This is a genomic window from Paucisalibacillus globulus DSM 18846 (assembly GCF_000482485.1).
Taxonomy (GTDB): Bacteria; Bacillota; Bacilli; order Bacillales; family Amphibacillaceae; genus Ornithinibacillus; species Ornithinibacillus globulus.
This window is the reverse complement of record NZ_AXVK01000001.1, coordinates 287,865-345,535: the sequence shown is the minus strand read 5'-3', so window position 1 is coordinate 345,535 and position 57,671 is coordinate 287,865. Positions and strand designations below refer to the sequence as shown.

Genomic DNA, 57,671 nt, shown 5'->3' with positions numbered 1-57,671 from the left:
GCTTTTAATGTCTACAGATGAATTTATCTTTAGTAAATGTTCTTTTGCTGCAATTGCTTTCGGTATTTGTTCAATACAATCTTGTTCGGTAAAAAGCTGTTGTCTTTGTAGATTACTAGCTTCTACATAATCACGATCGACAATGGTTAGTTTGCCAATCCCTGCCCTCACCAGACTTTCAGCATTAGCTGTTCCTAATGCACCACAACCAATAATCAGCACGTGTTTTTGTCTAATCTTTTCCTGTCCGCATTCCCCAATTGATTTAAACAAGGACTGTCTGGAGTATCTATCTTTCATTATTGTTCCCTCTCAATCAAGAAGTCTATTAGCCACCTATATAAGACATTTCAATTCTGTCTCTATTCTTTACAGATTCTTCTGTTCTTTCATCGGAGTAACGATCATTTCTTTTGTTCCAAATGCCAATAATTTGCTGTTCTACTTCAGCATCGTTCATTCCAGAGCGAAGAAGTTCTTTAAAGTCAAAGCCTTTTGCAGCAAAAAGACATGTATAAAGTTTACCATCAGCTGCAATTCGTGCCCTTGTACAAGTAGAACAAAATGACTCTGAAACAGAGGTAATAAAACCAACCTCCGTATCTGTTCCTTTATAACGGTAGCGCTTTGCGACTTCTCCAAAATGATCGGGGTCAACTGGTTCTAATTCAAAATGCTCAGATAATTCATTGAAAATTTGCTTTTTGGTTACCACCTTACTAAAATCCCAGCCATTTGTTTTTCCCACATCCATAAATTCGATAAAACGTAGTGTAACTCCTTTATCCTTGAAAAAGTGAGCCATCGGAATAACTTCGTGCTCATTCATTCCTTTTTTAACAACCATGTTTACTTTTACTTTTAATCCAACTTCTAATGCTTTATCAATGCCTTTAAGAACTCTTTCCGTACTAATTCCACTATCATTTATAGATTGGAATAATTCTTTATCCAATGCATCCAAACTAACATTAATTCGCTTTAATCCTGCCGCTTTTATATCCTCAGCCATTTTCTCTAATAAAGTGGCGTTTGTAGTCAATCCGATATCTTCTAAACCATCAATAACAGATAACTTCTCAATCAACTCAGGCAAGTTTCTTCGTAACAATGGTTCTCCGCCAGTTAATCGAATCTTTTTCACCCCTAATTTAACAAAAGCTTTGGCAAGTCTCTCAATCTCTTCAAATGTTAGCAAGTGAGCTTTTGGTAAAAATGGATAATCACGACCAAATATTTCTTTAGGCATACAATATGTACAACGGAAATTACAGCGATCAGTTACAGAAATCCGTAAATCCTGTAAGGGCCGACCAAATTTATCTGTTACGTTCATGCTGAAAGCCTCCTTATTAAATAACTTAACTACTAACCTATGATTAGGAGCTGTATTTCATCACCAAATACAGCTCCTAATAAGCAAATTAATTCATACATGAATCCAAATTAGTTTCGATAATCCGATACGGATGCGTATAGATATTCATTTTATTTTCTCTAGCAAAACCAATAACTGTAATTCCCAGGTCATTTGCTAAGTTTAGAGCTAAGTCTGTCGGTGCAGACTTGGAAAGTAAAATACCAACACCGATTTTGGATATTTTTAATAATACTTCTGATGAAATACGTCCACTAAATACTATTAGCTTATCCTTTAGCGGGATTTTTTGTTGTAATACCGTCCCGTAGACTTTATCCAATGCATTATGTCTACCGATATCAGTTCGGACTTCAACTAACCCATCTATCGTTGCCAGTGCTGCATTGTGCACGCCACCAGTTCTTCTAAACTGATCTGAACGTATTTGTAGTTCCTGCATTAAATTATAGCATTGTTCCACAGAAATCAGAAACTTACTTGTAACCGTTTTAGCTGTTTTAACATCACTTTTAAAATAAAATTGTCTGCTTTTCCCACAACAGGATCCAATAAAACGTTTGGAATGATCTATATTCTCCTTATTTATTTCTCGGTATAACTCCACATATGCAAAACCCATATTTTCATCAATCGACATGTTTTTAATTTCTTCATAAAATCGAATGATTCCTTCAGCAGCAAGAAAACCTATCACAAGTTCTTCAAGATTGGACGGAGAACAAATAATAGTAGCAAATTCTTCCCCGTTTAAAATAATGGTAAGTGGAAATTCTTCGACAATTTCCTCTTCCACTCTTATTGCATTCTTTCCATGAAAACGGATGATGTCAAAAGGTTCTTGTTTCACATCGTTCATAGTCTCACCCTCTAGTGTGGTTCTACTTCGAGCTCTTCCACACGTTTTTCTACATACTTAGTATCCTTATGGGCATAATATGTTTCTGCTTTTTCCACAATAACTGCTGTGTTATATTCAGGAATTCCTGCATAATCTTCATAAACCCCTTTTGGAATGAGCGAATTTCCTTCAGGCCAGTGGACTTCGACATTTCCAGTCTTAACTGGTACAAATTTGGCACGACCTGTAAATGTTCCGTACTGATTAAAGGCAACAATAGCATCACCTTCTTTAATATTTAATTCCTTCGCGTCTACTTCATTTAACAGGAGGTCATACCGATCTGCTGCATTGAATGGGTCCTTTTCATCATAAATCATTGAATTAAACTGCTTACCTCGTCTAGTAGTTACATAGAAATGTCCTTCTGGCTTACGGAGTTCTGGAATTTCTACAGCTATGAGATTACCCTTCCCGTCTGTCGTATTGCAAATCCCATCCTCACACAGCCATGCTCCACCCCATTGAAATAAATCACCTTTATTTTTCAGGTTCTGAATTCCATCGTAGTTTGGTGCAGTCTTGGCTATTTCTTTACGGATTTCATAAGCATCCTTGAAGTCTATTAAGTCTTTATGTTCTGGTTTTACTCGTTTAGCCAAATCAACATATATTTCCCACTCTGTTCTTGCTTCTCCTACTCTAGGGCCCTTGATTTCTGGTGAGAAATATACCATTCTTTCCGTTGAGGTAGAGGTTCCTCCACCAGGTTGTTCATATCTCGTCATCGCTGGCAGCACAAGAACTGCTTCCTTTGCATCTAATAGGGTAGAAGTATTTAAGATAATATCCTGATGCACACGTATGTCGATATTCTCCATACTTTCCGCAACAAAATTAGGATCAGGCATGGTTTCTAGGAAATTACCACCTGACATATAATATAGTTTCAATTTTCGTTCGTGTTCTGCTGGTAAAAGTGAATTTTCTAGTGATACTCCTACAATATCACCTTGCCATTCAGGAATTTCGAAACCCCAGATTGCTTCCAAACGCTTACGATTGTTCTCATCCAGTCCACCACCTGGTAAGGAGAACGGATCCGCCCCCATTTCAGCTGAACCTTGAACTCCAGAATGCCCACGGATTGGCATCAAGCCACAATATTCTTTTCCAAGAAATCCTCTTAGTAGCGCTAAATTCGCTACTTGTGATATATTATCCGTTCCAAAGCGATGCTGTGTTAGTCCCATTGACCAAACAAACACTGCCGAACTAGATTTAGCCAATAACTCAGCCAATTCATGCATACGCTCCTTAGAAATACCGGATGATTTCTCTAATTGATTCCATTGGTAGGACATTACCTTTTCTCGTAATTCATCTAGACCGTTTACATGGGCATCTATAAATTCAAGATTAAGTGCTGAACCCGGACTCTTCTCTTCCATTTCAAACCAATGCTTCATAATCCCATGCATAAAGGCAATATCGCCACCGATATTTACTTGATAAAAATCATCAGCGATTTTTGTTCCGAATAATGCCGATTCTGCAATAGAAGGTACCCAATACTTATCCATTGCAGGCTCATGATATGGATTAATAATAATAATCTTCGTTCCTTTTCGTTTTGCTGCATACATATACTTCGTTGAAACAGGTTGATTATTTGCTGCGACCGACCCCCAAAATACTAAGACATCCGTCCCAATCCAATCCTTATAATTACATGTAGAAGCCCCTACACCAATGGACCGGCTCAATGCAGTCTTAGATGGGGAATGACAGATTCTCGAAGCATTATCGACATTATTGATTCCAAGGAAACGGGAAACTTTTGCTAGTGTATAATAAACTTCATTTGTTATTCCTCGAGAAGTTGTGTAAAATGCTGCTTGCTTTGGATCAATTTTTTTTATCTTTTCTGCAATCACATCCATTGCAACATCCCAAGAAATTCTACTAAACTTGCGATCTCCTGGTTTTCTAATTAATGGATATGGTACTCTACCTAATTTGCGAAGCTCTGTGCTATTCATCTTACGTAGGTGGTCAATATCAGAGTGTAATATGCTTTCTTTAATAGCACCCATTGTATTTAGACGTAACACATTAAGTCTAGTCGTACAAACATGTGGTCCAGTTAACGTTTGATCTTTTAAACCGGATACACCTAATGCGCACCCGTCGCAAACACCTTGGGTTAAAATGCGAGTTGCATAAGGTATATTATCTTTATTTTCCCATACGACCTTCATTGTATCCCGAATATGATGTGGTTTAACTTTACCCAAACCAAATGGAACTTTACTAACCCATAGTTTAGGATCAGGCTTTTTTGGTAATTTAATAGGACCAGAATGCTTTGTGTTTCCCAACATTTTCCCCTCCTAGTTAAATAAATTGCTCCTGTACTTTAGTATACTTTCAAAACTATATTTTCATTATATTCTGTCATTAATTGTACCACGAAATCGCTTACACTCCAATGATAATTCCTCACCTACTAGAGAAACTTGCATACGTACTTCTTATAACTGTTGACTTCCCAATCTACAAAAAAAAGCCCTCTAGGACTTTTTCTTTGCTTTCTATAATGGATTATCAATAAAAAATGTTAGTACCTTTGCTTCATTTTCATCAACAGGAATAAATAGATGGGGTTTGGAACCTTGAAAACAGGCACTATCCCCTTTCTCCATAAAATACTTTTTTCCATCATAAGAAAGACATATCGAACCTTCTAGCACAAAAATAAATTCATCTTGTGAATGTGTGTAATACTCTTCTCGTAAATTTAGGTTCTTAGGTGTAACGTGAACGATTGTGGGTTCAAAACCAGATAACGAAGATCGATTTGCTAGAAGTTCATAGGAATATCCCATGTTTTCATCACCAATTCTTGCTCTTCTATTGTCTTTTGGCAATAGTACTAAGTCCTGTTCTTCTCGGTCATCTAATAACCACGAGAGAGAAACCTCAAGCGCCTCACTTATTTTGGACAAGGTTGCAACAGCAGATGCTGTTTGACCATTTTCTATCTTAGATAACATACTTTTAGAAATACCAGATTCATCAGCGACTTGTTGTTGGGTAAGTTTTTTTCGCAAACGTATTTCTTTAATTTTCTTCCCAATTGTTTCAAGATTAATTGTCTTTCTCCCCTCTCATGTTGACGAACAATATTTCTTATATAATAGATTAGTCTTACGAATATAGTCAAGATGAGGGTCTTACGATTACTATACTTTAAGACTTGAGTATCTACCTTTCTGAAAACAGATTTTTATATGTTCTGATTAATAACATAAAGAAATACATGGTTCGTTTCAAATAGGAACTGTAGCATTTAAAAATAATAGATTAAAAAAGAAGTATAATTCCTATTCGAATTATACCTCCTTCAAACTTATGCAGTACCTTCAATATAAGCCAACGAACGGCTAGGTAATTTTTTTTCCAATTTATTTTGAATAAACATGGATGCCTCTTGAATTTTGTTATCTTGAACACCTGTTCGAATACCTAAACCATGAAGCAAGTATAATACATCATTGGTTGCCACATTACCTGCAGCACCTGGCGCATATGGACAACCACCTAAACCGCCGATAGACGTATCAAATCTTGTAATTCCATACTGAAGTGATGTCATAATATTCGCTATTGCCATTCCCCTTGTATCATGAAAATGCATGATAATCTTTTCTTTTGGAAAACGTTTAAGGATTTCATCAAGTAACATTTCTACTTGTGAAGGAACTGCAGACCCTATCGTATCTCCAAGTGAAATGTCGTCAACACCATTAGCAATCAATTGATCAAAAACACGCATAACTTGGTTCGGATTAATTCTTCCTTCAAAAGGACAGTCAAATACAGTAGACACATAACCAGTAACTTTTTTCCTTTCCTTTTTTGCTTCTGTAATGACCTGTTTCAATATTGGATATGTTTCATTAATAGATTTATTAATATTTTTTCGGTTATGAGTTTCACTTGCCGACATAAAAACTGATGCACCATCAATTCCCGCTTCTAATGCATTTTCAAGGCCTATTATATTAGGAACAAGCGCAGAATAAGATACATCTGGATTACGTTTAATTCGCTTCCCTACTTCTTTTGCGTCAGCTAAGGCTGGAATCCATTTCGGGTTGACAAAAGAAGAATACTCAATTTCTCTTATTCCTGTGTTTGAAAGCATATCAATCCAGACCACTTTATCATCAGTTGAAATAAATTGTTTCTCATTTTGTAAACCATCACGTGGTCCAACCTCTTTTAATTCAACAATACCAGGCCACTTTCGCACAATCATCCCCTCCTTTGACTTTAGGTTCATTGGATATAGAACCTTACTTAGAGTGCGCTTACACTCGTGTCGGAAATAATATATAATACCATATGAAATAATAACAAGAATCGTTTATTAAAGCTTATTCAATTTGTATCGTTCCATTCAACTTTGTTGAATAAAGTTTAACGAAGTATCGCGCGAATGTCAATATATAAATCAGTTTTATTTGAAAACTTAAATCATTTACTCTGGTCATGCAAAATTAAAACGAATATAGTATTATTGGAAAGTGCCTTTCAACATTTGTACGATTCCAAAGGATGCCAGGCACCAAAAAAATCTTGTCAATTTTATTTTGGAAAGGGAATCATGTATGACAATTAAAGACGAAGTAGCTAAACGGAAGACGTTTGCTATTATATCCCACCCAGATGCTGGGAAAACAACAATGACAGAAAAACTATTACTTTATGGAAATTTAATACGTTCTGCAGGGACTGTAAAAGGTAAAAAATCTGGTAAATTTGCTACCTCAGATTGGATGGAAATTGAAAAACAACGTGGTATTTCTGTTACATCCAGTGTTATGAATTTTCCTTATAAAAATTTCCATGTAAACATTCTTGATACTCCTGGACATGAGGATTTTAGTGAGGATACTTATCGAACATTAACTGCTGTTGATAGCGTTGTAATGATTATTGACTCCGTAAAAGGTATTGAGGCACAAACCATTAAGTTATTTAAAGTGTGTCGTATGCGTGGCATTCCAATTTTTACATTTATCAATAAATTGGACCGTGAAGGGAAAGAGCCTCTTGAATTATTAGAGGAAATTGAAGAAGTTTTGGAAATTGAAACGTATCCGATGAACTGGCCAGCAGGAATGGGTAAAAGGTTTCTTGGAATCTTTGATCGTACGAATGAACAATTTATTAAATTTAATACGAATGAAGAAGAAACGCATATTCCTTATTCTGAATTGGATAACTCTGAATATCATGATATGACGACCAAAGCAGAGTTTACTGCCGCAAAAGATGAACTAGAATTGTTAGATGAGGCTGGTGACCAGTTCTCTATGGAAGCTGTTCTAAATGGTGAACAAACACCGGTATTTTTCGGAAGTGCATTAGCACCATTTGGTGTTCATGACTTTTTTGATACATTTATAACACTTGCGCCAACTCCTGGGGCTAGAAAAACAACAGAAGGTGTTACTGCCCCATCCGACTCAGAATTCTCTGGTTTTATCTTTAAAATTCAAGCGAATATGAATCCCGCTCATAGAGACCGTATTGCATTTGTACGTGTTTGCTCTGGAAAGTTTGAGCGTGGAATGAGTGTAAAACTTTCACGTACCGGAAAAATATTTAAACTTGCACAATCACAACAAATAGTTGCTTCCTCTCGAGACACAATTGATGAAGCTTATGCAGGAGATATTATAGGTATATACGATCCCAATGCTTACCAAATCGGCGATACACTGATTGAAGGGAAAGCGGACTTTGAATTTGATGAACTACCTAAATTTCCGCCAGAACTTTTCAAAAAAGTAATGGCTAAGAATGTTATGAAATCAAAGCAGTTCAAAAAAGGTATTGAACAGCTTGTCCAAGAAGGTGCGATTCAATTATATAAGGACAAACGAACAGAATCCTATATTTTAGGAGCAGTCGGTGAACTTCAATATGAGGTATTTAAATATCGGATGGAAAATGAATACAATGTAGATGTATTGTTCGAGCCAATTGGCGAACGAATTCCACGGTGGTTGAAGAAAGATCAAGTGAAGGAGTCCTTATTTGATGATCGTAACTTACTAGTTCGTGATCGCGACGATAACTACCTTGTTCTCTTCCGAAATGAATTTGCTTTGAATTGGTTTAAAGATAATCATAAAGAAATTGATTTACTTGATTTGTTTGAGATTAATTCCTATGGTCAAGTAAAATAAGAAAATGGAGTGAGGTTTCTAGCCTTGCTCCATTGCACTTTTCCATTCATCATAAAATTCTTGAACACTAGAATAACGTTTGCCTCTATCTATTTCAACTGCTCGTCGTGCTACTTTGTATAATGCTATCGTAGCTCCCCATTTTTCATAAGAACGATCCAATTCTCCACCTAATAAGCTAAAAGCAATTGCCCCCATATTAAATACATTTGTTCTTCCATCTATTTCTGCATGAAGATCGAATTCTTCAGGAGACATGAAGCGTGAAGAACCCCACATTCTTCCCATCTTGTTTTTATAAGGTTTCTTATGGTACAAATCAATATCACAAATTCTAGTTTGATTATTTTGAAAGTCATAAAGAATACTACCATCATAAAAATCAATTGCAATATAGTCATTCTTTTCAACATGAGTATGAAATTCAAAAATCTTTTTCAAAGAATCTAATCGATATTCCAAAGGTAATTGTTTAAACTTATAATAAGGAGAATCTGGATGCTCATATTTATACGGCGGTGGAAATACCCAATGATTATGTAATGTTTCTCCATCAAACCAGTCAAATAGAAGAGTAAATCCATTATCTGTTTCAAAATATCCTAATAAATTTACTAGATTCTTATGCTTTAAATCTATATATAATGGAACAGATTTTTTTAAATTTCGGATGGCTTTCTCCGGTGATAATGCTGAATTAACAGTCTTTGCCCCAGCATATTTTATGAAACGTCTCTCCCCTTTTATTTCAATCCCGAAGCTAATATTACCGGAATCCTGCTGATCAAAAACCGAGAATATCTTCCCTATTTTCTCCAACCAAGAAAAATCATGCTCTTCTTTAAGCACAAACGTTACCCCATTAATCGATTTCTTTATCATCTATTACCTTCCCTTTACTTTTCTCTTAATTTTCTATTATCTTATCACAAATTTTAGTGTTTAAGATATCACTTACTCTTAAACATTTCATATTCAACAATCAGACTACTATGTTTTTTAATTATGGGTACGCTAAGCGAGAGTAAATGTTAAATAAAGGAGTGATCATGTGGGTTCTTATTCCGAGCTAACAAAAAACTACATTTCTGGTCAATGGAGAGATGGTACTGGAAATACAGAACTTAAGGTAGACAACCCATATAGCGGAGAGATTATTGGTCAATTCAAAACTGCAAGTATAGATGACATTAAGGAAGCATATGAGACCGCTAAGAAAGCACAAATAGAATGGCAGAAGGTTAACCCTTTTGAACGTGCTACCATCATGGAAAAAGCAGTCCAATTGTTCGAATCCAACCGAGAAGAATTGGTGGATATCTTAATTAAAGAAAGTGGTTCTTCACATCTAAAAGCAAATGTTGAAGTTGATTTTGTCATCGCAATTACTAAAGAATCAGCATCATTCCCATTACGAATGGGTGGAGAAATCATCCCTTCACTCGTAGCAGGAAAAGAAAATAGAATCTACCGTAAACCAGTAGGTGTTGTTGGCGTTATTGGGCCATTTAATTTTCCAATGTACTTAGCCCAACGATCTGTTGCTCCTGCCCTCGCTACAGGAAATGGAGTAGTATTAAAACCGGACAGTCAAACACCTGTATCCGGAGGAACTATTCTAGCTAAAATAATGGAAGAGGCCGGCGTCCCCAAAGGCTTGTTTAGTGTTGTAGTTCCAAATCGAAAAGAAGTTGGCGACATAATGATTGAACATCCTATTCCAAGAGTTATTTCTTTCACTGGTTCAACTGGGGTAGGTCGCCATATTGGTGAGATTTGTGGTCGTTTAATAAAAAAGTCAATTCTTGAACTTGGTGGCAACAATGCTTTACTTGTTCTAGAAGATGCAGACGTGGATCGTGCAGTTAATTCTGCCCTTTTTGGAAAGTTCATGCATAACGGACAAATTTGTATGTCACTTAATAGAATCGTTGTTCATGAAAAGCTATATGATAAGTTTGTCGAGAAATTTGTTTCACTCACGGAAAAGATTAAAGTAGGTAATCCAGCGGATAAAGATACATTGATTGGTCCACTTATTAACAAACGGTCCATAGAACATATCTTAAGTCATGTTGAAAAAGCAAAATCACAAGGAGCAACAGTTGTATTAGAAGGAAAAACTGAAGGCAATGTTATGCACCCTTATATATTGACTGGCACGAATGATGTTGCAACAGCTCAAAATGAAATGTTTGGTCCAGTAGCAACTATTATCAAGGCACAGAATGATCAGGAAGCAATTGATATAGCAAATGATACGCAATATGGATTAAGTGGTGCAGTTCACGCTGGAACAGTTGAACGTGGTGTGGAGGTTGCCAAGCAAATTGTCACTGGTATGGTTCATGTTAATGATCAAAGTGTAAATGATGAGCCACTAATTGCTTTTGGTGGTGAAAAAGACTCTGGTATTGGCCGCTTCGGAGGAATTCGTTCACTTCATGAATTCACAACTGAACAATGGATTTCTACACAGACAGAGGAACGAGAAAGCCCGTTCCATGTAAATTATCTTCATTAATTACTTTGAGGCTGAGGCTAATGTTTTTTGAACCGAGCATTCGTAATAAACTACGATATGATTCGTAACCACAGCCCAGCCTCTCCTATTAAAGATAGGCGGTTATATCATTTCTTAGGAAGAAATTGTAATTCAATTTTAGCATTACAGGGAAAAAACTTTCTTGACTACGAACTAAAAAACTTTGTCTTCAGTGACAAAGTTTTAGCGATAAAACTATAGTATTTTTGTTCCACTTATAACCTCTCTTCCCCATTTCAATGACTTTTTATATAGCTCATTATATTTTTCAGCATTTAATCCAAGTTCATTCACTAATTGCTCCATCTTTCCCCAATCTCCCTTTTCTGCAGAACAAACTAAGTTGATGACTGGTGTTAAAGACGTTTCTTTTCCTAGTAACGTAGCTTTGATCTCCTGATCTAGTGGTAGATCTAGTAAGATTTCAGTTAACGGTTTCTTAAATATTGGTTCTATAAGCGAAAATAATCCCGTTAAAAATAAACTTGAACTCGCTTGTCTTCTTCCAATATGTAAAGAAATCAATTCACATGCTTTCGCCCTAGTTAAACAAAGCTTAATTACTTCATCAATTGTTGGATCTGACTTTTCAAGATGTTCACGAAATGAAAGTACGTACACCCATTTTCTTAATTCAATTAAGCCTAACAAAACAATAGCCTGTTTAATTGATTTAATCTTATATACTAGTCCAATAGCCGGTGAATTTAGTAACCGCAACAACTTATAAGATAAAGAAATATCTGATTCAATAATCCCACTAATTCTATCAATATCCGGTTCTTCTTTCGAAAGTTCTGACGTAATAATATACAAATTATGATTAAAAACCGGGACGTCATTTGTAGAAAGTATAACTGGTTTACTAAAAAAGTACCCTTGAAATAAGGAATATCCATCTTTCAGACACTGCTCAAATTCTTCTCTTGTCTCCACTTTTTCCGCTAAAAAGATAATATTTTTATTTTGTAATTTATTCATTATCCATAATTGTTTAGCTCGGCTTGTTTGTTGAACATCAATCTTAATAAAATCAGCAAGTGTAATAAGTTTACTAAAGTTTTCATTATCTTCTATTAGCTCAAAGTCATCTAGTGCGATTTTATATCCTTGCGCTTTTAATTTCCTACAGTTTTCTAAGACTTTTTCTGTTGGTCTAACTGTTTCCAAAATTTCAATTACCATTAACTCTGGTCGCAAAAAGGTAGGAATTGTATTTTCTAATAATGTTTCTGTAAAATTAACAAAACATGGCTTGCCTTCCGAAAGTTCTTCCATTCCTATTTGCAAAAAACTATTTATTACTTCCGAGGTGGCTTGATTACTATCGACACTAGTGTATAGATTATCCTGTTTATTTCTTCGATAAAGTAATTCATAGGCATAAACTTCCTGTCTTTTCGTTAAAATAGGTTGTCTTGCAACAAAAACTTCCACACTTCCACCCCGATTTTCTACCAATATAGTAAAATAATAGCATAGTATTGGAAAAAGTAGGTAATATATAGGAAAATTTTCTTATTCTAGAGGAGGTTTCCTATCTCTGGTTACCATATAAGACACAGGATTAAATTTTATCCAGCTTGCAATAGACGAATACTTCCTTACTCTTGCATTAGGTCGCACACTTCAAGAAGTAGTTTATCTAATATGAAGAAAGTATTGTAGGCTAACTAACATAAAAAATCAAACTGCCATTTAAAGAAATATTGGCAGCTCGATCAATTATTTAACAACATTTGCGTCCCGGAACTGAAATTCTGTTCGTTGAATCCCATCCGTAATAACTAAAACATCAACTTGATTGGTTGCTTTGTTTAATGGAGCAGAAATATGATACTTTTTCCAATCACTCGTTAATAGTATCATTGGGGAACTATGTTCATTAATATATTTTCCATTTGCATCCGTTTCAACTAACTTAATAAATACCGTTCCATTCCCTTCTAAACTAACTTGAAAAGTTACTTTTTCACCTGAGTTTATTTCTTCTTCAGGTGTAAAAACAAATCCTTCCCCCGTGTCTTCTCCTTTTGTCTTAACAATAAATGTTGCCTGTTCAATTTCTTCAACTGTAGCCCCAACACCAAAATATTTGGTTTTTATTTCCTCAAATGCAAAAGTATTTATGTTATATATCAATACAATTATCACGGAAAGAATAGAAACTACCCATTTTCTCATTTTATTTCACTCCTCTAGCAAAATTAAATAAATTCTGATTCAAAACTTCGGGCCTATTTTAAGTATGGTGACATATCATCTAATACGGATTGTAGATTTTTTGCTTGTTGTGAATACATTTCTTTGGCTTTTGGATTGTTGGTTTGCAAAGCAAAGCTCTCAAAATCTGCCTGTAGTTTTTTTAATGTTGAAGCAATTAACGGGCGTTGTTTTACAACCTCTTGTTTCAAATTATCTATATATAAGTCAGCATACACATTACCTTTAGAATCAATTTGTGCTAAAAATACATCATCAATATCTGAGGCTCCTTGTTTTTGAACTTCTCCTAAAAGCCATTCATGTGTATATCCAAGTCTGTTCAAACTATTTTTCATAATCCTTCCATCAGAAATAACAATGGTAGGTCCATGATCCGCTTCTACCTTTGTTCCAAGAATTTGCGGTGTAACTGGTTGTTTCTCCGATTTCAACAGTATACTTAACTGTCCATTCGTTTCCATCACTGCCATCTCGACATCTTCTATATTGAAAACATCTTTCTCTCTTAAGAGTAGCATTAATTCTTCAATGGCAAGCTGATTCTTTCGTAAATTTTTCTCATATATTTTTCCATTTTCAATTAGAACATCTGCTTTTCCATCCGTAAGCTGATGAAACCACTTCCATTTGAGCCCCATAAAACCTAATAGTAGTGGTATAACTCCCCATACAATTAAAGAAATTATGCCATTTGAAATTTTAATATTTTGATCAACAGCCATACTTGCTGCAATTGACCCAATGGTAATCCCAACACAATAATCAAAAAATGTTAATTGAGAGATTTGTTTTTTCCCCATAATACGAGCTAATACTAACAATAAAAAAAAGGCAATGAATGAACGAGTTATTGTAAGTAAATATTCAGGCATATGCCATCCTCCAAACTTTTTTTGGTATCTATGTATTTCCTTGATTGTTAGACAAAATGCCAATTCACACACTTACAGCTGTAAATTACATTATACTTTCCAATAGTCTCAGTAAAAATATGTAAGCATTTTATAGTATTGGACATTCTAGAAATAACATGCAAATTTGGAGGGAGCTTATGTATAAAAAAACAATTACCGGTGTTCTGCTAACTGTACTATTTATTGGAGGCTGCGCAGAGCCAATTGGTGGGGATTACTTTTTTGACCAAGTTCAGTCCCTGGAAGAAGTAATAAGTACGGAAGATTGGCAGGGTGCAAAGTTACGATTGGAGGAATTGAAGGACCTATATAAGAAATATGATTGGAGGTTGCAACTATTAGGTGATGAGTCAGAATATGAGGGTATAAATGAGGCTATTTCAAGACTTACAGCAGCAATAAAAATTGAAGACTCCAACCAAGCATTACTGGAGCTAGCTACTATTAGCGCTTATCTATTCGAAATATATTCTATGTAAGAACAAAAGCGCAAGCGCCCGTTTAGAGACGTACGGACTGGACTGAGCCGTAGGAGATAAAGGAAACATGCCCCTTCATAGGGGTATGTCGACGTTGGCCTCAAGGCCGGTTTTAGTCGACCTTCCTTTACCTTTTTCAGGAGTCGATGTTGACTTATCGTGTCATGAGGTGAGGGAAGTCCGCTAGTCTCTGGGTGCGGAGTGAGACGTGGCTGTTCCTACACAAGAACTTAACAAAGCCAAATTTTTATAGTTTCTTATCTGTAAATAAAAAATCAGAGGCTACATTAATCCTGCCTCTGATTACGTTTAATTGTAGTATTCTTGCTTTCTTTTAGCCTTACAAACCGCTCTAATTTATTCAACTCGAAAAACAACTCGATAATGCTATTTGCTATGGGGAATACAATTGCCCATTTGGAAAATTCTGCTCCTTGCAGTTCATCAATCAAATTATTAATTGTTATTTGCATTGCAGCTTTCGTTTCCTTTTGTAAATCTTTATCTAAAATAATTTTATCTTCATATAAGAGCAAAATATTCTCACTGTAGGAGTTTATCTCATGAACGAGTTTTTTTATTAATTGCGACTTATTACTTGGCATTGTTTCAATCTCATTAAAGTTCTTTTCTAACTCATGAATTAAAGTAAGTTTCTTACATAAAACCAGTATCATATGCTTGTAAATAATAATATTTCGGAAAAAGCTAAGACGCTTACGAATAAATAAACGATTTCGCTCATCGGAAATTATTTCATAATAATTCTTTGCATCATTTATCATTTTTTCTGCATCTTGATACTCTGCTTTCATTTGCGGGACATTCATTGTTTTATTGGAAATAACTCGCAATATGAAATTAGTTTGATCATTAGCTTTTTTAATCATATTAAATAGGATTTTCTTATGGTCCGGCGGCATTACTAATGCATTAATAACAAACGCTGCCAGGACACCTATAGTTACAAGTGACAACCGTTCAAGAATGTAAATATAACTAATACCATCATCGCCACCAAGCATCATTGTGATAATTGTTAAAACTGTTAAACTTACAGTCTTGTTAAGCCCAAGCTTTATATTAATAGCAATCGAGATAATAACAACTGCCCCAACAGATAATGGATGACTTCCTAATAAGAAGAATCCACCTAAAGCAAAAACAATTCCAATACTATTTGAAATAACAACCTCTTTAATATATGCGTAGGAACGCATAATAGAGGGTTGCATAGCAAGTACTGCCGCAATTGCTGCTACAATCTCTAAATCTAGATTAAGGATGTCTGTAATAAGTAATGTCAAAGCAACTGCTAGACCCGTCTTCACCATACGCGGGCCGATATTAACTTCCATGGTTTGCACCTCGTGTACTTCAAAATAGCTAAACAATAAGATAGACTTATTATAGTGACTACCTCGGGAAATTTCAATAACTTCTGTCTCAAACCTTTCGACAAAAAATCTTTATCATTATATTTTCACTCCATTAAAGAAAAGGACACAGATAACAAAATTGCTATCTGTGTCCTTCTTGAATTAAACACTTAAAGGTGATTAATTGTTAATGTTTAGTTTACCTGCAGCTTTTGCTCGAGTCTCATTACCGAAGTCGTCAACTGCAATGACCTCAATAACTGCTCCATTTCCTTTAATTCCACCTGGTACTGTCCAATATGCAACATAATGACCCTCACTCGTTTCAACCACAGGAAGTTCAGTGGCATTGGAAGTCTTCATATTTGTTAAAGGACTGTGTACAACAAATGAAGCGTCTAGACCAGATTCACTGTCAAATGTAATCATTACAGTCTGACCTACTTGTAGATCTTTATCTTCTGTTGGTGTCACATTTTCGATTTCAGGAGCAGTGAAGTCTGCCAATACTGTTACTACTTTAGTTGTCGTGTTACCAGCAGCATCAGTTGCAACCACCTCTACTGTATTTTCACCTTCATCAAGTAATATACGTTTCGAGAATTGACCATCTTCAACTGAAGCCTCTTGACCGTTTACAGTTAAAGAAGCAAAATTTGTGTCATTTGCTGTTCCTTTAACTGTCAATGTTTCACGATTGGTTCGATCACCGTCTTCAACATTAGAAAGACTTAGCTCTGGTGCAATTGTATCTAATGTAACTGTGACCGTTTCGGATTCCGTTGCTTCCTCACCATTAACCATCGTTAATGCTTGAAGTTCGTTTTCACCTTCTGTTAATTCGATATCAAGGCTGAATGTTCCTGTCTCATCGATGTCTGCAGTACCAACTTCTGAGCCGTTGTTTAATAGGCTTAGAGAAGTAGAATTGGATGCAGTACCTTCAACAGTAACTGAAGCCTCATTTGTGAATTCCCCATTGGCTGGTGATGTAATGACCGGGTCACCTACACCGTATGCAACACGAGCACGAATCATATAGTTACCTTCCGCAACAGGTGATGCAGACCAAGCTCCACCAACTAATTGATAACTTCTTCCGGCATTTGGACTACTTTCATCCGTTGCTAATCCAGGTGAATTCGGATTGGCAATTGTCTGAATATAAACCATATAGAAGTCACCAGTTACTTGGATGTTATGCTCTCTTAAATCTACAACTGTCTGCTGATTCAGATCACGAATTGCATCTGCCTCAATTGGACCAGCTAATTTTTCAGCTGGCATTCCATCTTCACCAGCACTCCAAACTTCAACAGCAAACGGCGTTCCACCTGGTACTGGCCAATCTGTACCATGGAATTGGAATACACCATCTGTTACGATAGCTTGTTCTTGTCCTTCTGGAAGTGACATTTTAACAGCCCATCCATTGCCTGCATCATAGAATGAACGAGCATTTTCAGCCGTACCATCGTCATATCCAATTTCTCCACCTGGGATAGTAAAGAATGGTTCTAAAGCAATATCTAATGTTTTGTTTTCATCGAATGTTACTTCCAGCTCTTGACCATAATAGTCAGTCGCAAGAACTTTTATAGTATATGTTCCTTCATATGCAGTAATGGAGAAGTTTCCATTTTCATCTGTCTGAACAGGTTCCACGTTAGCATCCTCAACAAGTAAAAGAGTAGCTCCCGCAATAGGGTTGCCTGACTTATCACTTGTTATTGTACCAGACACGGTAACTTTTGGTAATTCTTCAAGTACAAAGTTTGCAGTTGCAGCCTCATCTTGATTCACAGTTACAGCTTGTTCCTTCGCTCTAAAGCCATAAGTTTCAGCTACTAATGTATAATCACCAGCTGGGAGCATAAGCGAGTACGATCCATCTTGTGGATTAGTTGAAACAGAGCGTCCGTTTTCAAGTACAGAAACTGTTGCATCAAGTGGTAGACTATTTAATTGATTGTCAGCACTTACTGTAGCGTCTTTAGATTCCGACTTTTTGTCTAGTGCTGTTTCTTTTGCCTTTTCATTTTGTTCACTTTTTTTCGTATTAGCTTTTTCGGCAGTATTGCTCTCTAGATTTAGTGATGTATCGGATAACGCAACATCATCAATATACCATCCATCTCTACTTACGCTTCCATCGGAATACGTATAGAAACCGATATAAACGCGCTCACCTTGATAATCAGCTAAATTAAATTCTTTGCTAGCCCATCCTTCCGAAGCGCCAACAAACTGTTCAAGGGTAGTCCAGTTTTCCATATCGTTGGAAATAACTAATTCACCATAATCCCAAGCCCTACCTGAAGAACTGATTTCAAAGTTATGCCAACTCTTGAATTGTATAAAGGAATCCCCTTCTGCTGGAACATCAATTGGTGGCATGACTAGATGATTACTCATATTAGCAACATACGGACTATCTAGATCAGTAGCATAGAGATTTTCACCGGAATATGCTTCACCTGGTCCTGAAGTAGGTGTTCCCCACTCCCATACATTGTTATTGCCAAGCTTTTGCCAACCTAATGGGTTAACTTCAAAGTCTTCAAAGTAACCATTAGTAATCCCAGCTTTAACTTCAACATTGTGAGAATCACTTACTACTTCGTTATTACCAAAGTCATTGATGACCCAGTTGTATGTGAAAGTACCTACCTCAAGGGAATCCCCTGGTATTGTAACTTCATAAACACCAGCTTTAAAGTTACCAGATACACGCTCAGCATCTACTGTTTCATCACCATACTGAAGTTGTACAGAAGTGACACTAATGTTATCACTTACATCAACACTTAATGTTAAATCAAGACCAGCATATGTTTCTGATGGCACAGTATGTTCAAATGTAGGTGCTTCTGTATCTTCACCATCCATTGTCACTTGACCTTGAACAGAACCTAAACCATCTGCAATTGTAGATACAGCAGCAAATGCATCCACTATTCCGTATCCATAACCATTGTTTGGACTCTCTGGATATTCACTGTTTGTCATTGAATCTGCAGTATCCATCAATAGTTGTTCAATATCATCAACTGACATGTTTCCGTTTGCAGAACGTAATAGTGCAACGACACCAGCTACTGCAGGTGCTGCCATAGAAGTTCCGTTATAATTAGCATAGCCTCCACCTGGAACTGATGAGCGAACCGCTACACCCGGTGCAGATACATCTGGCTTTATTTCATCATATGGAGAAGGACCTTCTAATGAAAAGTTAGCAAGATTGTCATTAATATCAGTTGCACCGACAGCAAATGATTCTGGATAGTTCGCAGGAGTTGCTACTGAACCAGGTCCACCAGGATTAAACAATGTTGTATTTCCTGCAGCAAATACTGGAAAAATTTGTGCAGCACGCCAAGCGATTACAGTATCGCGATACCATTCGTCAATACCTGATCCGCCACCCCAAGAGTTGTTAACTACATCTGGAGCTTTCGAAGCATCTCCACCAGGTGCCATAATCCAATCTGCAGCAGCTAATAAATCAGCATCATAAGCACCATCAGCAGTAAACGCTTGTACAGCAATCCACTTAGCTCCTGGTGCCACCCCAACCTGATTAGAACCATCTGACTCACTACCAACCATCGTACCCATTGTATGTGTACCATGACCATCAACATCATATGGCGTAGTTTGTCCATTTACTGGATCAAAGAAGCTATAAGTATGGTCAGCTTCACCAGTGGCAGCATTATATCCACGATACTTTTCTTTCAATGCTGAATGCTCCCATTCAACACCAGTATCAATGTTTGCTACTACAGTACCTGCACCGTCAATTCCTAGTCCCCAAACCGCCGGAGCATTAACACGTTCTACACTCCACTCGATATTTTGAGGTTGCGCCTTTGGAGTTTCTTCTACCGCTAAGCCTTTAAATAATTGACGCTTTTCGTTTGGTAGGACTTTTTCTACTTCTTGGAATGTAGCAATTTTTTCGGCTACTTCTTTAGTAGCAGTTACAGCCATACCGTTTACAACGAAAAATTCTTTAATATCTTTTACATTTCCTTTTTCAGCTTCTGCCTCTAAAAAGTTTTTAACTTTTTGTTGTGAAGCAATCGCTGTTGCTTTTAGTTCAGAGATTACCGCTGAACGCTGAACTAATTCTTGGTTAAAAGCTGAAAGATTAGCACTTTGGGCTTTTGCAAGTGATTCCTTTGCAATTTTCATCGGATCAGCTTTTTCTTTAAATTTAATTAAGAATGTGACCTTCTCATTTTTATCGAATGCACTCATCAAACTATTACTTACTTTTGCTTCTACAACTTCTTTAGAATCAACTAGTGACGTGTGTGGTGAAGTGTTCTTTGATGAACTATTTGCTTCCGCACCTGCAATTGCTGGTGTAAATAACGAGAAAACCATCAAGATTGTAGCAATGATACTAAATCTTCTTGCCTGTTTTCTTCTCTTCAAGAATATTCCTCCCCTAAAAAATTTTGATAAATTAAAAAACCACACTTGCCTCCTTTCTTTAAAGTTGAGACCATGTCTGGTTTCTAAGATGCTAGTCTAGTTGCTGTAATCAACTATAAGCTATTGGGTTTGTCATATTCAGTCGAACTTTGTAATTGTTTTCAGAATATTTACAAAATGAATATTTATTCCTAGGATGAGCTTTCACCTTAATGAGTAAATAGTTTTATTTTATCGTATAATAATCTCCTTATTTCTACATAATACCTGGGAATTTTCTATATAGTTCTATACCACCAAATTACAACTTTCCCATATAATGAAATAAAAATAATAATAAAGTCATACATGTATTTGAATTTAAATGCAATATTGACTTTATTCTTTTCATTTCTGCCTTTATTTTATTAAACTCAATCCAAAGGTCTTAGATTAAATTCATCTAAACATTACTATTTTCCCAGCCATACTTTACATGTTGCTGTAGGATAGAAATTGTACGGTAGATAGAATTGATAACTGATTCCTATGAACCGTTTTGAATTTAACAATAATCGATTAGAAAATACCTTTATATAAAAAGAAAAAGTCCACCTAGGTGAACTTTTTTTAAAAAAATTATAAATTAAATATAATTCCCATTAGCGAATAGATAATGATAGTAGAAAACATTACTGTCATATATAAAAGGGAGTATATAAATAATGTCTTTGCCCATTTCTTTGAATCTTCTTGACGAAAGGCAACAATACTAATTATTAGCCATAATCCCCCTAGAAGTAACCCAACTAGCATTAGCCCGATACTTAATGAGCCTAACAAGAAACTGGCCAAAATCATAATAATTAAATAAACGTTAGTTTGATAATATGTCCGCTTAATCCCTTTTACAACTGGAAGCATTGGAACATTCGCTGCCTTATAATCATCGTGCCTGCGAATTGCAATTGCATAAAAATGGGGCATTTGCCATAGTATCGCAATAACAAATAAACCGAGAAGTGCTGGATGTGAAATATCCGGATAAATTGCCGCCCATCCAATTAATGGAGGTACTGCTCCAGATAGACTCCCTATTTCCGTATTCCAAATTGTTCTTCTTTTGGTCCACATTGTGTAAGGAACAACGTATAAAAATAACCCTAAAAATCCTAATAATGCTGCTAACCAAGTTGATAAAGCTAAGCTTCCCACACCCAGAACAGTCATTATAATCGCAAGCCACAAAGTCATTTTGATACTTACATCACCGGTTACTGTCGGTCTTACTTTGGTTCTTTCCATAATCATATCGATATCTCGATCGTATATGTTATTGAATGCACCTGCAGCAGCAATAATTAAAGCAGTCCCTAATGTTGCATAAATCATTTCAGGTATTTTCTCAGTTAGGTTATAATCATATGTGAACATAGCTAAAGTTAAGCCAGCAAACATAGGAATAAGATTGGATTTCACAATTCCAATTTTTACTGTTTTTTCTAATGTTGATTTAATTTCCTTGAATTTACTCATGTTACGCTTTAATTTCCCTTCTATTAGCCCCACATTGTTAGGACTAATTTCCTTGTGTACTTTAAACATTGTAACATTTCTTGTCGAATATTTCTCAAGTAAAGTAGCACTAATTGTTGAACAATGTAATTTTACCTCAATTTATGCATTACTAGTATATTATTCTGCTGCATAAGTCAATGTCGAAGCTCATTCCAGCACACTCCCACTAATCAAAAGCAACTGGTTTTTCGGGGTTTTTTAGGTAATCAAATAACATACTTAGTTGCGATTTTGTATTTCTTGCAATTGACAGTTCTGGTAACTCATTTTCTGCAAAGAAATCTACTTGATTAGTTTCTAATCCGATTTGAGGTTCACCACTTACAATTTCACATTGAATAAACATTTTATATACATGGTAAGCAGACGGTGGGTGTGGATGATATTTTTTGTCTAACACTGCTAATAATTTAATAGGCTTCACCTTAAAACCTGATTCTTCATTTACTTCCTTCACTGCGACTTGGCCTGGCGACAGTCCAATGTCCGCCCAACCTCCAGGTAAAGCCCATTTATTATCCATGTTTTCTCGGACCATTAATATTTTATCTTCTTGGAAAACGACTGCTCGAATATCTACTTTCGGCGTTGCATATCCAGTTTCATTTGCAAATAAATCCTTGATTATCATTTTGTCCATACTCGTTTGTTTCGCCAAAATTTTTAAACTAATATTTCTAATCTGCTCAAATCGCTCTATATCAAATTTATCTTTTGAATACGTCAATCCTGCTTGCGCAATAGATTGAAGTTCTTTAGCCCATGTTAGCCAATTTGGCTCCATTTCGACCATACCTCCATTCACCATTACTATCAAAATATCCCTTCAGCATCCTTCGATAGTTCCCTTACTCTTCTTAAATAATTCATCATGTTTCGATCATCATCCTGTATATAGTCAAAGGTTAATTTATGTGCGACATCTTGTGCTAACAACCGAAACAACTCGCAAGCAATAAATACAGCATCCCAATTTTTTTCATAATCGTCACCTGAATATGTGTGTCGATACATACTCCAATATTTGTTTGGTAAAAAATTTTCAAAATACTTCCCCATCTTTCCCGGCGAAACTTGAAAATCATGCTGCATTCCAATCCACCAAGAAACCATTTGGTCTAGTCCTGGCCGTATGACTAATTCAAACATCTGCTTCGCATAGGGAAGTTCCTCACGCCAAATACCTTTGGCTACATTTTGCATACACCACCAAAAATCATTACAAACACTAAAATACTGAATTTTTGTTGGATTCCTCGTCCAATAATCTTTATCATTTGATGGAGGGATTGCTGGTAAACAACTGTCCTTATCTAATAATGGTATAGTTAAACTATCCGTTTTATATGTAGTTAGCATGTAATCTTCCGTTTGTATATGTAAATCCAATCGATTCCCATCTGTAAACAGCATCAAATATCCGTAGTTCTTATTTAAATCTATCTCTCCACCTAAAGCTTTAATATTTTTCTCAGGTTCTTGAAGCATTAGAAGCTTACCAAAACGATCAATCCAATTATCTTCAGATACAATTGACTTTACCTCACTCACAACATAAACTATATCATAATCTTGGAAAATATCCTTTGGTGCATTTGGATTTGTCCGAGAACCATTCATGTATACCGCTCTAACTCGACTATCATCCTTTGCAATACCAATAATCAATTCAAGCATTTCATTACTTGTCCTCATTTTTAACCTTCCTTTCTTATTCGACTGGGATAATCCGTTAATGTAAATTAATAATGCTATAAACTAGAGGTTAGCAATATGTGTCATGTAGTCCATATAGTAGGAATTATGAAATTATTAATAATTATATTTTACCATTTATTTACTAGACTTCCTTACCAAAAGTGTGAATTATATTAACTTATTGTTAATAATCTAGCAGGAATTTTGTCGATTCATCCCGAATGTAATATATGTAGTCGTCTAAAAAGCGAGGAGGAATCATCCGATGTATACAAATTTCCTTTATTCACCAAATGTTAAAGTAGAAAGGATATAGGATATGAAAAAAGCATTACTTGTAATCGATGTCCAAAATGGAATTGTTAATTTTAAGGATTTTAGTGAAGAACTGAAAATAATAGAACAGATAATTAAAGATTTTAAGGAAGCAAAGAATCCTGTTATCTTTGTTCAACATTTCGACAGACAGAAAGAAAGCTCACTCCATTGTGATGCTGAAGGTTCGAAGTTATATCCAAAATTAAAAGACTATGCAGATCTTGTAGTGAAAAAAGAATCACCAAGTGCCTTTTTCAAAACAAATCTTGGTAGTATATTAGATAAACTTGGTGTAGAACAACTCTTTATTACTGGTTTCAATACAGAGTTTTGTTGTATGTTTACAGCAATATCTGCTTATGACAGAGGATATAAAGTTACTTTTATCGAAAATGCAACGGGAACTTGTAATATAGGCGATACCTATGAAATGAATGATTTAGACATCAGAGATTTTGTCGGAACGGTACTCCATTGGTCAGAAGCAGTTGAAGTATTAGATTTTGAAGAATATAACGAAGTATACCAACATATTAACGCATAATAAAAAATGCTCTCCTCACATTGGAGAAGAGCATTTTTGGTTATTATAATTTAGTAACGTTTGCTGCTTGTGGTCCACGGTTACCTTCAGTGATTTCGAAAGAAACTTGTTGACCTTCTTCTAAAGTTTTGAAACCTTCGTCTTGAATTGCTGAGAAGTGTACGAATACATCGTCTCCACCTTCAACTTCGATAAATCCAAAACCTTTTTCTGCGTTAAACCATTTTACTGAACCTTTGTTCATTAAAAAAACCTCCATGTGCTTACTGTAGCACGATTATTACTAATTTCAGTTCAAGATAATAATTCAAGACGAAGATAACCAATAGAAAGTTATTACATAAATCTTGTATTGCTAGCGCGAACATCAATGAGTTAATTACAGTATAACACGGATTAAAAATAAAATATACCTCTTTGTAAAATAAATTATGGAATATTTATTATTACAAGCACAAGGCTGGGTAGAAATTACTCTTTAAAGGATTGTACCAGCCTTTAAATACTTTTTATCTTTTAACTTTATCTTTTAATATCTTCATAAAATCAGCTACCTCATCAACTCGAATAGCAACTCTGCTGTATTCCCGTTTTACCCCCATCAGTAATACAGCCTTTGTCGGTTGCTTTAATTGAAGGATTACAGTTGGTTTAACAGTTTCAAAATCTTTAGCTATAAATTCAATTGTCTTTTTGGTCGACTTTTTTTCCAACTCTTCTGGTATATCAATTATCTTTTCAATATTAGTCCAGCTGATTTCCATTCGCTTCATTAAACCAAGAGACAGATATAGCTTCTCATCCGTAACGAGCATTGGATTTAATCTCAGTGCTTGTATATCACCGATTAATAAAATCAAACCATACATATTTAATATCAAAAAGATGATAGAGACTATAGGTGCCACACTGTGTAGCCACCAGTGTAAACCAATTGATTCGAAAATTATGGCATGTATCAACATTATTTGAAAGGCAATTGCACTAGATTTTCGATGTAATGTAAACGTAAATTCATTTTTAGGAGCATGGGTTTTCCAAGTAGCAAATGCGTAATAAAACATTAACATTTCTGAGCAAACAATATGTATAATTGGCTTATTTTTTAGCTTTTCTGTTATCGCAAGGTGGAAGGAAAATAATACCGGCAAAGAACTTTTCTTTACCGATTGAATAATTCTAGGTAAATAAATCATAAGTGAAAAGACTAGTGATAGCTCTACTAATACTAGTAGTCCTTCAACGCCAAATCCAACCCAAGTAATTACCTCAAATGGGGATAAATACTTCATGGGAATAAAGAATCTAGTTAAAATAAGCCCTGCAGCAAGTACCATCACAATAAATTTCAACTTCCATTTTCGTGTCCATGCAATTAATAAAATCGGGGATATAATGGATAGGTCGATAATGGATCCAATTACTACTCCATTGGAATTTGCAGGGATAATTCCATTTCCAAATGATGTATAATACAAAATTAAATTTGAAGATAGTACAAGCAGTAACAAGAATAGAAAACCATACCGAAGAAATTCACGCTTAATTACCATGGGCGTCCTCCCTAACATTATTCAATAAGCTATAAACCTATCGTAACAAATTCTTATGATAGGTAATACTATTAAATTGTCTATTACGTGAACATCCTTATTTATTATCGATAGATTTAATAAACTGGTTCACATACTTCCCCATTTCATTGAACCTTGTCCAATGAAGGTAATGATGCCCTTCAAATGTAATAATTTTACTGAAAGGAGTTTCTGATAGCTGTGTTTCGTAAAACGTTACATTCGTTCTACCATCTTCTGTTTCCTTGACTTCTTGCCTTGTAAAAAATAATGTTGGAAGCTTAGGTGGAAATTTCATTTTGTCAGTTTTGGCAATATTATTGGTTATCTCATTTGCCTCACCAATAATATTCTTATTGTAGCCCTTCCATGCTGTTATAGCTTTTGTCATTCCTATATTCCCCTTAGAATATGTTCCATCTTCTGCAATAGGTAAGACATTTTCTGGGTTAAAAGCTACCATCAATCTAGCAATTCCTGATGGTGCCACGAATCTAAATAAACTTGGCATAGTTGGAACAACTTCATCAAAATACCCTGTTGCTTTTGGTAATGTCGTGTCAATTCCAATAACTGCTTCCACTTCATTAGGATATTCATTCACAAAATACATACTATATATTCCCGAAATGGAATGCGGCATCAGAATATATGGGCCCTCAATACCTGACTTTGTTAAGGCTGCAATTGTTTCTTCCACAATATTTTCCACCGTACGTTTTTTATCCGTTAAGTCACTCCAACCATACCCAAAGTTCTCAACTACTACTACTCTATGATTCATTGCTAATTCATTTATAAGAGGTTCAAAGTCTAGTACCGGCGCAGGCGTTCCTAAACCACTCCACAAAAGAATCGTATGGTCCCCTGATCCTTTAACAAATACATGCATTTCTTTACCATTCACTTCGACAAGTTGACCTAACGGTGGATATTTTTTCTTTTCATAAAATGACAGTACGTGATGAATAGCAAACCAAACTAAGAAGGCAACAACAATGTACACTAACATCTTCCTTAATACTAAGCCTATTCTCCATTTCTTTTTCATCTTAGACGAACTCCCCCTGTGTAAGTAGGCACATAGTATTTATTGAACGTTATACAGCTTTTCTTTGGAAGTATATGAATCCTCCAATAAAGAATAATAGAAAGCTTCCACCAACCACCATTAAAAGTTGTTCCCATGGAATAAAAAAGGTACTACTTGTGTCTCCACCGACATTCATCATAAATACAGGCTGTGCCCAAGGATAATATGGTCCAAATCGCTCCGAGTTAATGGCCAAAATTGTAGGTAGCGTAAAGATAACATTTACCGCAAAGGATCCTGCAAAGCTTTTAAATAGTAAAGACATCCATAGTTGTAATGCGACAAGTGGTAGAGTTGCAACCCAACCTCCTATAATACTCTTCCAAACGATTTCCATAGGAAAGGCATCCGTATAGCCATGAATTAGCCCAACAACCAATAAAGAACCAAGATATAACACCTGAATAGCCAGTATTAATAACATCAGCAGCATATACTTCGATACAAACACCTTTCCTCGTGTTACTGGTAAGGAAAGTAATTGTTTCCACCCTCCTGCTTGATGCTCATATCTACAAATAGTTGCAGCAAGAACCCCAGTTATTAATGGCAAAAATAATAAAGCATAAGTTAAATTCATCATTAATAAAGCACCAGTCCACTGGTTTACTTCATCTGGAAAAATACTTTCATTTCCAGTCAAACCAATTAGCAAGCCTACTAAAGGACCCGCTAATAAAATATAGATGATATTTGATTTACTTAATTTAAACCATTCTGATTGCAATAAGGAAAACATCTACTTCACGTCCCTTCTTATAAAATCTAGCATTCCAAATACATATATTGCTAAACCAACAGCTAATCCAAAACATGCATTTATTAATGGTTCATCCCACTGATTTTCTAATGATGGCCATTTCCAAATCATCCAGTCTGGTAAAAAGTAAGCCATGTAGGTCAGGATAACCCCTATTACCCCAAACGTAATTGGAATCCCTTGGTTTTGACTTATTATAGAAATCCACAACTGTAAACCAAGAATTGGCATCGAAGCAAGGAATGTATAAAAGCTATATTTAATTAAATCCAAGAAGAGAACCTCTCCTTCTAATCCTAGAAAAATGCCAAAGCATACAGAAAACAAAGTTAACAGACAAGTTGCAAATACTAATAATATTGTTAGTGTTGTATACTTAGACAAATAAACACTCCACTTTGAAACTGGTAAAGCAATAATTTGCTTCCATGAATTTGTCTCATTTTCAATGCTTGCCATAAATGAAGTCAAAATAACTATTCCTAGTACAAGCGCAAACGGTGTAAATGCATTTACATTTCGTATATAGTAAAACCAACTATAAGTGTCTTGCTGTATAAACCAATCCTTGCGTAATCCATAGTTAACCATCTGTAACGCAACAACGCCAAACGGACCTAAGACAGCTAGAAACCAAATGCCTTTTCTTCTTATCTTCATTAAGTCAGTCAGGATGAGTTTACCTATCATATTGCTCTCTCCTCTGTCGTCATTTGAAGGAAAGTATCCTCAAGTGTTCGTTTTTCTTCCTCAACTCGATAGATAGAAAAACCATTCTCTACAAGTAAACGCACTACCATTGCTACATTCTCATCTTTCCTATCCAACAAGGAAATGCTCTCCAATGAAAAGTCTGCTTCTATTCCATTCGATATGAGGAAATTCCATGCCATCTTACAATCATTCACTTTAAGTAAAATTTTATTTTGTGACTGCCTACGCATAACCTCAATAGAATCCTGAAAAATCATCTTCCCTTTAGAAATTATTCCGACATGATTAGCAATTTGATCAATTTCAGAAAGTAAGTGGCTAGAAATTAGAATTGTCATACCTTCTTCAGTTGCTAAACGTTTTATTAAATTCCGAATTTCGATAATTCCTGATGGATCTAATCCATTTGTTGGTTCATCTAAAATCAATAACTCTGGATTATTTAATAAGGAAGCAGCAATTCCTAATCTTTGTTTCATACCAAGGGAAAATCCTTTTACTTTTTTATTTCTGACATCAGAGAGACGGACAATTTTTAACACCTCATCTATCCGCTTTTTTGGAACCCCGTAAATCTTACGTAATGCTTCTAAATTTTCATAGGCTGTTAGGTGGGGATAGTAAGACGGATTTTCTACTAAGGAGCCCACTTTTTTCAAAATATCAATTCGTTCTCTAGTTAAATCCTTGCCAAAAATTTGTATAGATCCTAATGTTGGACGCATTAATCCTAACAACATTCGAATTGTCGTTGTTTTCCCTGCACCATTTGGTCCTAAAAAGCCATAAATCTCACCTTTAGGAATTTTTAAGTCCAAAGCTTCTACTGCATATTCTTTTCCAAATCTTTTCGTTAATTTATTCGTTTCAACAATATATTCCATTTCATATCACCTCTCTCTTAAGATTAGGTTAACAAGGTTAAAACTAAGTTAGTGGTTAGTTTAAATTTTGTTTAAAAAAATAAAGCAGATAGAGGTTTAATACCTCATCTGCTTCAATAGTTAACCTACTTGAGGGACACTCCCTCATCTAAATCGAATAATTTGTATGGATGTTCCTTGTTCACTAGATTTTATTTTCCAATCTAGATTCATCCCTTTAACCATCATATTGACGATAGTTAGCCCAATCCCCGCACCTTTTTCATGTGATTCCTGTTTCATTCCTGGTCCATGATCTGTAATTATAATTGAATCGTATTGTTCCCTTGATTCCGTTTTTACACTAATATATTTTCCACTTTTCGCATGACGTAATACATTTTGGAATAGATTATCCAATATTCTTTCCATCCATATCGGATCCATCATCCATTGTCCTAATGAATCCAATGAAACATCTATTTTAAACTCCTCTTTCTCAAAAGCTGGATACCAGGTTGCCACAGACTCCCTGACAAAGCGTGACATATCCATTTCTTTTGGATCATATTTATATTTGCTCGCCATTAATAAGGTATAGGACATTAAGTTTTCAATCAAACGGTCAATGTTAGTAATAGAAGTTTCGATTGCTTTAGCCGCCTGTTTTCCTTGATCTGATAATTCTTCCTGCATAATGGTATAGGATTGAGCACGAACTTTTGTTAAAGGAGTCCTAAGGTCATGAGATAAATTTGCAATTAATTCCCTACGAAGGTTTTCTTCTTGTTGTTGGCGTTTACGACTCTCTCTTAGCTCATCAACCATTTGATTATATGATTTTTCCAGTTCCCCAATCTCATCTTCTTTTTTAATTTCCACTTCAACTGGTAACCCATCAACATCACGAATCCCCATGGAATCCTGAAATTTTAATAAGCGCTTCTGTATACTTCTAAAAAATAAGAATGAAACAATAATAAATAGAAGTATAAAAGCAATAACACCAATTATAATTAAATATCCAAACCGCTCAGATGCTTTTAGTATCGGCGGATCAAAAGTATTTCTAGGAATTTCAATAACTATAAATCCATCCTTTTCTTTATCTCCAACAAAAGCTATGACGGTAAAGGGATTCCCATTATAACGTTCTTTAATAAAACTTGCAGTAAAGACAGGTGTCCATTCATCTGGTAACCCTTCTGTTGCGTCAATCTCCACTACTAGCTTCCCTTCCGCATTTACCCAAAACATGCCCGCCTCAGGATACTTTTCCTTCCAGTTCTTGAAAAGTTTCTCTATTTTATCATCTGTAATATTTTTCATATTACTAGCATCCCTGTGCCAATTATCTTCAACAACTTGAGTATCTACATCCTCATCATCTTGCAGATTAAAACCAAAAATCGCTATGGATCCAACTAGCAAATAGGCTAATTGAACCACTAAAATAGCAACAATAATGATAAGCATGTATTTTGCCAATAATGATTTCATAAAACGGTTCATAATTTCACCCGATAACCAATACCACGAATTGTTTCAATAATTGTTGGATTAGCTGGATTCTTTTCAATTTTTTCCCGCAAATAGCGAATATGTACCATCAAGGTTTTATCCCCGTCAATATATCGTTCACCCCAAACACCTTCATATATCTGTTCTTTTGTTAATATTTGATTAAGATGTTTAATAAAGAACTGAAATAAATGATATTGCTTACCAGTTAATAGAATTTCTACATCTGATTCATGATTAACTACTCGACCGTCTTTCGTATGTATGATTAAATGTTGTAGTTCAATCTTTTCATCTTGTTTATGAAACCTTCTTAATAATACTTCTATGCGAGCAACTAGCTCCTCAGGGTGAAATGGTTTGGTTAAATAATCATCAGCAAAATCCAATCCTTCTATTTTATCCTCAACTGAAGTCCGAGCAGAAAGCATTAAAATTGGTAAATCAGAGTGTTCTTTTTTTATTCTTCTACCGATTGAAAATCCATCCAACCCAGGAAGCATCACATCTAAAATAACTATATCAGATTTTGAAATATACGTATCGATATCTTCACCCGATGTCAACCAGATGACTTGATAACCTCTATCAGTTAAATCCTTGCTAACCCATTCCCCAATTTCCTTCTCATCTTCTATGTATAAAACCTGATTCAATTCCCCTCAACCTTTCTTTAATCTAGTCCCTAGGCACGTTACATATTTTTTATTGGTCTATTTAAATTCTAAATTATAACTCATCTGTTTTCTACGTTTCTATTTCAACAGTTAACTAAACAGCTGGTGGAATTGAGAATATCTTTTAAATAGACTATATTGAAAATCACTAGTAAAAAAACTCGCCAATTAATTTTAGGCGAGTTTTTCCATGTTACTTAGTTAACATCATAAACTTGTTTCATTACTTTTACTTTCCCTAACATTTCTGCTTCACGATGTGCAAGCATAATTAGTAGGTCTCCATGTGTTTCAATATGACCATAAGGCACTTTAAATTTCACATTGGATTTCCAGAAAAGTTCATCAAAATTATTAATTCTATTTTGTTGGTCCTCTAGCTGCTCCATCAACTCCTTAAGAGATGGTGCCTTAGTAGCCCAATCTGCAGATTTTTTATCAGAACTAAAAAGTTCTTTATATTTATCTGACAATTTAAAAGAATTTTTACTGACAAATAATAATTTCTCATTCATCAATAATGTATTTCCTATATACCAACGAATCGTATTATCAAAGTATTTTGATTCACGGTCTACTATCTCTTCATCCAATTCACTTATAAAAGTAAGTAAAGATGTTCTTGTAAGATTAAATTGCTTTAAAACTGACATTTTATTTCCTCCTTCTAACCATTCTTAGTATAAAGGAATCTACGAACAAATAAAAGAGATGTGACCACACTTGTAAGTGGGACACATCTCTATAAAAAATTATTGAATGGTAACTTTAACTTTTCGTACTCCCCATTTTAAAGCTTCCGCTCGCGATGGTACGAATACATCAATCTTATTTCCTTTAATAGCTGTTCCAGTATCACCAGCTATAGCATAACCATAACCTTCTACATATACAACTGAACCTAAAGGAATAACAGAAGGATCAACAGCGATAACTTTAGAATCTGGATTATCCTTCAAATTGATTCCTGTGTGTGTAATCCCAGTACAACCTTTACAATATGCTGTATATGCTGTAGCTGTTACGGTTAACGTTTTCCCATCTACATTCTTTATTGTCTCTTTGCTTTGACTTGAATCGTTGGAATCACTTGATTTATTAGCCAATAGCTCTAATTCTTTCTCTTTTTTCTTTCTTGCTTCCTCGGCTGCAATTTGGTTTTTGATGTCTGACTCCACACTAGCAAGACTGCTATCTTCTTTTTTTAATTTCTCTATAATAGATAATAATTCACTTTGCTTAGCCTCTAAAGTATTTCTACTTGCTTCATTTTGTTGTTTCTGCTGCTGAACAATTGCTAGTGTTTCTTCCTGTTCAAGCTTCATCTCATTTAATTCATCAAGTTTATTTAATGAAAGCAACTTTTTCTCTTCTACAGCTTTTATATCCGACTCTAAATTCTCGATTAAATCGGCATCAGATTGGGTAATTGTATTTACGGCGGTGATTCTACTTATAAAATCACTAAAACTTTGGGCACCAAATAATACTTCAAGATAATTGATAGAACCGCCTGATTTTTGATAAGAGGACATTCTCTCTTTTAAAATCTCCTGACGCTTTTCAATATCTGCTTCTAATTCCCTAATTTCTTCTTGTAGTTTACCTATTTCAACAATAGTATTCGTAATCTTTCCTTCTGTTTGATCTATTAATGTTTGATTTTTAGAGATTTCCTCATTAACTCGACTAATCTCATTATTTAATTCATCTATCTCAGACATAATAGTATCTATTTGAAGTTGTGCACCCGAAAGGTTCTTCTGGATTTGATTACGCTGATCTTTAATATCCTGCAATTCATCTTTTTCTGCAGCAAAGACATGAATACTACTAAATGCGGTTCCGAAAATAATTGAAATAGCTAAGGTAATTACAGTTAATCTTCTCAACTTTTTCCCCTGCTTTCTTCATATCTACTAGTAATTAGTCAAAACTACCAAGAAAAATTATAACATTAATAGATTTCATGCACTTTAGCATCATATTACAAGTTTATTTCAGAACTTAGTAGCAGACATCAAAATAGCTACTAGTTACTTGAAAATTAGGACTTACAGTAGACTTACTCCATTAAGGGAATAAAACCAGGAAATACTTGAATATCCTGGTTCTGCTACTTCGACTATTATCCATCAATTGTCAAACTCGATTGGTCAACAAAAAAAGATTGATCACTTAGTGATCAATCTTTTTTCAAAAAATTAAAATCCAGTTTCATCAACTGCTGAGTCTAAAACTTCCTGTGGTACTTCAATTTTATCAATGGCATTTATATTAGTATATTCAGATTTCATATTTTGAACGATACTAATTGTTTCACCTTCTACTTTCATCGACATATCCATGTCAAGATTATACTTCTTTAAATCATATGTTTTATTATCTATATACATTTCTATATACAGCGTCTTAATTTCCATTTCCTCTAGTAATTGAGTTAGGTCACCCATTTCTGCTGTTAGTTCTTTTGGGAGATATTCATCAAGCATTTCTTCTGTTAACTTTTTAAAACCTTCTCCATCAGCAGTCAATTTGTATACAAACTCATTATCTTTTTCTTCAAATTCAAAATCCTCTACATATTCTTCCATCATTTTAAGCTGTTCAGAAACATCCGGTTGATTAGAAGTTAATGTATCAATTGGGAGAAGTGAACTGTCAGCCTTAATCCATTGTTCTGTCATAGATTCAAAAATATACATTTCATTATCTACAAAATAAATTTCCGTATCCATTTCCATAGGCATTTCTTCTCCGCCCATTGTCATAGACATCGTTCCTTTTTGGTGCATTGCGATCGGATCAATAATCATCGATCCTTCCATATCACTAGCGATAACTATTTTACCTTCTTCAGCCATTGCTATTTCTTGATTTAACTTCATACTAACTTCAGCACTTTCCATTTTATCTGCTGCTTCCATGGCTTTTGTATAAACATCTTCAGCATTCTCACCACATGCCACTAGACCAAAGGTTAGCATAACTAATGTGCTTATAAAAAACAACTTTCTCAACATGTCATCCCCTTAATTAAGTATTCGTTTCGCCTTATATTTACGACAATTACTTATTAAAGGTTTCAAGTTTAGACATTATAAAGAGATTTTGATTAAAAAGCCCTACCTGAAAAAGAAATCTTCAGTCTATAACTAGTTCAAAAGTATTATTATTATAAAACAACTAAATTTAAAAAAGGAAACCCTGAATAGAAGTTTCCTTTCTATCATTACAGAACATCATTAATATTCTGCTGCGCTTCTTGTACTTGCTGTCTAATATCATGTAATGATTCAAATGCTTGTTGGAACTGAGGATTTTCTGTTGCTTCTGTTCCAGCTTGATTTTGAACACTTCGCAATTCGCTTTCAGCTTGGTTAAGTGCACTCTCAGCTTGTTCAAGAGTTTGTAAATCCTGTCCCTGAGCCTGAATGACTGCATCCTGTGCTTCTTTTAATAACCTACTAGCCTGTTGTAACTTTTCATGCAAATTTAAATATGCCATTATATTAAACCTCCGTTATCTTAGAAAATCAACAAAATACTACCTTTATTGTTTCTAACATCCTGACAAATATGCGCCAATATAAACATTTGAATCTTATAGTGAATTTTTTCCATTGGTTTCAAAAATATAATTGATTACGTAATTTGTTTATAAAACTGCGAAGTTACAAAGTCCTTGGTTTCCTAATATGATACATGGTCTATTTGAATGGGATTTATTTTTTAATGACTCCGGAATATGGTCTGTTTAAAAGTTCATTAAAAAAAGCCCTTCCTTCAATCACAAGAAAATGACCACTGTTTAGTCACAGGGTCATTGGGATATTTCATAAGTTCATATGATTATAAGCAGTGCATCATTTTCTCCGCTTCATCCCATCTCACACTATATCCAGCACCCTTTGCACAGAAGACCGATGAGGATGTATACTTCGAATCGGAGTCTTTATCATAATTAATTTTCTTGATTATTTCTTGTTCATTATGACAGAGATCGTAGCCTATAAAATTTAGCGAAATACTTCCTTTACCTTTTGTAAAAGAAGCAAGTATCATCGGGTATTCCATAAAAGTTGAAACCGGAGCCATACCAGTAATTATCGCTTTATCACCATCAGTAATCGGTGGATCGAATTTTCCATGGGCAGTTTGGATATCAGCTAACACCCTTCCCATTTGAGAAATATTAACCTTGATTTTAAAGCTATAAAAAGGCTCTAACAATCTATTATTTGCTTTTTCTAATCCTTGTCTAATTGCTCGAAATGTCGCTTCTCGAAAATCCCCACCATGGGTATGTTTGTTATGTCCTCTTCCCCTTAAAAGTGTTATCTTAACATCGGTTAACCCAGAGCCTGTTAATAACCCATGATGTTCACGTTCAAAAACATGTTGCCTAACCAAATTTTGTAATCCAACAGATAAGTGATCCGTGTGACAAATACTTTTAAACTGGACACCACTATTACGGGATGCTGATTCAATCTGGAGATGTACTTCAGCATAATGTTTAAGTGGCTCGAAATGCCCATATCCTGTGACACTAGATTCTACTGTCTCCTTATATATAATTTCTGGTTTTTCAAATTCAACCACTAAGTTAAAACGTTCTAGCACAACTTGTTTCAGTACTTCTAATTGTATTGTCCCCATAACGTGGATATGAACTTGTTGTAGTTGCTCCTCCCAAGTTACTTTCAATGAAGGATCTTCAGAGTCAAGTACTTTAAAGTAAGTTAAAGCCTCTTTCACATTCACCTTGGGTTCAAATACTACCTTTGAACGAAGGGTTGGAATCATTTCATAGGTAAGTTTCTCAGATAATGCACCCACACCATCACCAATCACAGCATTAGTTAACCCTAAAACAGCAAAAAGCTCCCCAGCACAGACCTTTTGCACCGTATCAAATTGGTTTCCATTATACTTTCTTATTTGCGTTATCTTTTCCATTTCTCTATTGTCTGAATCTCCATAAGCTATCTCATCCCGAACATTTAAAGTACCATGTAACGCCTTTATAAATGTCATCCGTGTCCCTGTTTCGTCATATCGGATCTTGTAAACACGGCCCGCAAATTCCCCTTCCACGTTGTAGTGTGTGCGTGTTAGATAATCAAAGTTCTCTAAAAATTCTTCGATGCCTATGTCTTGGAGGGCCGAACCATATGAACAAGGAAATAGCTTGCATTTCTTGACCATTTCCTGCATCTTTTGTAGCCATAATCCACGATTAACACCATTACTCATATAGTACTCCAAGAGTTCATCATCTCGTTCAGCAATAAAATCAACTATCTCTTCACTTAATGAATCTTTTATAGAACAGCAATTAATATCTAAAACATCACTCTTAAAATTAGCACGAATATCACTTAAAACCGTCCCAACATTTCCTCCATCTCTATCTGTCTTATTAATAAAAAAGAAGGTTGGAATATGATGTTTCTTCAATAACTTCCAAACTGTTTCTGTATGACCTTCAATTCCTTCTACCGCACTAATGATAATGATAGCAGCATCCATTACTTGAATAGCTCGCTCCATCTCCGGAGAAAAGTCGACGTGTCCGGGAGTGTCAATCAGATGATATGTAGAATCTTTATAATTAAAAATCGCTTGATCCGCAAATACCGTGATTCCTCTTTTCTTTTCAATATCGTGATTATCCAAAAAGGCACTTTGATGGTCTACTCTACCTCTAGATTTTATTGCCTTAGTATGAAAAAGTAATTGCTCGGAAAATGTAGTTTTACCAGCATCAACATGCGCTAAAATCCCAATAGTTTTCTTCATTTTTAATCTCCCTGTAATCTGGACTCTCAAAATATTATAACAAATTCAACCTTTAATTTCCTTTTAATGATAATACACTTCCCTTTCATTTTCATCTGTTCATGTAAGCTAAAATCAATCTAATTTAGAAACTTTTAATAAAACAAGAGAATTACTATATGTACAAAGTTATTTTCTTTACTGATTCCTAATAAAAAGAAGAACCTAGTTTATACCAGATTCTTCTAAAAACCGTATTCTACTTCTTTTGCTTCACGAATGTTTTCGTATGTTTTGGTTAATGTTACTAAATCTTCTGCTAAGCGTTCCATTCTAAAGATTACATCATCATTAGTAATTTCTTTCAGATAAAAATCTTGTTCTTCCAAAAACACGTAAGTCTGAACAATCTGTGCCTTCATATATGCTACTATGGGTTTTAATTGTTGTTCAGCAACCAAATAATGCTTTGCTGAACCGGCAGTCACAACAAATCCTACAACTTTATTTAAGAAAGCTTTTTCTGGTAATAAATCAAAAATATTCTTAAGTGTTGCCGGAATAGAGGCTTGAAATACAGGAGTACCAATTACTACAGCATCTGCTTCCATAATCGTTTGCGTCACATAGCCAGTATCTCCATCATAATCCGTATAGTTACGTCCATCACTAAATGGCAAATCATAGTCTGCTAAGTCAATTAATATAAGTTCAACATCTGTATATTTATCAGCTAAAATATTCATCATTCGCTCCATTGCTGTCCTTGTTTTCGATCCAACAATAGACCCAGATAAGCCTACAATCTTCATTCATGCTCCCCCTATTTCTTTCGTGTATGCTTCTTTATTTCAGGTAATATTTTTGTCCCTATTATATCAATATTACGTTTCAATTTATCAAAAGAGATTCCACCAAAATCCATTTGTCCTATATAACGCTGGTGTCCAAAAACCTCATGTTGATATAGAATTTTCTCAATTATCAACTCTGGACTACCAATATTCATTACATCATGGGGGTGTGCTCCTTGTGCAAAATGTTGCTTTGGAAAACCACTACCATTCGTTAATTTCATTCCCTCATTTATATATGGATAGGTTTCAGCTTGCGCCTGTTGTATTGTATCAGCAACATAGAAAAAGCCTGCTGCTGCTGCTATTGGTAGCTCTTCTGGGTTGGTTGTGTCCATTTCTTCTTGCGGCATCAAGATAAATATCTACAGAGCGTTTAAAACTTGTAACTGGTCCACCTAGCATAGCTAAAAACATTGGAATACCAGCGTATCCAGCTTTCATAGCACTTGCAGGAGGCCCACCAACTGCACGCCAAATTGGTAATGTACCGTGTAGAGGTCTAGGAATTACTTTTGCATCTCTTAATGGCGCTCTAAATTCCCCCTCCCAATTAACAACTTCCTCTTGATTTATTCTCAATAACAATTCGAACTTTTCTTCAAATAAATCTTCATTGTCCCTTAAACTGTATCCTAGCAGGTCAAATACACCAACTCTGGATGCACGTCCAGCAATTAATTCAGCTCGACCATCTGAAATTAAATCTATCGTCGCAAAATCTTCATAAACACGGACAGGATCTAATGTACTAATAATTGTCGATGAACTCGCAATTTTAATTTTTTCTGTTGCCTGAGCAATAGCTCCTAAGACTACTGTGTGTCCTTGTGTCGTAAAATAATCTTGATGGCCCTCTCCAACACTAAAGAAATCAATACCAGCTTGTTCAGCCATCTTAGCTAACTCAATTATTTCCTTAATACGTTATTGGCTAGAAATACGCTCTCCCGTATGTGGATCAGCAATATGATCACCTAATGTATATATACCAAATTCTAACCCGGAGCTAGGGTCTATTCGATATTTTTCCATAAAAAAACTCCTCTACTCTACATCTCACTACTAAGATTAAAGTAATTGAGATTATTTCTCACTTAATAGTACACTAAACAAATCTATTTAAGCTAATAAACTGCTTAGTGCAAAAGCAACGGGCCAGTCGCTTCTCAAAACATAGAACCTAAAATAATCATAAAAATTCCTTTCATTATTTCCAAGGCCACTTACTCCTCAAATCATATTATTATCAAAATATTAAAATGATAGTTTCCTATCATATTTATACATACAATATCGAATGAAAACTTGAAAAATAAATAAGAGTTATTAGGATAATTTTGTTTAAAACTCTATCTATTGGGTAATTTGAAAGTAGGAAGAATAGATTAGCAAATTTCTCACTAAAACTTTTTCTACTACTTCCACTAAATTGTCCCATTTGTTATTGAATGGACAAAATACTATAAAAGGACGATTTAAAATGACACATTTTTATTCAAAAGAGGAAAGTTTGACTAGATTAAAGGATTTGGCTCCAGATCAATTACAAGCATTTAATGATTTTAATATGGCTGTATTTAAGGACAGTATGTTGACTAGGAAAGAAAAAGAAATTATCGCAGTTGCCATAACGCATGTAACACAATGCCCTTATTGCATTGATTATCATACGAAGAATGCTAAAAGAGTAGGCGCAACACTTGAAGAATTATCTGAAGCAGTATTTGTCACTGCGGCTGTAGAAGCAGGAGGCGCTGTAACACACAGTACACATATTCATAATGCGAAAGATACTGAAGCATCCAATTCCCTCTATGAGCGTTCTAATTTAAAAAGCCTAGGCCAACTAGTAAAATTTTCTAAAGAAGCATTCAGAGGCTACCAAGCTTTTAGCACTGCTGCAACGAAGGATGGGAAACTGAGTGGGAAGTTCAAAGAAATTATTGCTGTAGCTGTTGCCACAGCAACACAATGCCCTTATTGTATCGACGTTCATACGAAGAATGCAGAGAAGCTAGGAGCAACAAATGAAGAACTTGCAGAAGCAGTTATGGTAAGTTCAGCATTACGAGCAGGCGGAGCTTATGCACATATGAGAATTATGATGGCTAGTTTTACAGATTAATTATGTTACTTATTTCGTTCTTACCTTGAAAATTATTTATCTATTCTACCAGAATAAAAAACAGGTAGTTCAGCCTAATAAGCAGAACTACCTGTTTTCATTAATTATCCTGAATTTCTTTACGATTTTTCTTAAAGATTTTCGATAAGATTTCATAAACAATAGGTACGATGATTAAAGTCAAGACGGTTGAACTTGCTAATCCACCGATAACTGTAATCGCAAGACCTTTTGAAATTAATCCTCCACCTGCATTGCCAAATAACATCGGAATTAAGGCACCCATTGTGGCAATTGCTGTCATAAGAATCGGACGAAGACGTGTCATACCAGCTTCTAGTATTGCATCACGCATTTCCATTCCTTCGTGCTCCATGTGGATTATACGATCAACCAGTACAATCGCATTCGTAACAACAATACCTATTAACATGAGTAATCCCATCATAACTGTAACCGAAATCGTTTCACCTGCAATAAGCAATCCAACAAATGAACCAATAACCGCAAATGGTAAAGAGAATAGAATTGCAAATGGTGCTAATCCTTCACCAAATGTTACAACAAGAATAAAGTATACAATAAGCACAGCAGCTAGCATAGCAAATCCAAGTTGTGTAAATGTTTCTTCCATATCAGCGGTTACTCCGGCAACACCAGTCGTAACCCCTTTCGGAAACTTCAGTTCACTAACAGCTTCGTCAACTTCTGCTGAAGCCTTTGAAATATCATCCCCGACAATTGTTCCAGAAACTGATGCATAATACTCACCCTTACTTCGAGCAAGTGTATTTAATGTCGTGCCTTCTTCTATTTCAACTAGCTCAGACAGTGGCATAGTCGTTCCTAATGCTGTCATTACTTCCGTTTCTAGCAATTCATCGATTGATTTTGGTTGTTGAATTTGTTCATCATGTTTGACAATAACATTAAGACCATTACCATCTTTTTCAATTGTTGTTAATACGTCTTCTGTTCGATTCGGATTTAACAACATAACAATTTGTCCCGTTGTTAGACCGTATTGTAGAAGCTCTTCTTGATCAACCTTAAATGTATATTCTACAAAAGATTCCTCTTTACTAGAAGATACATCCGTTAAACCTTCCGTTTCATTCATTGTCTCTTCTACCATCGATACAGCTTCATTTAATTTATCTAAGTCTTCACTATATAATGTATAGCTTAACTCATTAGAAGAAAATGCCATAGAAGAGAAGTTTTGGCTCTTCCATTCTCCAGACTGCCCAATATTAAAGACGTACTCTTCAATATCTTCACGAACTTCTGGGAAGTTTTCCATATCTGGGTCGAAGATTAGGTACATTAGTGCACCGCCACCACCAACCATCATGGAAGCTTGTGGATCATTTTCTGTAATCGATAATTGAACGATGTCAATATCCTCACGTTTTAACATCTCTTCTTCAACTGCGGAAACATTTTCTAATGTTTCCTCTGGAAGTTCTCCTGTTTCAGGTGTGTATGTTAAGTACATTACCTTTTCTTCTTCACTACCAAGGAAGCTAAAACCAATTAATGGCATTAATGCCAAGCTTCCAATTAACATAATAATTGCTACTGTAGACGTAATAATTTTATGGTTTAACGTCCAACGTAAAACACCTTTATACCAGTTAGCTAACTTACCAGCTTCTTTATGTTTAATTTCCTGTTTTTCATTATATAGCTTCTTCTTAAATAGGAAATGCGATAATGCTGGTACGATAGTTATTGCCACAAGTAATGATCCGCCTAATGCAAATGTCATCGTTAGTGCGAATGGTAAGAATAATTCTCCAACCATACCTCCAACAAGCATCAACGGTGCAAATACAGCCACCGTTACTAAAGTAGAGGAAGCAATTGGTTTAAACATTTCAAGTGTTGCTTCACGAACTAAAGCACGACCATTTAATTTTTCTTCTTTCAAATGTAAACGCCTGTAAATGTTCTCCACTACTACAATCGAGTCATCAATAACACGTCCTATGGCGACCGTTATAGCACCAAGCGTCATAATATTCAAGGTAATATCCAACCAATTCAACAGCATTAATGCGATGAAAATGGATACTGGAATAGATACAATTGCAATAATTGTTGATTTAAAATCACGCAAGAATAATAGAATGATTAGAACTGCAATAAGTCCTCCAAAAACAGCTTTTTCTACCATTGTTGCAACCGAATCTTCAATTGGCTCACCTTGGTCTAAAGAAACCTCTACAACTAAGCCTTCAAGATTTGCTTCTTCTTCCTTCATTAAGTCCTTTACTTCATTTACTACATCAACTGTATTCGCATCTTGTCCCTTAACAACCTGAATTGCAATTGCGTTTTCTCCATTAGTACGGGAAACGGATTGAACCTTCCCAACTACTTCAACCGTTGCAACATCACTTAATTTCACAAAAGGAACAGGCTGATTTTCAGAAGGAGTAACAGGAATTAGCATGTCTTTCAAATCATTTTCTGACATGAACTTCCCGTCGATTGCTACAGCTTGCTCCCCTTCTTCAAACTCATAAAGACCTAAAGAAATTGCCATATCGCTAGCTTGAATCATTTGCTTAACATCATCTTCTGTCAAGCCAAATTCTGTCATTTTTTCTTCATCATATCGTAATTCAATTTCCTCGATATGTTGACCTGTAATCGTTGCAGAAGCCACCCCGTCTAATTTTTCTAGATTGGGAAGGATAACTTCCTGAACTGTTGATGTTAGATCCACAATATCTTCTGTTTCACTACTGATACTTAGAGCAACCACTGGCATCATATCCATACTAATGGCTGTAATAGTTGGTTCTTGTGCACCTTCTGGTAAGGTCACATTATCAAGTGCAGAATCTAATGCACGTTTAGCCTCGTCCATATCAATACCATAATCATATTCGACTTGGATGCTTGCCATATTCGCATATGAATTAGAATAAACGGCATTTACGTCCTCAAGATTTTCCACCGTTTTTTCAAGTGGTATGGATATTTCCTCCATTACCTTTTCAGGTGTTGCACCTGGATAAACACCAGTTACCATTAAATAAGGAATAGAGATATCAGGTATCATTTCAGTCTTCATTCGTGAACCAGAATAAATACCTGAAACAATAATGATAAAAGTTAATAGCCAAACTGCTAACTTATTTTTAACTACAAAATTTACAAAACCTTTCACATTTACACCTACCCTAAATTGACTTTATGAACTCATTTCTCTATACTAATGACTACACAGTCATTTTGTCAACTAAATACAAAGATATTAGGAGAAAATTTACAAATGAGCAAAAAACAATTAATAATGAAAAAAGCACTTGAACTATTTGCAAAGCAGGGATTTGAAGCTACTTCTGTTCAACAGATAACTGATTATTGCGGTATATCGAAGGGTGCTTTTTATTTATCATTTAAATCAAAAGACGAATTAATACATGGATTAATTGATCACTTTATGCAGCAATTGACAGTTGACGTTGACTACACGGTCAGACATTCAAATTCTAATGATATCTTGTATTACTTTTTCCATACTACCTTCCAAGCATTCTTAAAGCATGCAAACTTTGTTAAATTATTAATGAAGGAACAGACGTATTCACTTAATGATGAGTTATTAACAAAGATGCATTATTATGACCAAAAGACAGATGAAACCATTTTATCCATGATTGTCAAAGCTTATGGTGAAAAAATTAATAATATCAAGTATGACTTGATTTTTACTATTAAAGGACTAATCAACGGGTATGCAGGTTTCATACTTTTTAATAAGATAGAATTTAATGTTGATTTAGTAGCCAGATCATTAGTAGAAAAAACAAATTTACTAGCAAAAAATATTACAACACCATTTATTACGAAAGACTATATACATATGTTTCATAAACTTGAAAAGGAAGAAATATCAAAAGGTGATCTCCTCATTCAAATTGCTGCAGTATTGGAAGAATTAGAGGATTCCATTGAAAAAGAATCATTACTTCTTTTGAAGGAACAAATAACAAATTTAACCTATAATGCTGCTATTATAAAAGGATTAATTGAAAATATCCGAAAGCATCCACAATGTGTATGGATATCTTATACACTTATGAAGTATTTTTATATTCAATAACTAAAAGCACCTCAAAGTTTGAGGTGCTTTAATAATTTCAATTTCTCGGTCTCAGGACTGAGGTTACCCCCGCCTCAAGATTAATGTAATTCTATTTAATTTGATATATAATAAATTCTGATAAGTTAAACAAATCACAAGGGGGGAATTACATGTTAAACAAGTCACTAATTGAAGATGTGCTCTCTGCTGCACTAATAACCGGTGGTGATTTTTCGGAAGTATTTGTTGAAGACCGCTTTACAAATCGGATGACCCTTCAAAGCAGCAAATTGGAAAAAAGTTTATCAGGGCGAGACTTCGGTGTTGGAATCCGAGTATTCAAAGGATTAAATAGTATTTATGCCTATACAAATAACTTTTCAAAAGAAGGCCTACTACAGGCTGCAAATGCTTGCGCACAAGCTATTCAGAATTCTGAAGAGAAAACCATCGTTGTACCTTTAGTAAAGCAAACCAATGAATCGATACACCCTTTTCAAATTATGCCAAACAGTGTGGAAAAAGGTCGTAAACTTCAAGTTTTACGTAAGGCAGATCAAATAGCACGTAGCTACCATTCTTCTATTTCACAGGCTATTATTGGACTTGTGGAAGAAGAGCAGCATGTACTAATTGCTAATTCAGAAGGTACATATATAGAAGATACACGTGTATGGAGCCGTTTGGCCATAAATGCAATTGCCTCCAACGAACATGATATGCAGACAGGATTTTATGGACCTGGAAGAATGCAAGGTTTCGAATTTATTCAGAACCTCAATCTAAAACATTATGCAAGAGAAGCCGCAAGAATTGCAGTTACCATGTTAAATGCGGAGCACGCACCAAGTGGTAAATTCCCTGTAATCATTGACAATGAATTTGGTGGAGTTATTTTCCATGAGGCTTGTGGACATGGTTTAGAAGCTACATCAGTGGCAAAAAACAATTCTGTATTTGCGAATAAAGTTGGTAAAAAAGTAGCCTCTGATTTAGTCACTTATATCGATGATGGGACGATTACCAATGAATGGGGTTCCATTAACATTGATGATGAAGGAGAAAAAGCCCGTAAAAATGTATTAATTGAGAATGGTATTTTAAAAGGTTATATGATTGATAAGTTTAATGCCAGAAGAATGAATGCTGAATCTACTGGTTCTGGTCGCAGGGAATCCTATAAATATGCCCCAACTTCACGAATGACCAATACCTATATCGCACCAGGAAGCTCAACGCCTGATGAAATTATTGCCAATACGGAACACGGAATCTATGCCAAATATTTGGGTGGAGGGCAGGTCAACCCAGCCACAGGTGATTATAACTTTGCTGTTAATGAAGCATATCTAGTTAAAAACGGAAAAATTGATAAGCCATTACGTGGTGCCACACTTATAGGTAACGGTGCGAAAACAATCCAAAAAGTAGACATGGTTGGAAACAATCTTGGCCATGGTGCAGGTATGTGCGGTGCTTCAAGTGGAAGTATTCCCGTTAATGTAGGACAACCTATGCTTCGGGTTAGTGAAATTACTGTGGGTGGAAGGGAGGCAAACTAAGATGGATTTAATCACTTTTCGGAATAAACTTTTTGCTGAAGGAGAAAAAATAGGGCTTTCTGATATCGAGTTATACTATGAAAAACAATCTGGATTTGGGTGTCAGGTTTCCCAAGGCGAAATTGATGACTATCGCTCTTCTACTGTTAGTGCCGTTTCCGTCCGCGGTCTTTACCAAGGTAAAATGGGATACGCATACACAGAAAAACTCGATGAGGATTCTGTAAGTTTTCTATTAAGTAATTTAAAAGAAAATTCTGTTCTCATAGAAGGTGACCCTGAAAAGCTATTTACAGGTGATACTACCTATGAAAAACTAGATTTTTACTCGCCTGCCCTTTTAGAAACAACCATTGAAGAAAAAATTAATTTTCTAAAAGAAGTGACAAATAAAATCTATGAATATGATAAACGAGTTGTACAAACTAGTTATGCTTCCATTCAAGACCAACTAGTTGAAAAAGCAATTTTTAATAATAATGGTCTATCCTTACAAGACCGTAATAATTTCCTTTTTGTTATGTTTTTAGTAGTAGTAAAAGAAGATGAGGAAATCAAATCTGATTATTATTTCAAATTAACTAAAGATTTGGGAGCAATGGATGCAGATGAAATTGCCAAAGAAGCCGTTGAAAAGAGTTTACGTCACTTAGGAGGAAAGCCATATCCAAATAAAACCTATCCAATTATTTTAAATAATTCTGCCTCTGCTGGATTATTAGCAGTCTTCTCCCCTACCTTTTCAGCAAAATCAGTTCAGGATAATCAATCTCGACTGAAGGGGAAATTAGATACGATGATTGCATCAAAGGCAATCACACTTATTGATAATCCACATTTACCTGATGGCATTAAAAGTGGAACCTTTGACTCGGAAGGTGTTCCTACTAGAAAACTAACAGTTGTGGAAAATGGTATATTGAAATCTTACTTCCATAATTTAAAAACGGCGGAGAAAGATGGTGTTAAGTCTACTGGACATGGCAATAAATCTTCATATAAAGATTCTATTGGTGTTAGTCCTTCTAACTTCTATGTTCTTCCAGGAGATACATCCTATGAAGATTTATATAAAGATTTTGAAGAAGGCATCATGATAACTAGACTTTCCGGATTACATTCCGGTGCTGATCACGTCTCTGGTGATTTTTCCTTAGCCGCAGAAGGATTTTATATAAAAGATGGGAAAATCCTTAGCCCAACTAACCAAATGACCATTGCAGGAAACTTCTTTGAATTGTTGCATAATGTTGAATCAGTAGGAACAGATCTTGAGTTTACACCAGCGGATTTCTATGGTTATATTGGTTCTCCATCTTTGAAAATAAAAGGGTTAGCTGTAACAATTGATTAATTAAATAGAATAAACAGTAGTGGGTAAAATCATCCATCGATGATCTTATCCATTACTTATTAGAATCCTCATCATAGCAAACCCATTCCCATTGACTTTTTTCAAGCATCTGATAAAGTCCCTTGTTACCCACCGCTTGGAAAGAATTCACTTCACCCTTCACGTATATTTCGTAATAACTATCCATGTTATTCCACAACTTCTTTGTAGGGTGCTATGGTTTGTTGCATATGGATATTAGATCCAACAAACATTACTAGTAAACCAATAGCCCAAACCAATGTAAGAAGGTATTGTTTGTCTTCACGATCAAATTTGTATTCCATGAAAGCACGGGTAGCAAACAGAATGAAACCAAATCCAAAAAACAAGTAATCTTCTACTACATCGAAAAATAAGTAATTCACTACTACGAAGAGAATAGCAAAACCTAGGAACAAAATTCTTTCAAGCCATTTGTGTAAATTACTATAAGACCTAAACGGAAGATTATCTTCATTAATATTAAACTTTTTCTTTAAGTATCGATTTAAAATAATAATAATCAATAAAATAACCCATCCAAATACTAACACAACATCTCCCCATTAATTCAGAATTTTATTAATAGTATACCATTGGGGCTATAATCGTTGCAAATTGGTATAAAAGTGGTACGATAGTTAGTAATTTATCAGGAAAAAGGGAGAATGCGCTATGGCAACAACTGAGGGATTTATTCAAGTAACCGGTGGTAAAGTTTGGTATCAATTGCACGACAATAATTTAAATAACGAGCCCGTTATTATTCTACATGGTGGCCCTGGTTCCTCACATTGGTCACTACAGGGGTTGAAAGAACTTGCTAAAGTACGGCCTGTCATCCTATATGATCAATTAGGTTGCGGAAAATCAGATCGACCTGATGATTCCTCCCTTTGGAAGATTGAACGTTTTGTTGATGAGGTAAAGCAATTAAAAGAAGGACTAGGTTTAAAAGAATTTCATCTTCTAGGACATTCCTGGGGCACCACCCTTGCAGCAGCATATTATTTAAAATATCCTGAAGGTGTTAAAAGCATCATTTTTTCAAGTCCATGTTTAAGTGCGCCAAGATGGGCTGCAGATCAAAAAAGAAATCTAATGAAGTTACCAGAAAATGTACAAATGACAATTCGAGAATGTGAGGAAAATGGTAATACAGATTCAGAAGCTTACAAGGAAGCAACAAAATTTTTTAATAACCAATTTGTTTGCCGATTGCCAGAATCTGAAATACCTACTTTTCTAAAGGAAGGTTTCAAACATAAAAACACAGAAATATATAATATAATGTGGGGCGCATCAGAATTTGATGTTGCAGGTAACTTAAAGAACTTTGATTGCACCAATGAATTACATAAAATTACCGTTCCAACCTTATATACTTGTGGCAGATATGATGAGGCTACACCTGAATCCACTCAGTACTTTAGTAGCCTTACTCCTAATAGCCTATACCATGTTTTTGAACATAGTGCACATATGCCCTATATTGAAGAACCCGATAAATATATAAACGTAATGAGTAATTTTTTGTCATAAGAACGTAACGATGAGATTGAACTAGGAGTAAATTAGTTCAATCTCTTATATTTATGGATTAAAACTAAGAACATAATTTCTATAATAAAACCAACTACATGTATTAAAGTTATGAACCAACTGATTGTATCCATCTGCAGATTCATATGAAAAGGAGTGATTATATACGTTCCAAGGATAATAATCATATAAATGATAAAGAAGTTATTAGTATAATTATGAATTTCTTTATCTAATCTATCTTTAGCAATTACAATTAATATCTGGAATATATGAAATACTAATATTAACTTCAATAATCCTAATAACATATGATAGATTGACCAAACAGATAGAAATTGAGAGGTTTCACTAACTATACTTTGTGAAATAAATATACTTGGTATAGAAAATATAACCAGAACTATTGCCCAACCTTTTGCCTTGCCACCTGTCTTATATTCATCAACAAAATAAGATAGACCTGAACAAATCAAAATATAGCCAATTGAGTCTGGTTAAATATCAATTAAAACTATAATTATTCCCAACCAAAATACTTTTTCCTTCATCAGATAGCCCTCCGCCCACACTATTCTCATCCAATAGTTATCATAAACTTATTTTCAACAGAAAGTGAATACATTAATTTAAATTATCGCTATATTCACAAATAAAAAGCCTTAAACTTGAAACCCTATCAAGTTTAAGGCACAATCTATAGCTTATTTATTTAGATAAATATGTAATTAATTCTGGTAACCAATTAGTAAGATTAGTAAATTTGTATCCTAATCTTGCGGCTTTTTCATTATTTAATGTCCATGTTTCCTTTATCGCATACGGGGACTCAAGCTGTTCTTCCGAAGTAATATTTACATCACATGTAGTCTTTTCAGAAACAAGTTTCATTAACGCTCCCATTGTTATAAAACCATTTGCACATACATTAATAGGACCTGTAAAATCCGTATCGGCAACCCACGCTAAAAACTCTCCTGCTTCTTTCTGATGAACAAAACACATTTCGGCTTTAAGATTCGGAAAGTATACTTTCTTTCCTTCTTTAACACTCTCCACATAGTACTTTAACCTTTCTGTGTAATCTTGTTCACCTAACACAATCGGAATACGCATTGCTACTACTGGAAAAGTTGCTTTTTGAAAAAAATATGCTTCTGCTTGTCTTTTTCCTTCTTGGTAGGACACTTCTTGTCTATCGACCATGTTCAATTCATATGTAAAAGGATTAAACTCTTCTTCCGTCATTTTCATTCCATAATCATAAACTGATAAAGTAGAAGTAAAGACATAACGTCTCATTTTCCCTTCCAAAGTGTTAGCAATTATTTTCGCATCATTCGAAGAAAAACATAATTGGTCAAATACTACATCCCATTCCCTATCTTGAACTGCAGCCTCGACAGATTCCATGTCAAATCGGTCAACCTTCAATCGTTCTACTTTGTCACCAAATGGATCATCACTATATTGTCTCGTTGCAACAGTAACCTTCATTCCTCTTGCTAATAAATCCTCTACCAAGTTGACACCAAAAAATCTGGTACCACCAAAAACAAGTGCTGTTTTCATCTGAATACTCCTCTCAAACATTTTTCTTTATTTTACCATAAGTAACATACAAAAAACTCCTCTACACCAGAGGAGCTTAGCCTACATTTTTACTTTGAATCAGTTGGACTTGACGTTGTTTTTTTAACATCTTTACCTTTTTACTTTTTCTATTCTTTTCATATAAGTTACTATCTGAAGCATACTTTCTCATTTCCTTCATTTTTTCTTCAACCAACATTCTATTAATATCGTAATACATGTTATTTCCTCCCTTTGTTTTCTTACTTCTATCATACTCATTTCACCTTTCATTAACCTCGGGACCGCGACTGATTTTCAAACACAAAAAATCCCTACTTTTACTGTAGGGATTTTCAGTCTAAAGTCTGAAACCAAGCCTTTATTTACATGTTTTCAACTGGTACTTGTTGTTCCACCATTTCTTTCTTTTCTTGCCAAGATTGCTGAATTATAAACATTCCTAGAACCACAATTAATAATATTGCACAAGTTACATACAACACTTGGAAATTAAACATTGCAACAATCATTCCAAGCACATAGGATCCTGTTGCAATACCAATGTCCCAGAAAATATAGAATGTGGCAGTTGCGTGACCACTTCTTCCAGGTCCTCCGGCTTGAATGGACATTGTTTGAAAGCTTGGGAGCAGAGAACCACTACCTAAACCTATAATTCCTGCTGCAACAAGAAATACCCATGGAGTTGTACTAAAACCTAAAATTACTAATCCAACACTGAATATTAATAAACACGGAATTATTACATATTTTGGTCCTTTCACATCAAACAAGTTTCCGAGCGTAGGACGGGCTATAATCATAACAACAGCAAATACTACAAAGAAATAACTTGCAACACTTGCTAAATTATGTGCCTCTGCAAATACACTGACATAGGAAAGAATACTTGAATAGGATAACCCTACAAATAAACTAATAACTGCAATTGGTAATGCTTTTACCTCTATCAAATTGTGGATAGAAAACTTACTCTTTATCGTTTTAGGAGCTTCATTTGCTAATGTTGGTACCTTTACCTGGATTGCACAAATAACACTAATTAATATAATGAAACTTACGATAATAAATAATAATTTAAATGAAATAAATTGAATTAGTGTTAAACCTAAAAACGGGCCTACAACCATAGCTATATTAGTTGCCATAGCAAAGTAACCAAGCCCAGCACCTTTTCTTTCATTTGGCACTACATCTGCAGCTATGGCACTAGCAACAGTTGTTAACACTCCAAAAGAAAGCCCATGAATAAATCTAAGAATCATTAATCCTAAAAAGCTATCAATCATAAAATAAAAAAACATGGTACCTGTAAACAAGCCCGTGCTCCATAAAAGTGTTCTTTTCTTACCTAACTTTTCAATTAGATTACCAGATATTGGTCTCATGATAATGGCAGCAATTAACATAATAGTTACAACTAAACCGCCTTCTGCTTCCGTCCCACCCAATTCTTTAATAACATATATTGGCAATGTAGTAAGTAACGTATAAAATCCAATAAATACAATAAATTGCACCAGGGAAATATTAATAAAGTCCCTTGTCCAAATCTTATTTTGATGATTACTCATGCTGCAAATCCCCCACTATTCTATCTTTTGAAGTAATTCAAATAATATTTCTTTTTCCTGTTCTGATAAATTGAAGAGAATTTTCTCCTCATGTTTAGAAACCGTATTCTCGATTTCCTTATATTTTTCCCTTGCTTCTCTTGTTAACTCAATATAACGCTCACGTCTATCATCTCCTGCAACTCGAATAATCCAACCATTCTCTTCCATTCGCTTCACTGTACGAGTAATGGTTGGTGCATTCACATGAAAATAATTCATAATCTCCTTTTGTGTCTTTGTACCATGTTTATATAAATAATATAAAATTGACCATTGTGAATTATATAAGCCATGTTGCTGTAAACTTTCATTTAGGTTTTTGCTAATATACCGGACACGTTGATTCATTAAATGAAGTAAATCCTGATTTAACATGTTCATCCTCCAAATAGTTACCTAGGTAAGTATTTTTCAATACTATATACAATACACCTTTCTATCTCATTTGTAAAGTTTATTTTAGAAACAGACATGGATTATCTATCATCCTGTTCAACAAAACTAGTCCTTTTTCTTAACACAAAGTGACAAACTTTATATAGAATATCTGATATTATGGTGAGAATAATGATTGAAAAGAGTTGGGAGAGACGACATGGAGAGAATTTTTGGACCATTTAAAATGAAAACAGACTTATCTAACAGGAAACAATCGATTATTGCTGAATTAGAGCAGGATGACCTTTGTTTTTATCGTTTTATTGGTGGAAATCCAAGTGAAGTTCAAGAACTACAACGTGAACTACAGTCACTTAGAGAACGAAAAGCCCTTCTTATTGGCGTCTTTCGATTTCCATTTCGATTTGAGGGTAAAAGAAGGCAACTAACAGCTAAAGAACAATATTACATTATGAAAGAATACTGTGATGCTGTTATTTTCTTTAACAGTGATGGATTAATGGAAACCATTAATCCATCAACACCAATCCATGAAGCACAGGATATCTTTGATACAATCGAGGACCTAACGATCAAAGCATTAAGGGAAATGATTGATGAAACAGGGAAAGTAAATATAGATTATCAGGATATTAAAACATTTATATATCAAAATAGGGGTCCATTATTTCTACACGCAATAGAAGGTAGAAAATTTGATGAGCCTTTAAAACAATTGATATCTACTCCATACTTGCCAAAGGATTTCACAGAAGCGGAACAATTAATTATAAATATTGGCTATACACGAGAAATAGATATGGAGACATTTAGACAAATTAACTTACGTTTAAATGATTTATTCGATAAAGCAGAGTTATTTAAAATTGGTTCCTATTGTATGGACGAGCCCGGCCAAAAGTTTAAAATCACAATGCTGGTGAATGGATTGAAAGATCCGGTTGAGATGCCAAAAGAAGCGGTAAAAAGACCAAATGGAAAGTATAAAAAATTCATACAGAAGTGGTTAGCGGAGTTTCGCTAACCACTTTTCACATGTTAAGATTCAGGTGCTAATTAATAAAGTGGCACCTGTTATTTTGTTTTATTATTTTCACACTAAAAGACTTTATACATTTTTTACAAATATCCGTTCAAACTAATATTCAAGGAGGGATTCTTTTATGAAAGACAAAAAGAAAAAACACAAAAGTAAAAAGGAACTCAACGAAATGAAAGGTAAAGTAAGATATCCTAAAAACAGACAATAACCTGATGGGCAGTCCACTATCCTAGGAGTGAAACTGCCCATTCCTTTGTAATAATTGCCCTTTACAGATTATAGTTACTTTTACAATTCAATTATAACGATCAAAACATCGACGAAATCATAAATTCCTGACTATGAATCTGGGACTTTAGAGGGGACTGACACCGTTTTCTATGGTATACTTTCAATATATACTCTAGTCCCCTACAAAGGAGATGTAACATGGTCCAACAGGTCAGCGAATTTTTCGAAAACTTTGGATATATAGGGATCTTTATTCACTCATTTATTGATGCTATCATATTCCCTATTCCCGCGTTTTTCACCCAAGTTTCTCTTAGTATGTTAGACCCGCATTCTGCAATATGGCTTGCAACTGTTGGTTATATTGCCTGTTTATTAGGTACCCCGATTGGTTATTTAATTGGTAAAAAACTTGGTGAACCCGTTTTACATAAATTTCTTAAACCAAAATGGGTTGAAAAAGCAACCAAATCCTTCACCCGCAATGGAGAAGCCGCTATTCTAATTGGTGCATTTACACCAATACCTTTTAAAGTATTTACCATTCTTTCAGGATGTTTTCATTATTCGGTTTGGAAATTAATTGGCTATGCTGCAATTGGGCGAGCTGTTAAATTTTATGTTGTAGGGGTAGCTTTTTATTTATTTGGTCGAGCATCGGAGGAATTTGTTACACAATACCTAACCTATTTCATGGCCGGAATTGCGGTAATTCTGTTGGGCTTATTTTATTTTAAAAGAAGATTGGCAAAAAAGAAGGCAAAGGCAAATCAAGATAAACAAGAAAATTATGTAGGTTAATATAGAATACTATGGTGTTGCCAAGCTCCTATCGAACGGCTTAGTTGCGCTAACGCTAGGTATTTCAAAAATTGATCTTTTTCATACATACAAAAGGCGGGATAAAATCATCCTGCCTTTTCTGATTTAATAGTTGTAGTAGTTCTTACTTTTTACTTATACCCCTTATTAACCCAAACACCTTACTTGTTCATTATGCATTTTCTGAACCGATGGTAAAGCTTAATATATCCGCTTCTTTATCCCAATCGACCATAATTTGAACTTCTTTCCCTTTGCTATTTTTCACTAAAAAACTTGGATAACCGTGGTCTCCTGCAGTTTCTAATTGTTCTTCAAAGTTATACCTTAAATCCTCACCTAATAGTTCATTTACTTTTTCTATAGCCTGATTATGGCTAAGATTATGCATGTATATTTCTCCTTTTAAAGTGTTCTAGGTTAAATGCTTTATCTAGTGACTGGGACTAGTTGTACAAGTCCCAGTCCTATTATTTATTATTTATCTCCCTTTAGTGCTTCTTCCGCAAGTTGTTCAAAAGATTTTACTTTACCATGTGGATTTTTAGCTTTTTTATTGGCTGTCCATTGCCTTTGTTTTTCTTTATTAGAACGAGTCATAATGATACTCTCCTTTTAGCGCAAATTATTTTTCCTTATTATTAGCTCGTGCCTTTTTGGCTTTTTCTTTATGTGCTTGGTTTGCTTTTGCACTACCAAATTCTTTAGAAAACTCTGTATCCTGTTTAGCTGAATCAAACCCTTTTTTATTCTTTTGATCCTGGTCATTCTTTTTTGTTCGTTTCGCCATGGTTTACCTCCTTTTTCTTTAGTATGGAATAGGAGTATTTAAATATGCCGATTTTGCCATTAAAAATAGGCGATACTATCGCCTATTGTAATACCTACTCTCCTAATATTTCCCTTGTTTTATTTAAAATCTCTTCATCCTTCAATCGAAATTTAAACTCCACTCTCCGTGATGCCTCGGCACTATATTCGCCATTTTTATCTGTTCGAAAATCTGTATAGGACCTACTGTTAACTGTTAATTTTCCAGCTAAGTGTTCCTGTATGTTTTTATATGGAAAGTCATTTCCTAGTATATAAGAAGCGACACTATAAGCACGGTCCTGTGCAAGCTCCAAATTATACAAATAACCACCATTTCTATCTGTATGTCCTTCAATAATAATTTCAGCGACATACGCTTCATAGCCTTCGTTTAAGAGAACATCTAAATACTTAGGAACAAATTCATCTAGGAATTGGTAAGAATCGGGCTTTAAATCGGCTTTATCATACTCAAATAATATATCAGTCTCAAATATAATTGCTCCTGTATTCTCATCCACAGTAATTCCTGTACCATCAAACTCCTCTTTTAGATCATTAACCAGTTGAACACGAACACCCATAATCTGATCAATTGTCCGTTTCATTTCCTCAATTTGATATGACTTAATCACCATCATTGCTATAAAAATCAATATGAAACACAGTAAAATAACTGTTAATACATCTGTAAAAGATGGCCAAAAATGTCCCTCATCACTTTCCTTTTTAAACAAGCGCTGATACTTAGTATCCATTTTGGTTCATCCCTATCCCAGGTTGTCTTGATGGACCTTGTGTACTAACTACACTCATTTGTCTAATAAGGGTTTGCATTTCTCTACCTAATTCCTGTACCATACGTTGTATATACTGAGAATTACTTTGTTGGTTTTGTTCTGTTATTCTTCTTATTTCCATAAATTCACGTTTCAAATTTTCATTTGTATGATCCATGGTTCCAGTTATATTACGCACTACTTGATCCATGCGGCTACCAAAGGATCCCTCTAAACTTGATACATAATTAGAAAGTGTATCCTTTAAAATACCAACACTAGTTTCAATCTGATTTTCTCTGTGATTGAAACCTTGGTTCATTTGAGATATTTTAGAATCTAGTTCTTGCATCAACTGACTATTCTTCATACTTACTTGTTCGAATGTTTTTGTAACTTCTCGTAAATGTCTTTCAAACGACATCGACTCTGTTGTATGTTCTTTTAAATGGTTACCAAATGTCCTATTAAAGTGCTTTAATTCTTCAAAGCGGTCAGACAATAGATGCTTGTATTCGTTTTGAGTCTGATTAATAATCTCCAAGGCTTCCGGTAAATCAGATATGGTTTCCCCAAGCCTATCAAAGTCTCTTGATAACTCACCAAGATAATTTGTAATTCCACCCATTTTGGAAGATAAATCATTTCCAAAAATATTTTTCAATTCGTTATTATTAGTTTCCATTCTTTTAACCAGTTGATTACTTTGATTCGTTATTTGACCAAAAGAATCAGAGATAGCTTTCTGTCCTTGTAAAATAGACGAGGTGAAATTTTTGAGTTCCGTGACTGAACCCTCAAATTGTTGTAAGGTTTGCTTTTGGGCGTCGGATACATCCTTTACTTTTGAATACGTACCTTCCATTGTCTTGACCATTCGCTCATTTTTTTCATCAACCTTTTGAAAATACGTGAATAGGGTATCAAAATTATTGTTTAAAGTGGATGTTCCCTCATCAAAACCAGTAGTGACCTCTTTCATTTCATCAAAAAGGATATGAAATTCCTTTAAGTTTCCGGATAGACCATCATTAAACTGAACCAAATCTTTTGCTGATTGCTGTAAACCAGTAGTATATTCTTGAAACCCTTCAAACGCTTTTTCCAAACTGCCTAAGGACTTTTGATTGGTTTCTTGTAGATTTAAAATAGATTGATTTATCATCTCCGAAACAAGAATTAATCTACCTAAATTATTATCATCATTTCCTTCTAAATTTGATTCAACTTTCAACATAA

At 34.8% G+C, this 57,671-nt stretch carries 52 protein-coding genes and 1 pseudogene (2 of these 53 cut by a window edge); 11 read left to right on the top strand and 42 right to left on the bottom strand.

Features of this window, described 5'->3' with window-relative positions; genetic code table 11:
• The 6 genes from K332_RS0101830 to K332_RS0101805 all read right to left on the bottom strand — a co-directional run.
• Positions 1-300 carry the beginning of a MoeB/ThiF family adenylyltransferase gene (locus K332_RS0101830; protein ID WP_026905891.1) on the bottom strand. 711 nt of this gene lie to the left of the window's left edge, so only the first 300 of its 1,011 coding nucleotides appear in the window; the start codon lies at positions 298-300; its stop codon lies beyond the left edge, outside the window.
• Between the two features lie 28 nt (positions 301-328).
• On the bottom strand, positions 329-1,336 hold the full coding sequence (moaA, locus tag K332_RS0101825) for a GTP 3',8-cyclase MoaA (protein ID WP_026905890.1): 1,008 nt from the start codon (positions 1,334-1,336) through the stop codon (positions 329-331).
• An 88-nt stretch (positions 1,337-1,424) separates the two neighbouring features.
• Positions 1,425-2,237: a formate dehydrogenase accessory sulfurtransferase FdhD gene (fdhD, locus tag K332_RS0101820; protein WP_026905889.1), complete on the bottom strand. Its 813-nt coding sequence runs from the start codon at positions 2,235-2,237 to the stop codon at positions 1,425-1,427.
• An 11-nt stretch (positions 2,238-2,248) separates the two neighbouring features.
• On the bottom strand, positions 2,249-4,600 hold the full coding sequence (locus K332_RS0101815; RefSeq protein ID WP_026905888.1) for an FdhF/YdeP family oxidoreductase: 2,352 nt from the start codon (positions 4,598-4,600) through the stop codon (positions 2,249-2,251).
• A 213-nt stretch (positions 4,601-4,813) separates the two neighbouring features.
• Positions 4,814-5,347: a helix-turn-helix domain-containing protein gene (locus K332_RS0101810; protein WP_281170887.1), complete on the bottom strand. Its 534-nt coding sequence runs from the start codon at positions 5,345-5,347 to the stop codon at positions 4,814-4,816.
• A 284-nt stretch (positions 5,348-5,631) separates the two neighbouring features.
• Complete coding sequence (locus K332_RS0101805; RefSeq protein ID WP_026905886.1) at positions 5,632-6,537, bottom strand: hydroxymethylglutaryl-CoA lyase; 906 nt, start codon at positions 6,535-6,537, stop codon at positions 5,632-5,634.
• Positions 6,538-6,895: 358 nt separating this feature from the next.
• Here K332_RS0101805 and K332_RS0101800 point away from each other — a divergent pair, with 358 nt between their 5' ends.
• On the top strand, positions 6,896-8,482 hold the full coding sequence (locus K332_RS0101800; RefSeq protein ID WP_026905885.1) for a peptide chain release factor 3: 1,587 nt from the start codon (positions 6,896-6,898) through the stop codon (positions 8,480-8,482).
• Positions 8,483-8,500: 18 nt separating this feature from the next.
• On the opposite strand, the gene K332_RS0101795 is transcribed toward K332_RS0101800, so the two are convergent.
• A complete protein-coding gene (locus K332_RS0101795) occupies positions 8,501-9,364 on the bottom strand; it encodes a protein kinase domain-containing protein (protein WP_026905884.1) in 864 nt (287 codons plus the stop codon).
• Between the two features lie 169 nt (positions 9,365-9,533).
• Between K332_RS0101795 and K332_RS0101790 the strand changes: the two genes are divergently transcribed.
• Positions 9,534-11,006, top strand: coding sequence for an aldehyde dehydrogenase family protein (locus K332_RS0101790; RefSeq protein WP_026905883.1), 1,473 nt, complete (start codon positions 9,534-9,536; stop codon positions 11,004-11,006).
• Between the two features lie 216 nt (positions 11,007-11,222).
• Here the strand turns inward: K332_RS0101790 and K332_RS0101785 are convergent, their stop codons facing one another.
• The 3 genes from K332_RS0101785 to K332_RS0101775 all read right to left on the bottom strand — a co-directional run bounded on the left by K332_RS0101785 (position 11,223) and on the right by K332_RS0101775 (position 14,125).
• Positions 11,223-12,464 (bottom strand): EAL and HDOD domain-containing protein, encoded by a 1,242-nt coding sequence (locus K332_RS0101785; protein WP_026905882.1) that lies wholly within the window; start codon positions 12,462-12,464, stop codon positions 11,223-11,225.
• A gap of 288 nt (positions 12,465-12,752) precedes the next feature.
• Positions 12,753-13,211 carry a hypothetical protein gene (locus K332_RS0101780; protein ID WP_026905881.1) on the bottom strand — a complete coding sequence of 153 codons (459 nt, stop codon included), beginning with the start codon at positions 13,209-13,211 and terminating at the stop codon, positions 12,753-12,755.
• Between the two features lie 53 nt (positions 13,212-13,264).
• On the bottom strand, positions 13,265-14,125 hold the full coding sequence (locus tag K332_RS0101775) for a DUF421 domain-containing protein (protein ID WP_026905880.1): 861 nt from the start codon (positions 14,123-14,125) through the stop codon (positions 13,265-13,267).
• 179 nt (positions 14,126-14,304) lie between these two features.
• On the opposite strand from K332_RS0101775, the gene K332_RS0101770 reads away from it, so the two are divergent.
• Positions 14,305-14,646 (top strand): DUF4363 family protein, encoded by a 342-nt coding sequence (locus tag K332_RS0101770; protein WP_026905879.1) that lies wholly within the window; start codon positions 14,305-14,307, stop codon positions 14,644-14,646.
• A 287-nt stretch (positions 14,647-14,933) separates the two neighbouring features.
• On the opposite strand, the gene K332_RS0101765 is transcribed toward K332_RS0101770, so the two are convergent.
• The 5 genes from K332_RS0101765 to K332_RS0101745 all read right to left on the bottom strand — a co-directional run bounded on the left by K332_RS0101765 (position 14,934) and on the right by K332_RS0101745 (position 23,720).
• Complete coding sequence (locus K332_RS0101765; RefSeq protein ID WP_026905878.1) at positions 14,934-16,004, bottom strand: FUSC family protein; 1,071 nt, start codon at positions 16,002-16,004, stop codon at positions 14,934-14,936.
• A 201-nt stretch (positions 16,005-16,205) separates the two neighbouring features.
• Complete coding sequence (locus tag K332_RS0101760) at positions 16,206-20,417, bottom strand: S8 family serine peptidase (protein WP_051359330.1); 4,212 nt, start codon at positions 20,415-20,417, stop codon at positions 16,206-16,208.
• 669 nt (positions 20,418-21,086) lie between these two features.
• A complete protein-coding gene (gene cyoE, locus K332_RS0101755) occupies positions 21,087-21,983 on the bottom strand; it encodes a heme o synthase (protein WP_026905876.1) in 897 nt (298 codons plus the stop codon).
• A 208-nt stretch (positions 21,984-22,191) separates the two neighbouring features.
• Positions 22,192-22,809 (bottom strand): NUDIX hydrolase, encoded by a 618-nt coding sequence (locus tag K332_RS0101750; protein ID WP_026905875.1) that lies wholly within the window; start codon positions 22,807-22,809, stop codon positions 22,192-22,194.
• Between the two features lie 29 nt (positions 22,810-22,838).
• A complete protein-coding gene (locus K332_RS0101745) occupies positions 22,839-23,720 on the bottom strand; it encodes an aminoglycoside 6-adenylyltransferase (RefSeq protein ID WP_026905874.1) in 882 nt (293 codons plus the stop codon).
• A 322-nt stretch (positions 23,721-24,042) separates the two neighbouring features.
• Between K332_RS0101745 and K332_RS0101740 the strand changes: the two genes are divergently transcribed.
• Positions 24,043-24,585 (top strand): cysteine hydrolase family protein, encoded by a 543-nt coding sequence (locus K332_RS0101740; protein ID WP_026905873.1) that lies wholly within the window; start codon positions 24,043-24,045, stop codon positions 24,583-24,585.
• Positions 24,586-24,628: 43 nt separating this feature from the next.
• Here the strand turns inward: K332_RS0101740 and K332_RS0101735 are convergent, their stop codons facing one another.
• The 15 genes and pseudogenes from K332_RS0101735 to K332_RS21810 form a co-directional block, all read right to left on the bottom strand.
• Entirely contained in the window at positions 24,629-24,829 is a 201-nt protein-coding gene (locus tag K332_RS0101735) for a cold-shock protein (protein ID WP_026905872.1), read from the bottom strand.
• 265 nt (positions 24,830-25,094) lie between these two features.
• The gene (locus tag K332_RS0101730) at positions 25,095-26,138 is read right to left on the bottom strand and encodes a hypothetical protein (RefSeq protein WP_026905871.1); all 1,044 of its coding nucleotides are present in this window, start codon (positions 26,136-26,138) and stop codon (positions 25,095-25,097) included.
• A gap of 97 nt (positions 26,139-26,235) precedes the next feature.
• On the bottom strand, positions 26,236-27,210 hold the full coding sequence (locus K332_RS0101725; RefSeq protein ID WP_245604617.1) for an alpha/beta fold hydrolase: 975 nt from the start codon (positions 27,208-27,210) through the stop codon (positions 26,236-26,238).
• A gap of 49 nt (positions 27,211-27,259) precedes the next feature.
• On the bottom strand, positions 27,260-27,991 hold the full coding sequence (locus tag K332_RS0101720; RefSeq protein WP_026905869.1) for an ABC transporter permease: 732 nt from the start codon (positions 27,989-27,991) through the stop codon (positions 27,260-27,262).
• Positions 27,992-28,702, bottom strand: a complete 711-nt coding sequence (locus K332_RS0101715) for an ABC transporter permease (protein WP_026905868.1) — start codon at positions 28,700-28,702, stop codon at positions 27,992-27,994.
• A complete protein-coding gene (locus K332_RS0101710; RefSeq protein ID WP_026905867.1) occupies positions 28,699-29,610 on the bottom strand; it encodes an ABC transporter ATP-binding protein in 912 nt (303 codons plus the stop codon). Before K332_RS0101710 ends, K332_RS0101715 begins: the two co-directional genes overlap by 4 nt.
• A 144-nt stretch (positions 29,611-29,754) precedes the next feature.
• A complete protein-coding gene (locus tag K332_RS0101705; protein ID WP_026905866.1) occupies positions 29,755-31,101 on the bottom strand; it encodes a HAMP domain-containing sensor histidine kinase in 1,347 nt (448 codons plus the stop codon).
• Positions 31,098-31,766: a response regulator transcription factor gene (locus K332_RS0101700; protein ID WP_026905865.1), complete on the bottom strand. Its 669-nt coding sequence runs from the start codon at positions 31,764-31,766 to the stop codon at positions 31,098-31,100. The genes K332_RS0101705 and K332_RS0101700 overlap by 4 nt, the downstream gene beginning before the upstream one ends.
• A 218-nt stretch (positions 31,767-31,984) precedes the next feature.
• Entirely contained in the window at positions 31,985-32,440 is a 456-nt protein-coding gene (locus K332_RS0101695) for a DinB family protein (RefSeq protein ID WP_026905864.1), read from the bottom strand.
• 99 nt (positions 32,441-32,539) lie between these two features.
• Entirely contained in the window at positions 32,540-33,679 is a 1,140-nt protein-coding gene (locus tag K332_RS24650; protein ID WP_026905863.1) for a PcsB-like coiled-coil domain-containing protein, read from the bottom strand.
• A gap of 312 nt (positions 33,680-33,991) precedes the next feature.
• A complete protein-coding gene (locus tag K332_RS21815) occupies positions 33,992-34,807 on the bottom strand; it encodes a DUF6612 family protein (RefSeq protein ID WP_051359312.1) in 816 nt (271 codons plus the stop codon).
• Between the two features lie 212 nt (positions 34,808-35,019).
• Positions 35,020-35,295, bottom strand: a complete 276-nt coding sequence (locus K332_RS0101680; protein ID WP_026905862.1) for a hypothetical protein — start codon at positions 35,293-35,295, stop codon at positions 35,020-35,022.
• A 344-nt stretch (positions 35,296-35,639) separates the two neighbouring features.
• Positions 35,640-37,592 (bottom strand): elongation factor G, encoded by a 1,953-nt coding sequence (locus K332_RS0101675; RefSeq protein ID WP_026905861.1) that lies wholly within the window; start codon positions 37,590-37,592, stop codon positions 35,640-35,642.
• Between the two features lie 224 nt (positions 37,593-37,816).
• Positions 37,817-38,383, bottom strand: coding sequence for an NADPH-dependent FMN reductase (locus K332_RS0101670; RefSeq protein WP_026905860.1), 567 nt, complete (start codon positions 38,381-38,383; stop codon positions 37,817-37,819).
• 11 nt (positions 38,384-38,394) lie between these two features.
• Positions 38,395-39,460 (bottom strand): annotated as a pseudogene (locus tag K332_RS21810) (LLM class flavin-dependent oxidoreductase).
• Between the two features lie 448 nt (positions 39,461-39,908).
• Between K332_RS21810 and K332_RS0101660 the strand changes: the two are divergent.
• The gene (locus K332_RS0101660) at positions 39,909-40,553 is read left to right on the top strand and encodes a carboxymuconolactone decarboxylase family protein (protein WP_026905859.1); all 645 of its coding nucleotides are present in this window, start codon (positions 39,909-39,911) and stop codon (positions 40,551-40,553) included.
• A gap of 100 nt (positions 40,554-40,653) precedes the next feature.
• On the opposite strand, the gene K332_RS0101655 is transcribed toward K332_RS0101660, so the two are convergent.
• Positions 40,654-43,734 (bottom strand): efflux RND transporter permease subunit, encoded by a 3,081-nt coding sequence (locus tag K332_RS0101655; RefSeq protein WP_026905858.1) that lies wholly within the window; start codon positions 43,732-43,734, stop codon positions 40,654-40,656.
• A 105-nt stretch (positions 43,735-43,839) separates the two neighbouring features.
• Here K332_RS0101655 and K332_RS0101650 point away from each other — a divergent pair, with 105 nt between their 5' ends.
• The 3 genes from K332_RS0101650 (at position 43,840) to K332_RS0101640 (ending at position 47,571) form a co-directional block, all read left to right on the top strand.
• Positions 43,840-44,673: a TetR/AcrR family transcriptional regulator gene (locus K332_RS0101650; protein ID WP_026905857.1), complete on the top strand. Its 834-nt coding sequence runs from the start codon at positions 43,840-43,842 to the stop codon at positions 44,671-44,673.
• A 152-nt stretch (positions 44,674-44,825) separates the two neighbouring features.
• Positions 44,826-46,217: a TldD/PmbA family protein gene (locus tag K332_RS0101645; RefSeq protein WP_026905856.1), complete on the top strand. Its 1,392-nt coding sequence runs from the start codon at positions 44,826-44,828 to the stop codon at positions 46,215-46,217.
• Position 46,218: 1 nt separating this feature from the next.
• Complete coding sequence (locus K332_RS0101640; RefSeq protein ID WP_026905855.1) at positions 46,219-47,571, top strand: TldD/PmbA family protein; 1,353 nt, start codon at positions 46,219-46,221, stop codon at positions 47,569-47,571.
• A gap of 188 nt (positions 47,572-47,759) precedes the next feature.
• Here K332_RS0101640 and K332_RS0101630 read toward each other — a convergent pair whose 3' ends face one another.
• Positions 47,760-48,146 carry a DUF4181 domain-containing protein gene (locus tag K332_RS0101630; protein WP_026905854.1) on the bottom strand — a complete coding sequence of 129 codons (387 nt, stop codon included), beginning with the start codon at positions 48,144-48,146 and terminating at the stop codon, positions 47,760-47,762.
• Positions 48,147-48,267: 121 nt separating this feature from the next.
• Between K332_RS0101630 and K332_RS0101625 the strand changes: the two genes are divergently transcribed.
• A complete protein-coding gene (locus K332_RS0101625) occupies positions 48,268-49,134 on the top strand; it encodes a proline iminopeptidase-family hydrolase (RefSeq protein ID WP_026905853.1) in 867 nt (288 codons plus the stop codon).
• Between the two features lie 32 nt (positions 49,135-49,166).
• Here K332_RS0101625 and K332_RS0101620 read toward each other — a convergent pair whose 3' ends face one another.
• The 5 genes from K332_RS0101620 to K332_RS0101600 all read right to left on the bottom strand — a co-directional run bounded on the left by K332_RS0101620 (position 49,167) and on the right by K332_RS0101600 (position 52,721).
• On the bottom strand, positions 49,167-49,610 hold the full coding sequence (locus K332_RS0101620; RefSeq protein ID WP_026905852.1) for a hypothetical protein: 444 nt from the start codon (positions 49,608-49,610) through the stop codon (positions 49,167-49,169).
• A 232-nt stretch (positions 49,611-49,842) separates the two neighbouring features.
• Positions 49,843-50,706 carry an NAD-dependent epimerase/dehydratase family protein gene (locus tag K332_RS0101615; protein ID WP_026905851.1) on the bottom strand — a complete coding sequence of 288 codons (864 nt, stop codon included), beginning with the start codon at positions 50,704-50,706 and terminating at the stop codon, positions 49,843-49,845.
• A 76-nt stretch (positions 50,707-50,782) separates the two neighbouring features.
• Positions 50,783-50,947, bottom strand: a complete 165-nt coding sequence (locus tag K332_RS23870) for a hypothetical protein (protein WP_156914128.1) — start codon at positions 50,945-50,947, stop codon at positions 50,783-50,785.
• Between the two features lie 145 nt (positions 50,948-51,092).
• Positions 51,093-52,304 carry an MFS transporter gene (locus tag K332_RS0101605; RefSeq protein WP_026905850.1) on the bottom strand — a complete coding sequence of 404 codons (1,212 nt, stop codon included), beginning with the start codon at positions 52,302-52,304 and terminating at the stop codon, positions 51,093-51,095.
• Between the two features lie 15 nt (positions 52,305-52,319).
• A complete protein-coding gene (locus K332_RS0101600; protein ID WP_156914127.1) occupies positions 52,320-52,721 on the bottom strand; it encodes a MarR family winged helix-turn-helix transcriptional regulator in 402 nt (133 codons plus the stop codon).
• Between the two features lie 220 nt (positions 52,722-52,941).
• Here K332_RS0101600 and K332_RS0101595 point away from each other — a divergent pair, with 220 nt between their 5' ends.
• Positions 52,942-53,769, top strand: a complete 828-nt coding sequence (locus K332_RS0101595; RefSeq protein WP_026905848.1) for an FtsZ/tubulin family protein — start codon at positions 52,942-52,944, stop codon at positions 53,767-53,769.
• Between the two features lie 447 nt (positions 53,770-54,216).
• Entirely contained in the window at positions 54,217-54,819 is a 603-nt protein-coding gene (locus tag K332_RS0101585) for a YqaA family protein (protein ID WP_026905847.1), read from the top strand.
• Positions 54,820-55,012: 193 nt separating this feature from the next.
• Here the strand turns inward: K332_RS0101585 and K332_RS0101580 are convergent, their stop codons facing one another.
• The 5 genes from K332_RS0101580 to K332_RS0101560 form a co-directional block, all read right to left on the bottom strand.
• Positions 55,013-55,231: a hypothetical protein gene (locus K332_RS0101580; protein WP_026905846.1), complete on the bottom strand. Its 219-nt coding sequence runs from the start codon at positions 55,229-55,231 to the stop codon at positions 55,013-55,015.
• Positions 55,232-55,317: 86 nt separating this feature from the next.
• Positions 55,318-55,440, bottom strand: coding sequence for a DUF6254 family protein (locus K332_RS24355; RefSeq protein ID WP_245604616.1), 123 nt, complete (start codon positions 55,438-55,440; stop codon positions 55,318-55,320).
• 25 nt (positions 55,441-55,465) lie between these two features.
• On the bottom strand, positions 55,466-55,630 hold the full coding sequence (locus tag K332_RS24150) for a hypothetical protein (protein ID WP_169727343.1): 165 nt from the start codon (positions 55,628-55,630) through the stop codon (positions 55,466-55,468).
• Positions 55,631-55,724: 94 nt separating this feature from the next.
• Positions 55,725-56,411 (bottom strand): OmpA family protein, encoded by a 687-nt coding sequence (locus tag K332_RS0101565; RefSeq protein ID WP_026905845.1) that lies wholly within the window; start codon positions 56,409-56,411, stop codon positions 55,725-55,727.
• A protein-coding gene (locus K332_RS0101560; protein WP_026905844.1) for a MotA/TolQ/ExbB proton channel family protein crosses the window boundary here: on the bottom strand, positions 56,401-57,671 show its 3' portion. 559 nt of this gene lie beyond the right edge of the window; 1,271 of the gene's 1,830 nt are visible here — the last part of the coding sequence; the start codon falls outside the window, past its right edge — the gene reads right to left on this strand; its stop codon occupies positions 56,401-56,403. The genes K332_RS0101565 and K332_RS0101560 overlap by 11 nt, the downstream gene beginning before the upstream one ends.

Coding starts and splice junctions, on each gene's coding strand:
- moaA (WP_026905890.1), bottom strand. CDS start 1,336: ATGAACGTAACAGATAAATTTGGTCGGCCCTTACAGGATTTACGGATT.
- fdhD (WP_026905889.1), bottom strand. CDS start 2,237: ATGAACGATGTGAAACAAGAACCTTTTGACATCATCCGTTTTCATGGA.
- K332_RS0101800 (WP_026905885.1), top strand. CDS start 6,896: ATGACAATTAAAGACGAAGTAGCTAAACGGAAGACGTTTGCTATTATA.
- K332_RS0101795 (WP_026905884.1), bottom strand. CDS start 9,364: ATGATAAAGAAATCGATTAATGGGGTAACGTTTGTGCTTAAAGAAGAG.
- K332_RS0101780 (WP_026905881.1), bottom strand. CDS start 13,211: ATGAGAAAATGGGTAGTTTCTATTCTTTCCGTGATAATTGTATTGATA.
- K332_RS0101775 (WP_026905880.1), bottom strand. CDS start 14,125: ATGCCTGAATATTTACTTACAATAACTCGTTCATTCATTGCCTTTTTT.
- K332_RS0101770 (WP_026905879.1), top strand. CDS start 14,305: ATGTATAAAAAAACAATTACCGGTGTTCTGCTAACTGTACTATTTATT.
- K332_RS0101765 (WP_026905878.1), bottom strand. CDS start 16,004: ATGGAAGTTAATATCGGCCCGCGTATGGTGAAGACGGGTCTAGCAGTT.
- K332_RS0101760 (WP_051359330.1), bottom strand. CDS start 20,417: ATGGTTTTCTCGTTATTTACACCAGCAATTGCAGGTGCGGAAGCAAAT.
- cyoE (WP_026905876.1), bottom strand. CDS start 21,983: ATGAGTAAATTCAAGGAAATTAAATCAACATTAGAAAAAACAGTAAAA.
- K332_RS0101750 (WP_026905875.1), bottom strand. CDS start 22,809: ATGGAGCCAAATTGGCTAACATGGGCTAAAGAACTTCAATCTATTGCG.
- K332_RS0101745 (WP_026905874.1), bottom strand. CDS start 23,720: ATGAGGACAAGTAATGAAATGCTTGAATTGATTATTGGTATTGCAAAG.
- K332_RS0101740 (WP_026905873.1), top strand. CDS start 24,043: ATGAAAAAAGCATTACTTGTAATCGATGTCCAAAATGGAATTGTTAAT.
- K332_RS0101735 (WP_026905872.1), bottom strand. CDS start 24,829: ATGAACAAAGGTTCAGTAAAATGGTTTAACGCAGAAAAAGGTTTTGGA.
- K332_RS0101730 (WP_026905871.1), bottom strand. CDS start 26,138: ATGGTAATTAAGCGTGAATTTCTTCGGTATGGTTTTCTATTCTTGTTA.
- K332_RS0101725 (WP_245604617.1), bottom strand. CDS start 27,210: ATGAAAAAGAAATGGAGAATAGGCTTAGTATTAAGGAAGATGTTAGTG.
- K332_RS0101720 (WP_026905869.1), bottom strand. CDS start 27,991: ATGTTTTCCTTATTGCAATCAGAATGGTTTAAATTAAGTAAATCAAAT.
- K332_RS0101715 (WP_026905868.1), bottom strand. CDS start 28,702: ATGATAGGTAAACTCATCCTGACTGACTTAATGAAGATAAGAAGAAAA.
- K332_RS0101710 (WP_026905867.1), bottom strand. CDS start 29,610: ATGGAATATATTGTTGAAACGAATAAATTAACGAAAAGATTTGGAAAA.
- K332_RS0101705 (WP_026905866.1), bottom strand. CDS start 31,101: ATGAACCGTTTTATGAAATCATTATTGGCAAAATACATGCTTATCATT.
- K332_RS0101695 (WP_026905864.1), bottom strand. CDS start 32,440: ATGTCAGTTTTAAAGCAATTTAATCTTACAAGAACATCTTTACTTACT.
- K332_RS0101680 (WP_026905862.1), bottom strand. CDS start 35,295: ATGGCATATTTAAATTTGCATGAAAAGTTACAACAGGCTAGTAGGTTA.
- K332_RS0101675 (WP_026905861.1), bottom strand. CDS start 37,592: ATGAAGAAAACTATTGGGATTTTAGCGCATGTTGATGCTGGTAAAACT.
- K332_RS0101670 (WP_026905860.1), bottom strand. CDS start 38,383: ATGAAGATTGTAGGCTTATCTGGGTCTATTGTTGGATCGAAAACAAGG.
- K332_RS0101660 (WP_026905859.1), top strand. CDS start 39,909: ATGACACATTTTTATTCAAAAGAGGAAAGTTTGACTAGATTAAAGGAT.
- K332_RS0101650 (WP_026905857.1), top strand. CDS start 43,840: ATGAGCAAAAAACAATTAATAATGAAAAAAGCACTTGAACTATTTGCA.
- K332_RS0101645 (WP_026905856.1), top strand. CDS start 44,826: ATGTTAAACAAGTCACTAATTGAAGATGTGCTCTCTGCTGCACTAATA.
- K332_RS0101640 (WP_026905855.1), top strand. CDS start 46,219: ATGGATTTAATCACTTTTCGGAATAAACTTTTTGCTGAAGGAGAAAAA.
- K332_RS0101625 (WP_026905853.1), top strand. CDS start 48,268: ATGGCAACAACTGAGGGATTTATTCAAGTAACCGGTGGTAAAGTTTGG.
- K332_RS0101615 (WP_026905851.1), bottom strand. CDS start 50,706: ATGAAAACAGCACTTGTTTTTGGTGGTACCAGATTTTTTGGTGTCAAC.
- K332_RS23870 (WP_156914128.1), bottom strand. CDS start 50,947: ATGTATTACGATATTAATAGAATGTTGGTTGAAGAAAAAATGAAGGAA.
- K332_RS0101605 (WP_026905850.1), bottom strand. CDS start 52,304: ATGAGTAATCATCAAAATAAGATTTGGACAAGGGACTTTATTAATATT.
- K332_RS0101600 (WP_156914127.1), bottom strand. CDS start 52,721: ATGTTAAATCAGGATTTACTTCATTTAATGAATCAACGTGTCCGGTAT.
- K332_RS0101595 (WP_026905848.1), top strand. CDS start 52,942: ATGGAGAGAATTTTTGGACCATTTAAAATGAAAACAGACTTATCTAAC.
- K332_RS0101585 (WP_026905847.1), top strand. CDS start 54,217: ATGGTCCAACAGGTCAGCGAATTTTTCGAAAACTTTGGATATATAGGG.
- K332_RS0101580 (WP_026905846.1), bottom strand. CDS start 55,231: ATGCATAATCTTAGCCATAATCAGGCTATAGAAAAAGTAAATGAACTA.
- K332_RS24355 (WP_245604616.1), bottom strand. CDS start 55,440: ATGACTCGTTCTAATAAAGAAAAACAAAGGCAATGGACAGCCAATAAA.
- K332_RS24150 (WP_169727343.1), bottom strand. CDS start 55,630: ATGGCGAAACGAACAAAAAAGAATGACCAGGATCAAAAGAATAAAAAA.
- K332_RS0101565 (WP_026905845.1), bottom strand. CDS start 56,411: ATGGATACTAAGTATCAGCGCTTGTTTAAAAAGGAAAGTGATGAGGGA.